Source organism: Enterobacter cloacae complex sp. I2 (genome assembly GCF_014896205.1).
GTDB lineage: Bacteria > Pseudomonadota > Gammaproteobacteria > Enterobacterales > Enterobacteriaceae > Enterobacter > Enterobacter quasihormaechei.
This window is the reverse complement of sequence record NZ_JADBRA010000014.1, coordinates 57672-113942: the sequence shown is the minus strand read 5'-3', so window position 1 is coordinate 113942 and position 56271 is coordinate 57672. Positions and strand designations below refer to the sequence as shown.

The 56271-nt window shown below is 55.9% G+C and carries 57 protein-coding genes (2 of these 57 running past the window's edge); 40 read left to right on the top strand and 17 right to left on the bottom strand.

The features are described from left to right. From nnr to rlmB, 14 genes are all read left to right on the top strand, one after another. Positions 1-735: the 3' end of a bifunctional ADP-dependent NAD(P)H-hydrate dehydratase/NAD(P)H-hydrate epimerase gene (nnr, locus tag IM300_RS13810; protein ID WP_193036985.1), read on the top strand. Its footprint begins 789 nt before the window's first position; 735 of the gene's 1524 nt are visible here — the last part of the coding sequence; the start codon falls outside the window, past its left edge; its stop codon occupies positions 733-735. Then, a complete protein-coding gene (gene tsaE, locus IM300_RS13805) occupies positions 728-1189 on the top strand; it encodes a tRNA (adenosine(37)-N6)-threonylcarbamoyltransferase complex ATPase subunit type 1 TsaE (protein ID WP_063450935.1) in 462 nt (153 codons plus the stop codon). The genes nnr and tsaE overlap by 8 nt, the downstream gene beginning before the upstream one ends. A gap of 16 nt (positions 1190-1205) precedes the next feature. Beyond that, positions 1206-2546, top strand: coding sequence for an N-acetylmuramoyl-L-alanine amidase AmiB (gene amiB, locus IM300_RS13800; RefSeq protein WP_193036983.1), 1341 nt, complete (start codon positions 1206-1208; stop codon positions 2544-2546). Positions 2547-2555: 9 nt separating this feature from the next. Further along, positions 2556-4400 carry a DNA mismatch repair endonuclease MutL gene (gene mutL / locus IM300_RS13795; RefSeq protein WP_107534507.1) on the top strand — a complete coding sequence of 615 codons (1845 nt, stop codon included), beginning with the start codon at positions 2556-2558 and terminating at the stop codon, positions 4398-4400. Then, on the top strand, positions 4393-5343 hold the full coding sequence (gene miaA / locus IM300_RS13790) for a tRNA (adenosine(37)-N6)-dimethylallyltransferase MiaA (protein WP_063450932.1): 951 nt from the start codon (positions 4393-4395) through the stop codon (positions 5341-5343). The genes mutL and miaA overlap by 8 nt, the downstream gene beginning before the upstream one ends. 85 nt (positions 5344-5428) lie before the next feature. Then, positions 5429-5740 carry an RNA chaperone Hfq gene (gene hfq, locus IM300_RS13785; protein WP_006810391.1) on the top strand — a complete coding sequence of 104 codons (312 nt, stop codon included), beginning with the start codon at positions 5429-5431 and terminating at the stop codon, positions 5738-5740. A gap of 74 nt (positions 5741-5814) precedes the next feature. Continuing rightward, positions 5815-7095: a ribosome rescue GTPase HflX gene (gene hflX, locus IM300_RS13780; protein ID WP_003855991.1), complete on the top strand. Its 1281-nt coding sequence runs from the start codon at positions 5815-5817 to the stop codon at positions 7093-7095. 56 nt (positions 7096-7151) lie between these two features. Then, entirely contained in the window at positions 7152-8411 is a 1260-nt protein-coding gene (hflK, locus tag IM300_RS13775; protein WP_193036981.1) for an FtsH protease activity modulator HflK, read from the top strand. A gap of 2 nt (positions 8412-8413) precedes the next feature. Further along, positions 8414-9418 (top strand): protease modulator HflC, encoded by a 1005-nt coding sequence (gene hflC / locus IM300_RS13770; RefSeq protein ID WP_063450930.1) that lies wholly within the window; start codon positions 8414-8416, stop codon positions 9416-9418. A 71-nt stretch (positions 9419-9489) separates the two neighbouring features. Then, positions 9490-9687 carry a DUF2065 domain-containing protein gene (locus tag IM300_RS13765; RefSeq protein ID WP_063450929.1) on the top strand — a complete coding sequence of 66 codons (198 nt, stop codon included), beginning with the start codon at positions 9490-9492 and terminating at the stop codon, positions 9685-9687. Positions 9688-9791: 104 nt separating this feature from the next. Continuing rightward, positions 9792-11090: an adenylosuccinate synthase gene (locus IM300_RS13760; RefSeq protein ID WP_193037013.1), complete on the top strand. Its 1299-nt coding sequence runs from the start codon at positions 9792-9794 to the stop codon at positions 11088-11090. Positions 11091-11281: 191 nt separating this feature from the next. Further along, positions 11282-11707: a nitric oxide-sensing transcriptional repressor NsrR gene (nsrR, locus tag IM300_RS13755; protein ID WP_063450982.1), complete on the top strand. Its 426-nt coding sequence runs from the start codon at positions 11282-11284 to the stop codon at positions 11705-11707. 38 nt (positions 11708-11745) lie between these two features. Further along, positions 11746-14187, top strand: a complete 2442-nt coding sequence (gene rnr, locus IM300_RS13750; RefSeq protein WP_193036979.1) for a ribonuclease R — start codon at positions 11746-11748, stop codon at positions 14185-14187. 63 nt (positions 14188-14250) lie between these two features. Then, positions 14251-14982 (top strand): 23S rRNA (guanosine(2251)-2'-O)-methyltransferase RlmB, encoded by a 732-nt coding sequence (rlmB, locus tag IM300_RS13745; protein ID WP_003856001.1) that lies wholly within the window; start codon positions 14251-14253, stop codon positions 14980-14982. 91 nt (positions 14983-15073) lie between these two features. Here the strand turns inward: rlmB and IM300_RS13740 are convergent, their stop codons facing one another. Continuing rightward, entirely contained in the window at positions 15074-16348 is a 1275-nt protein-coding gene (locus IM300_RS13740; protein ID WP_193036977.1) for an MFS transporter, read from the bottom strand. 195 nt (positions 16349-16543) lie between these two features. On the opposite strand from IM300_RS13740, the gene IM300_RS13735 reads away from it, so the two are divergent. Continuing rightward, the gene (locus IM300_RS13735; RefSeq protein WP_193036975.1) at positions 16544-18166 is read left to right on the top strand and encodes an isovaleryl-CoA dehydrogenase; all 1623 of its coding nucleotides are present in this window, start codon (positions 16544-16546) and stop codon (positions 18164-18166) included. On the opposite strand, the gene IM300_RS13730 is transcribed toward IM300_RS13735, so the two are convergent. The 3 genes from IM300_RS13730 to bsmA form a co-directional block, all read right to left on the bottom strand. Then, positions 18163-20094: a methyl-accepting chemotaxis protein gene (locus IM300_RS13730; protein WP_193036973.1), complete on the bottom strand. Its 1932-nt coding sequence runs from the start codon at positions 20092-20094 to the stop codon at positions 18163-18165. The two genes, IM300_RS13735 and IM300_RS13730, sit on opposite strands and share 4 nt — an antisense overlap. 170 nt (positions 20095-20264) lie before the next feature. Continuing rightward, complete coding sequence (yjfN, locus tag IM300_RS13725) at positions 20265-20540, bottom strand: DUF1471 family protease activator YjfN (protein WP_063450923.1); 276 nt, start codon at positions 20538-20540, stop codon at positions 20265-20267. A gap of 148 nt (positions 20541-20688) precedes the next feature. After that, complete coding sequence (gene bsmA / locus IM300_RS13720; RefSeq protein ID WP_063867144.1) at positions 20689-21018, bottom strand: biofilm peroxide resistance protein BsmA; 330 nt, start codon at positions 21016-21018, stop codon at positions 20689-20691. 137 nt (positions 21019-21155) lie between these two features. Between bsmA and yjfP the strand changes: the two genes are divergently transcribed. Continuing rightward, positions 21156-21878 (top strand): esterase, encoded by a 723-nt coding sequence (yjfP, locus tag IM300_RS13715; protein WP_193036971.1) that lies wholly within the window; start codon positions 21156-21158, stop codon positions 21876-21878. Here yjfP and ulaR read toward each other — a convergent pair. Together ulaR and ulaG are read right to left on the bottom strand one after the other, a co-directional pair. Beyond that, positions 21875-22630, bottom strand: coding sequence for an HTH-type transcriptional regulator UlaR (ulaR, locus tag IM300_RS13710; protein ID WP_063867148.1), 756 nt, complete (start codon positions 22628-22630; stop codon positions 21875-21877). The two genes, yjfP and ulaR, sit on opposite strands and share 4 nt — an antisense overlap. A gap of 110 nt (positions 22631-22740) precedes the next feature. Continuing rightward, the gene (gene ulaG, locus IM300_RS13705) at positions 22741-23805 is read right to left on the bottom strand and encodes an L-ascorbate 6-phosphate lactonase (protein ID WP_063867151.1); all 1065 of its coding nucleotides are present in this window, start codon (positions 23803-23805) and stop codon (positions 22741-22743) included. A 359-nt stretch (positions 23806-24164) separates the two neighbouring features. On the opposite strand from ulaG, the gene ulaA reads away from it, so the two are divergent. Genes ulaA through IM300_RS13675 form a run of 6 tightly spaced genes read left to right on the top strand, consistent with a single transcriptional unit; the run spans position 24165 to position 28573 of the window. Continuing rightward, positions 24165-25565 carry a PTS ascorbate transporter subunit IIC gene (ulaA, locus tag IM300_RS13700; RefSeq protein WP_193036969.1) on the top strand — a complete coding sequence of 467 codons (1401 nt, stop codon included), beginning with the start codon at positions 24165-24167 and terminating at the stop codon, positions 25563-25565. Between the two features lie 12 nt (positions 25566-25577). After that, a complete protein-coding gene (ulaB, locus tag IM300_RS13695) occupies positions 25578-25883 on the top strand; it encodes a PTS ascorbate transporter subunit IIB (protein ID WP_025758276.1) in 306 nt (101 codons plus the stop codon). A 9-nt stretch (positions 25884-25892) separates the two neighbouring features. Further along, positions 25893-26360 (top strand): PTS ascorbate transporter subunit IIA, encoded by a 468-nt coding sequence (gene ulaC / locus IM300_RS13690; RefSeq protein ID WP_193036967.1) that lies wholly within the window; start codon positions 25893-25895, stop codon positions 26358-26360. A gap of 13 nt (positions 26361-26373) precedes the next feature. Continuing rightward, positions 26374-27024: a 3-keto-L-gulonate-6-phosphate decarboxylase UlaD gene (ulaD, locus tag IM300_RS13685; RefSeq protein ID WP_193036965.1), complete on the top strand. Its 651-nt coding sequence runs from the start codon at positions 26374-26376 to the stop codon at positions 27022-27024. Between the two features lie 9 nt (positions 27025-27033). Further along, complete coding sequence (locus tag IM300_RS13680) at positions 27034-27894, top strand: L-ribulose-5-phosphate 3-epimerase (protein ID WP_193036963.1); 861 nt, start codon at positions 27034-27036, stop codon at positions 27892-27894. Further along, positions 27887-28573, top strand: a complete 687-nt coding sequence (locus IM300_RS13675) for an L-ribulose-5-phosphate 4-epimerase (protein ID WP_193036961.1) — start codon at positions 27887-27889, stop codon at positions 28571-28573. The genes IM300_RS13680 and IM300_RS13675 overlap by 8 nt, the downstream gene beginning before the upstream one ends. A 135-nt stretch (positions 28574-28708) precedes the next feature. Here IM300_RS13675 and yjfY read toward each other — a convergent pair whose 3' ends face one another. Further along, a complete protein-coding gene (yjfY, locus tag IM300_RS13670; RefSeq protein WP_193036959.1) occupies positions 28709-28984 on the bottom strand; it encodes a DUF1471 family protein YjfY in 276 nt (91 codons plus the stop codon). Positions 28985-29325: 341 nt separating this feature from the next. Between yjfY and rpsF the strand changes: the two genes are divergently transcribed. The 5 genes from rpsF to IM300_RS13645 all read left to right on the top strand — a co-directional run bounded on the left by rpsF (position 29326) and on the right by IM300_RS13645 (position 31847). Then, complete coding sequence (rpsF, locus tag IM300_RS13665; RefSeq protein WP_003856034.1) at positions 29326-29721, top strand: 30S ribosomal protein S6; 396 nt, start codon at positions 29326-29328, stop codon at positions 29719-29721. A 6-nt stretch (positions 29722-29727) separates the two neighbouring features. Beyond that, positions 29728-30042, top strand: coding sequence for a primosomal replication protein N (gene priB, locus IM300_RS13660; RefSeq protein WP_022646836.1), 315 nt, complete (start codon positions 29728-29730; stop codon positions 30040-30042). Between the two features lie 4 nt (positions 30043-30046). After that, the gene (gene rpsR / locus IM300_RS13655; protein ID WP_000135199.1) at positions 30047-30274 is read left to right on the top strand and encodes a 30S ribosomal protein S18; all 228 of its coding nucleotides are present in this window, start codon (positions 30047-30049) and stop codon (positions 30272-30274) included. Between the two features lie 41 nt (positions 30275-30315). Then, positions 30316-30765, top strand: coding sequence for a 50S ribosomal protein L9 (gene rplI, locus IM300_RS13650; RefSeq protein ID WP_006810372.1), 450 nt, complete (start codon positions 30316-30318; stop codon positions 30763-30765). A 152-nt stretch (positions 30766-30917) separates the two neighbouring features. Beyond that, positions 30918-31847 (top strand): DMT family transporter, encoded by a 930-nt coding sequence (locus tag IM300_RS13645; protein WP_112792406.1) that lies wholly within the window; start codon positions 30918-30920, stop codon positions 31845-31847. Between the two features lie 47 nt (positions 31848-31894). On the opposite strand, the gene IM300_RS13640 is transcribed toward IM300_RS13645, so the two are convergent. Beyond that, positions 31895-32533, bottom strand: coding sequence for an OapA family protein (locus IM300_RS13640; RefSeq protein ID WP_112792405.1), 639 nt, complete (start codon positions 32531-32533; stop codon positions 31895-31897). A 231-nt stretch (positions 32534-32764) separates the two neighbouring features. Between IM300_RS13640 and fklB the strand changes: the two genes are divergently transcribed. Beyond that, positions 32765-33385 (top strand): FKBP-type peptidyl-prolyl cis-trans isomerase, encoded by a 621-nt coding sequence (gene fklB / locus IM300_RS13635; protein WP_193036957.1) that lies wholly within the window; start codon positions 32765-32767, stop codon positions 33383-33385. Between the two features lie 314 nt (positions 33386-33699). Further along, complete coding sequence (gene cycA, locus IM300_RS13630; protein WP_193036955.1) at positions 33700-35109, top strand: D-serine/D-alanine/glycine transporter; 1410 nt, start codon at positions 33700-33702, stop codon at positions 35107-35109. Positions 35110-35195: 86 nt separating this feature from the next. Here the strand turns inward: cycA and ytfE are convergent, their stop codons facing one another. Next, on the bottom strand, positions 35196-35858 hold the full coding sequence (gene ytfE, locus IM300_RS13625) for an iron-sulfur cluster repair protein YtfE (RefSeq protein WP_193036953.1): 663 nt from the start codon (positions 35856-35858) through the stop codon (positions 35196-35198). A gap of 244 nt (positions 35859-36102) precedes the next feature. On the opposite strand from ytfE, the gene IM300_RS13620 reads away from it, so the two are divergent. After that, positions 36103-37752 (top strand): methyl-accepting chemotaxis protein, encoded by a 1650-nt coding sequence (locus IM300_RS13620; protein ID WP_063450907.1) that lies wholly within the window; start codon positions 36103-36105, stop codon positions 37750-37752. A gap of 80 nt (positions 37753-37832) precedes the next feature. Here IM300_RS13620 and IM300_RS13615 read toward each other — a convergent pair whose 3' ends face one another. The 3 genes from IM300_RS13615 to IM300_RS13605 form a co-directional block, all read right to left on the bottom strand. Continuing rightward, on the bottom strand, positions 37833-38798 hold the full coding sequence (locus IM300_RS13615; protein ID WP_193036951.1) for a DMT family transporter: 966 nt from the start codon (positions 38796-38798) through the stop codon (positions 37833-37835). Positions 38799-38873: 75 nt separating this feature from the next. Continuing rightward, positions 38874-39698 carry an AraC family transcriptional regulator gene (locus tag IM300_RS13610; protein ID WP_193036949.1) on the bottom strand — a complete coding sequence of 275 codons (825 nt, stop codon included), beginning with the start codon at positions 39696-39698 and terminating at the stop codon, positions 38874-38876. A gap of 81 nt (positions 39699-39779) precedes the next feature. Beyond that, positions 39780-40628, bottom strand: a complete 849-nt coding sequence (locus tag IM300_RS13605; protein WP_193036947.1) for an SDR family oxidoreductase — start codon at positions 40626-40628, stop codon at positions 39780-39782. A gap of 84 nt (positions 40629-40712) precedes the next feature. Between IM300_RS13605 and IM300_RS13600 the strand changes: the two genes are divergently transcribed. Continuing rightward, complete coding sequence (locus tag IM300_RS13600; RefSeq protein WP_063867172.1) at positions 40713-41099, top strand: helix-turn-helix domain-containing protein; 387 nt, start codon at positions 40713-40715, stop codon at positions 41097-41099. Between the two features lie 68 nt (positions 41100-41167). On the opposite strand, the gene IM300_RS13595 is transcribed toward IM300_RS13600, so the two are convergent. Then, complete coding sequence (locus IM300_RS13595; protein ID WP_193036945.1) at positions 41168-43111, bottom strand: bifunctional 2',3'-cyclic-nucleotide 2'-phosphodiesterase/3'-nucleotidase; 1944 nt, start codon at positions 43109-43111, stop codon at positions 41168-41170. Positions 43112-43301: 190 nt separating this feature from the next. Between IM300_RS13595 and cysQ the strand changes: the two genes are divergently transcribed. Beyond that, positions 43302-44042 (top strand): 3'(2'),5'-bisphosphate nucleotidase CysQ, encoded by a 741-nt coding sequence (gene cysQ / locus IM300_RS13590; protein ID WP_015572488.1) that lies wholly within the window; start codon positions 43302-43304, stop codon positions 44040-44042. Here the strand turns inward: cysQ and IM300_RS13585 are convergent. Continuing rightward, positions 44036-44593 (bottom strand): YtfJ family protein, encoded by a 558-nt coding sequence (locus IM300_RS13585; protein WP_193036943.1) that lies wholly within the window; start codon positions 44591-44593, stop codon positions 44036-44038. The two genes, cysQ and IM300_RS13585, sit on opposite strands and share 7 nt — an antisense overlap. Positions 44594-44917: 324 nt before the next feature. Here IM300_RS13585 and IM300_RS13580 point away from each other — a divergent pair, with 324 nt between their 5' ends. The 4 genes from IM300_RS13580 (at position 44918) to IM300_RS13565 (ending at position 46683) form a co-directional block, all read left to right on the top strand. After that, positions 44918-45124 carry a DUF1107 domain-containing protein gene (locus IM300_RS13580; RefSeq protein ID WP_003856054.1) on the top strand — a complete coding sequence of 69 codons (207 nt, stop codon included), beginning with the start codon at positions 44918-44920 and terminating at the stop codon, positions 45122-45124. A 269-nt stretch (positions 45125-45393) separates the two neighbouring features. Next, positions 45394-45885, top strand: a complete 492-nt coding sequence (locus IM300_RS13575; protein ID WP_193037011.1) for an Hcp family type VI secretion system effector — start codon at positions 45394-45396, stop codon at positions 45883-45885. Continuing rightward, a complete protein-coding gene (locus IM300_RS13570) occupies positions 45882-46298 on the top strand; it encodes a polymorphic toxin type 44 domain-containing protein (protein ID WP_193036941.1) in 417 nt (138 codons plus the stop codon). Before IM300_RS13575 ends, IM300_RS13570 begins: the two co-directional genes overlap by 4 nt. Further along, positions 46276-46683, top strand: a complete 408-nt coding sequence (locus IM300_RS13565) for a hypothetical protein (protein ID WP_193037015.1) — start codon at positions 46276-46278, stop codon at positions 46681-46683. The genes IM300_RS13570 and IM300_RS13565 overlap by 23 nt, the downstream gene beginning before the upstream one ends. 59 nt (positions 46684-46742) lie before the next feature. Here the strand turns inward: IM300_RS13565 and IM300_RS13560 are convergent, their stop codons facing one another. Both IM300_RS13560 and msrA read right to left on the bottom strand, forming a co-directional pair. Continuing rightward, complete coding sequence (locus tag IM300_RS13560; RefSeq protein WP_006810357.1) at positions 46743-48080, bottom strand: hemolysin family protein; 1338 nt, start codon at positions 48078-48080, stop codon at positions 46743-46745. Positions 48081-48305: 225 nt separating this feature from the next. After that, positions 48306-48947 (bottom strand): peptide-methionine (S)-S-oxide reductase MsrA, encoded by a 642-nt coding sequence (gene msrA, locus IM300_RS13555; RefSeq protein WP_063867179.1) that lies wholly within the window; start codon positions 48945-48947, stop codon positions 48306-48308. A gap of 224 nt (positions 48948-49171) precedes the next feature. On the opposite strand from msrA, the gene tamA reads away from it, so the two are divergent. From tamA to IM300_RS13540, 3 genes are read left to right on the top strand one after another with little or no spacing between them, the layout of a single operon-like run. Continuing rightward, a complete protein-coding gene (tamA, locus tag IM300_RS13550; protein ID WP_064910242.1) occupies positions 49172-50905 on the top strand; it encodes an autotransporter assembly complex protein TamA in 1734 nt (577 codons plus the stop codon). Then, positions 50902-54678, top strand: coding sequence for an autotransporter assembly complex protein TamB (tamB, locus tag IM300_RS13545; protein WP_193036939.1), 3777 nt, complete (start codon positions 50902-50904; stop codon positions 54676-54678). Before tamA ends, tamB begins: the two co-directional genes overlap by 4 nt. A 2-nt stretch (positions 54679-54680) precedes the next feature. Beyond that, entirely contained in the window at positions 54681-55025 is a 345-nt protein-coding gene (locus IM300_RS13540; RefSeq protein WP_063867186.1) for a gamma-glutamylcyclotransferase, read from the top strand. A gap of 185 nt (positions 55026-55210) precedes the next feature. Here the strand turns inward: IM300_RS13540 and ppa are convergent, their stop codons facing one another. Then, positions 55211-55741 carry an inorganic diphosphatase gene (ppa, locus tag IM300_RS13535; protein ID WP_006810347.1) on the bottom strand — a complete coding sequence of 177 codons (531 nt, stop codon included), beginning with the start codon at positions 55739-55741 and terminating at the stop codon, positions 55211-55213. Between the two features lie 309 nt (positions 55742-56050). Between ppa and ytfQ the strand changes: the two genes are divergently transcribed. After that, positions 56051-56271 carry the beginning of a galactofuranose ABC transporter substrate-binding protein YtfQ gene (gene ytfQ, locus IM300_RS13530; RefSeq protein ID WP_193036937.1) on the top strand. Its footprint extends 736 nt past the window's final position, so 221 of the gene's 957 nt are visible here — the first part of the coding sequence; it begins with the start codon at positions 56051-56053; its stop codon lies off the right edge, out of view.

Genomic DNA, 56271 nt, shown 5'->3' with positions numbered 1-56271 from the left:
CATGGCACGGCGGGTGCGATTCGTATGACAGGAGAGGCCGCGTTGCGCAGCGGCGCCGGATTAGTGCGCGTGCTGACCCGCAGCGAAAACATTCCCCCCATTATTACTGCGCGGCCGGAGCTGATGGTCCACGAGCTTACCCCGCAGGCGATTGAAGAGGGCCTGGAGTGGGCGGACGTGGTGGTGATTGGTCCGGGGCTTGGGCAACAGAGCTGGGGTAAACAGGCCCTGCAAAAGGCCGAGAATTTTCGTAAACCGATGTTATGGGATGCCGACGCGCTTAACCTTCTGGCAATAAATCCGGATAAGCGTCACAATCGCATTCTGACGCCGCACCCCGGCGAAGCCGCACGGCTGCTTAACTGTAGCGTGGCAGAAATTGAAAGCGATCGCTTACTTTCTGCCCAACGTCTGGTAAAACGTTACGGAGGTGTTGCCGTTTTGAAAGGGGCGGGGACCGTTATCGCCAGCGATGATGCCATGGGCATTATTGATGCCGGTAATGCAGGCATGGCGAGCGGCGGCATGGGCGATGTGCTCTCCGGCATCATTGGCGCATTGCTCGGACAGAAACTTCCCCTTTATGATGCAGCCTGTGCCGGCTGCGTGGCCCATGGTGCGGCGGCTGACGGCCTGGCTGCTCGTTATGGAACGCGCGGTATGCTGGCCACCGATCTTTTTTGCACGCTGCGGCGTGTTGTTAACCCGGATGTGATTGACGTAGAAAATGACTAATCGAGCGATTCCTTTACCTGATGAACAAGCTACTTTAGATCTCGGCACGCGCGTGGCGCAGGCCTGTCAGGGGGCGACCGTCATTTATCTGTATGGAGATTTAGGCGCGGGTAAAACAACCTTCAGCCGTGGCTTTTTGCAGGCGTTAGGCCATAACGGGAACGTAAAAAGCCCGACCTATACGCTGGTAGAACCGTACACGCTTGAAAATATCATGGTGTACCACTTTGATTTATATCGTCTTGCGGACCCGGAGGAGCTGGAATTTATGGGGATCCGCGATTATTTTGCCAACGACGCCATTTGCCTGGTGGAGTGGCCGCAACAAGGTGCGGGTGTGCTGCCTGACCCGGATGTCGAAATTCACTTAGATTACCAGGCACAAGGGCGTGAGGCGCGCATCAGTGCGGTTTCCTCATCAGGCTGTTCCTTACTGGCGCGTTTAGCCGGTTGAGCGTAGGGATAACGGGATGATTAATCGCGTTAAAGGTTGGGTGTTAGCTGCCACGGTCCTGCTGTGCGCGCAGGCCGGGGCGGCCAGCCTCTCGGATATTCAGGTGTCGAACGGCGATAGCCAGGCCCGCATTACGTTCAGCTTTATGGGCGATCCTGAATATGCTTTCTCACAAATCGACAGCCGCAGCGTGGCGCTCGATATTAAACAGTCCGGGGTGATCCAGGGGCTGCCGCTCCAGTTTAGCGGCAACAACCTGGTGAAAAGCATCCGTTCGGGGACGCCGAAAGATGCGCAGTCTCTGCGGCTTGTGGTCGATCTCACCGAAAAAGGCAAAACGAAGGCGGTTAAGCAGCAAAACGGCGCGAATTATACGGTGGTCTTTACCATTAATGCTGACGTTCCGCCGCCGCCTCCGCCTGCACCCGTTGTGGCAAAACGCGTGGAAGCGCCGGTTTATACCCCAAGGCCGTCTGAGCCGGCCCGTAATCCTTTCAAATCACAGAATGATCGTCTTACCGCGGTGACCAGCAGCAACACGGTGACGCGTCCGGCGGTTAGCGCGCGGCGTACGCCGGCGAGTGGCGATAAGGTGATTATCGCCATCGATGCCGGACACGGCGGGCAAGATCCTGGCGCGATTGGCCCGGGCGGTACGCGGGAGAAAAATGTCACCATCGCCATTGCCCGTAAGCTGCGTGCGCTTCTGAATGACGATCCGATGTTTAAAGGGGTGATGACCCGCGATGGAGATTACTTTATTTCGGTGATGGGACGCTCGGATGTGGCGCGTAAGCAAAACGCCAACTTCCTGGTCTCGATTCATGCGGATGCTGCGCCGAACCGTAACGCCACCGGCGCGTCGGTCTGGGTGCTGTCCAACCGCCGCGCCAACAGTGAAATGGCGAACTGGCTTGAAGAGCACGAGAAGCAGTCAGAACTGTTAGGCGGGGCGGGCGATGTGCTGGCAAACAGCCAGGCCGATCCGTATCTCAGCCAGGCGGTACTGGATTTACAGTTCGGTCATTCTCAGCGCGTCGGGTATGATGTCGCCACTAACGTACTGAACCAGCTGCAAAGCGTCGGATCGCTGCATAAGCGTCGTCCGGAACATGCAAGCCTCGGCGTGCTGCGCTCCCCGGATATTCCGTCGATCCTGGTCGAGACGGGCTTTATCAGTAATCACGGTGAAGAGCGTTTACTGGGCAGCGACAGCTATCAGCAGCAAATTGCCGAAGCGATTTACAACGGTCTGCGTAAATACTTTGACGCGCATCCGCTTCAGTCTGCGCCGCAGGGCGGGGCAGCCCAGACGGCGAGCGCCGCGCTGCCGGGTGAGATGACCGCGACTAATTAAGGAGAGTTCATGCCGATTCAGGTTCTACCGCCGCAGCTCGCGAACCAAATCGCCGCCGGTGAGGTGGTGGAACGCCCTGCATCGGTGGTGAAAGAGCTGGTGGAAAACAGCCTTGATGCCGGGGCGACCCGCATTGATATCGATATTGAACGCGGGGGCGCTAAGCTCATCCGCATTCGTGATAACGGCTGTGGCATCAAAAAGGACGAGCTGGCGCTGGCGCTGGCACGTCATGCTACCAGCAAAATTGCTTCCCTTGACGATCTGGAAGCGATTATCAGCCTGGGTTTTCGCGGCGAAGCGCTGGCCAGTATCAGCTCCGTTTCCCGCTTAACGTTGACCTCCCGCACGGCTGACCAGCAGGAAGCCTGGCAGGCCTACGCCGAAGGGCGCGATATGGACGTCACGGTTAAACCTGCGGCGCACCCGGTCGGCACCACGCTGGAAGTGCTGGATCTCTTCTATAACACGCCCGCTCGCCGCAAGTTTATGCGAACCGAGAAGACCGAATTCGGACATATCGACGAGATCATCCGCCGCATTGCGCTGGCGCGCTTTGATGTCACCATCAACCTTAGCCATAACGGCAAGGTGATGCGCCAGTATCGCGCGGTGGCGGAAGGCGGGCAAAAGGAGCGTCGGCTGGGCGCTATCTGCGGCGCACCGTTCCTGGAAAAAGCGCTGGCCATTGAGTGGCAGCATGGCGATCTGGCTCTTCGCGGTTGGGTTGCCGATCCGAACGCCAGCAGCGCCGCCTTTGCTGAGATCCAGTATTGCTACGTCAACGGCCGCATGATGCGCGACCGCCTGATTAACCACGCCATTCGCCAGGCCTGCGAAGACAAGCTTGGCGCCGATCAGCAGCCCGCCTTTGTGCTTTATCTGGAGATCGACCCGCATCAGGTCGACGTGAACGTACACCCCGCCAAGCATGAGGTGCGCTTCCACCAGTCGCGCCTGGTGCACGATTTTATCTATCAGGGCGTTGCTGCGGTATTGCAGCAGCGGGGCGAGCCGGCGTTGCCGCTGGCAGAAGAAGCGCCCGCGCCGCGTCCGTTGCCGGAAAACCGCGTGGCGGCGGGACGTAACCATTTTGCCGAACCGGCGGTAGCGCGCGAGCCGGCTGCGCCGCGTTTAGCCTCGACGGGCAACGCGCCGCGACCGACCGGCGCTAACTATCCCAACGCCCAGCCGGGCTATCAAAAACAGCAGGGGGCGCTGTACCGTAAGCTGCTGGATACCCCGTCCGTTGAGCATAAAGAGCACATTACAGTTTCAACGCCTTCGCTGGATGGACATAGCCAGAGTTTTGGTCGGGTTCTGACCATTGTTGCTCCCGACATGGCGCTGCTTGAACGCGAGGGCAAACTGCTGCTGCTGGCGCTTTCCGTGGCGGAGCGCTGGCTCAAACAGGCGCAGCTAACCCCGGGGGTCAATGCCGCCTGCGCGCAGCCGCTGCTGATCCCCGTGCGCCTGAAAGTATCCCCTGAAGAAACAGGGGTTTTGCGGCGCGTACAGTCTCAGCTGGCTGAAATGGGGATAGAAATCGTACTGGACGCGCAGCATGTGACAATTCGCGCAGTGCCTTTACCCTTACGCCAACAAAATTTACAAAACTTGATTCCTGAACTGATAGGCTACCTGGCGCAGCAAACGACGTTTGATGCCGCCGACACCGCGCAGTGGATCGCCCGCCATTTGGCCAGCGAACATTCACCGTGGAGTATGGCGCAGGCGATTACCGTGCTGGCGGAGGTAGAACGCCTCTGCCCGCAGCTGGTAAAAGCGCCGCCGGGTGGTTTGTTACAACCTGTTGATTTACAAACGGCGATGACCGCCCTGAAACATGACTGACGTAAGTAAGGCGAGCCTGCCAAAGGCGATTTTTTTGATGGGGCCAACGGCCTCCGGCAAAACGGCGTTAGCCATTGAGTTACGTAAAGTTTTGCCAGTAGAGTTGATTAGCGTTGATTCAGCCCTCATTTACCGAGGGATGGACATCGGCACGGCGAAGCCCAACGCAGACGAACTGCGTGCGGCGCCGCACCGTTTACTGGATATTCTCGACCCGGCACAGGCGTATTCCGCAGCAGATTTTCGCCGCGACGCCCTGGCCGAGATGGCCGAGATTACCGCTGCGGGACGCATACCGCTGCTGGTGGGCGGCACGATGCTCTACTTCAAGGCGCTGCTGGAGGGGTTATCACCTCTGCCATCGGCCGATCCGGAAGTAAGAGCGAAGATTGAGCAGCAGGCGGCTGAGCAGGGGTGGGACGTTTTGCACAAGCAACTGGAAGAGATTGACCCGGTTGCCGCAGCGCGGATCCACCCAAACGATCCGCAAAGGCTTTCCCGGGCACTGGAAGTTTTTTTCATTTCGGGTAAAACTTTAACGGAACTGACGCAAACGTCAGGAGACGCTCTGCCGTATCAGGTGCATCAGTTCGCCATCGCCCCGGCGAGCCGTGAACTGCTCCATCAACGAATTGAGCAGCGTTTTCATCAGATGTTGGCTTCAGATTTTGAAGCAGAAGTGCGGGCGCTTTTTGCCCGTGGAGATTTGCATACGGACATGCCTTCCATTCGTTGTGTGGGATACCGCCAGATGTGGTCTTATCTTGAAGGCGAGATTTCATACGATGAAATGGTTTATCGAGGTGTTTGCGCCACGAGACAGTTAGCGAAGCGCCAGATCACCTGGTTGCGCGGTTGGGAGGGCGTTCACTGGTTAGACAGTGAAAAACCACAACAGGCGTTAAACGAAGTGATTGAGGTTATTGGTGATATCGCTGACTGAATGTGTACAATTAAGCCGTATCGTGCGCAATTTTTCAGAATCGCAAGGTTCTAAGTACAAAACAAGCATATAAGGAAAAGATAGAATGGCTAAGGGGCAATCTTTACAAGATCCGTTCCTGAACGCATTGCGTCGGGAACGTGTTCCAGTTTCTATTTATTTGGTGAATGGTATTAAGCTGCAAGGTCAGATTGAGTCTTTCGATCAGTTCGTGATCCTGTTGAAAAACACGGTCAGCCAGATGGTCTACAAGCACGCGATTTCTACTGTTGTTCCGTCCCGTCCGGTATCTCATCACAGCAATAACGCTGGCGGCGGCACTGGCAGTAACTACCATCATGGCAGCAACGCGCAGGGTTCATCTGCTCCTGCGCAGGACAGCGAAGAAACCGAATAAGGTTTTGGGCTGTTTTCCACACGGGGAGCCAGGGATCCTGCGTTCCCCGCTGATCTTTTTAGAGAGGTTTACGCTTGTTTGACCGTTATGACGCCGGTGAGCAGGCGGTGCTGGTACACATCTATTTTTCGCAAGACAAAGATATGGAAGACCTCCAGGAGTTTGAATCTCTGGTCTCTTCCGCCGGTGTCGAAGCAATGCAGGTGATTACCGGTAGCCGTAAAGCGCCGCACCCGAAGTATTTTGTTGGTGAAGGTAAAGCAGTAGAAATTGCGGATGCCGTAAAAGCAACCGGCGCATCTGTTGTGCTGTTTGATCATGCGCTGTCTCCGGCTCAGGAACGTAACCTGGAAGCTCTCTGCGAATGCCGTGTTATCGATCGCACGGGGTTGATCTTAGATATTTTTGCTCAGCGTGCGCGTACCCACGAGGGTAAGTTGCAGGTTGAACTGGCGCAGTTGCGCCATCTGGCGACGCGTCTGGTGCGTGGCTGGACACACCTTGAAAGACAAAAAGGCGGGATTGGTTTGCGCGGCCCGGGTGAAACCCAGCTCGAAACCGACCGCCGTTTACTGCGTGGGCGTATTACCCAGATCCTTTCACGTCTGGAACGTGTAGAGAAACAGCGCGAGCAGGGGCGTCGGGCGCGAACCAAAGCCGACATTCCAACGGTGTCGCTGGTGGGCTATACCAACGCCGGTAAATCCACCCTGTTTAACCAGATAACCGAGGCCCAGGTGTATGCCGCAGACCAGCTGTTTGCGACCCTGGACCCAACGCTGCGCCGTATTGACGTTGCAGACGTCGGTGAAACGGTGCTGGCGGATACCGTCGGGTTTATCCGCCATCTGCCGCACGATCTGGTTGCGGCGTTTAAAGCGACGTTGCAGGAGACGCGTCAGGCGACCCTGCTGCTGCACGTGATTGATGCGGCTGACGTACGCGTGCAGGAGAACATCGACGCGGTGAACGTGGTGCTCGAAGAGATCGACGCCCACGAAATTCCCACCCTGTTGGTGATGAACAAGATCGATATGCTGGACGATTTCGAGCCGCGTATCGACCGAGATGAAGAGAACAAACCGATTCGGGTCTGGCTGTCTGCTCAGGCCGGGATTGGTGTGCCACTGCTTTTCCAGGCTTTGACAGAACGTCTTTCCGGTGAGGTAGCTCAGCACACGCTGCGACTGCCGCCACAGGAAGGCAGGCTGCGCAGCCGGTTTTATCAGCTTCAGGCGATAGAAAAAGAGTGGATGGAGGATGACGGCAGCGTGGGGATGCAGGTGCGTATGCCGATCGTTGACTGGCGTCGCCTCTGTAAACAAGAACCTGCGCTGGCGGACTATATCGTCTGATCAGAAAGGGGAAGCCTGAAAAATTCGCCCTTGCATAACAAATATGGAGCATATACATGGCGTGGAATCAGCCCGGTAATAACGGACAAGACCGCGACCCGTGGGGAAGCAGCAATAATCAAGGCGGCAACTCTGGGGGAAATGGCAACAAAGGTGGTCGCGAGCAGGGGCCGCCGGATCTGGATGATATCTTCCGCAAACTGAGCAAAAAGCTTGGTGGCCTTGGCGGAGGAAAAGGTTCTGGCTCGGGTGGTAATTCCACTCAGAGTCCGCGCCCGCCGATGGGTGGCCGCGTGGTGGGCATTGTCGCCGCTGCGGTGGTAATCATCTGGGCAGCCAGCGGGTTCTACACCATTAAAGAAGCAGAACGCGGCGTGGTAACCCGTTTCGGTAAGTTCAGCCATCTGGTTGAGCCGGGCCTGAACTGGAAGCCGACCTTCATTGATGACGTGACCGCGGTTAACGTGGAGTCCGTCCGTGAACTGGCTGCCTCCGGCGTGATGCTGACGTCTGACGAGAACGTGGTGCGCGTTGAAATGAACGTGCAGTACCGCGTGACCGATCCAGAACGTTATCTGTTTAGCGTGACCAGCGCGGATGACAGCCTGCGTCAGGCGACCGACAGCGCCCTGCGTGGCGTTATCGGTAAATACACCATGGACCGTATTCTGACCGAAGGTCGTACCGTTATTCGTAGCGATACCCAGCGCGAGCTGGAAGAGACCATCCGTCCGTACAACATGGGTATTACTCTGCTGGACGTCAACTTCCAGGCTGCACGTCCGCCGGAAGAGGTGAAGGCCGCGTTTGACGATGCGATTGCCGCACGTGAAAACGAACAGCAGTACATCCGTGAAGCGGAAGCGTACACCAACGAAGTTCAGCCGCGTGCTAACGGTCAGGCGCAGCGTATTCTGGAAGAAGCGCGCGCGTATAAGACCCAGACCATCCTGGAAGCACAGGGTGAAGTGGCTCGCTTCGCGCGCATTCTGCCGGAATATAAAGCGGCTCCGGAAATTACCCGTGAGCGTCTCTATATCGAGACCATGGAAAAAGTGCTGAGCCACACCCGCAAAGTGCTGGTTAACGACAGCAAGGGCGGAAACCTGATGGTTCTGCCGCTGGATCAGATGCTGAAAGGCGGTTCTGCACCGGCAGCGAAAGACAGCAGCGGTGCGAACAACCTGCTGCGTCTGCCGCCAGCCTCGTCTGGCAGCACCAGCGCGAACACAACGCCTTCTTCGAACGATGGTGACATTATGGACCAACGCCGCGCTAACGCGCAGCGTAACGACTACCAGCGTCAGGGGGAATAAGGATGCGTAAGTCAGTTATTGCGATCATCATCATCGCACTGGTCGTGCTCTACACCTCAATCTTTGTGGTGAAAGAGGGCGAGCGTGGGATCAAGTTCCAGTTCAGCAGCGTCGTGCGTGACGGTGACAAGCGTCCGGTGATTTATGAGCCGGGTCTGCACTTCAAGATCCCGTTCATTCAGTCAGTGAAAACGCTCGATGCGCGTATCCAGACCATGGATAACCAGGCCGACCGTTTCGTGACCAAAGAGAAAAAAGACCTGATCGTTGATTCCTACATCAAATGGCGCATCAGCGATTTCAGCCGCTACTTCCTGGCAACGGGCGGTGGTGACGTTTCTCAGGCAGAAGTGCTGCTGAAACGTAAGTTCTCTGACCGTCTGCGTTCTGAGATTGGTCGTCTGGATGTGAAAGACATCGTGACAGACTCTCGCGGTCGTCTGACGCTGGAAGTGCGTGATGCGCTGAACTCCGGTTCTGCGGGCACTGAAGATGAAGTCGAAACCCCGGCGGCGGATGATGCGATTGCCAAAGCGGCTGAACGCGTTCAGGCTGAAACCAACGGTAAAGTGCCGGTGATCAACCCGAACAGTATGGCGGCACTGGGTATCGAAGTGGTTGACGTGCGTATCAAGCAGATCAACCTGCCAGCGGAAGTGTCTGAGGCGATCTACAACCGTATGCGCGCCGAGCGTGAAGCGGTAGCCCGTCGTCACCGTTCACAGGGTCAGGAAGAGGCTGAAAAACTGCGCGCGGCAGCGGACTATGAAGTCACCAAGACGCTGGCGGAATCTGAGCGTCAGGGTCGTATCCTGCGCGGTGAAGGTGATGCCGAAGCGGCGAAGCTGTTTGCCGATGCATTCAGCCAGGATCCAGACTTCTACGCCTTCATCCGTAGCCTGCGTGCTTACGAGAATAGCTTCAAGAGCAACCAGGATGTGATGGTGCTCAGCCCGGACAGCGATTTCTTCCGTTATATGAAGACGCCGGCCAACGCAACGCGATAAACTCAGGCTCGTTTGAGTATTCAAACCACCGCTCTTCACGGAGCGGTGGTTTTCTTTTATGAGGATGAAAAATGAATTCTACGATCTGGCTCGCGCTGGCTCTGGTTTTGGTGCTGGAAGGCCTCGGCCCTATGCTCTATCCGCGCGCCTGGCGTCGGATGATCGCGACAATGAGCCAACTGCCGGACACTATTTTGCGTCGTTTCGGCGGCGGTCTTGTGGTTGCCGGTATCGTTATCTACTACATGTTGAGGAAAACGATTGGCTGATCAAAAACTAACCGCAATTGGCATATTTTAGGGTCAAAAAGTGCTGTATATCTGAAAAAGCGATGGTAGAATCCATTTTTAAGCAAACGGTGATTTTGAAAAAAATGGGTAACAACGTCGTCGTACTGGGCACCCAATGGGGTGACGAAGGTAAAGGGAAGATTGTCGATCTTCTGACTGAACGGGCTAAATATGTTGTACGCTACCAGGGCGGTCACAACGCAGGCCATACTCTCGTAATCAACGGTGAAAAAACCGTCCTCCATCTTATTCCATCAGGCATTCTTCGCGAAAACGTCACCAGCATCATCGGTAACGGCGTTGTGCTGTCTCCCGCTGCGCTGATGAAAGAGATGAAAGGTCTGGAAGACCGTGGTATCCCTGTTCGTGAGCGTCTGCTGCTCTCCGAAGCCTGCCCGCTGATCCTGGACTATCACGTGGCGCTGGACGTGGCGCGTGAAAAAGCGCGCGGCGCGAAAGCCATCGGCACCACCGGTCGTGGTATCGGCCCGGCTTACGAAGACAAAGTTGCACGTCGCGGTCTGCGCGTGGGCGACCTCTTCGACAAAGCGACCTTCGCTGAAAAACTGAAAGAAGTGATGGAATATCACAACTTCCAGCTGGTGAACTTCTACAAAGCTGACGCTGTTGACTACCAGAAAGTGCTGGATGACGTCATGGCGATCGCAGACATTCTGACCGGTATGGTTGTTGATGTGTCCGATCTGCTGGACCAGGCGCGCAAGCGTGGCGATTTCGTCATGTTTGAAGGTGCGCAGGGTACACTGCTGGACATCGACCACGGTACCTATCCGTACGTAACGTCCTCTAACACCACCGCGGGTGGCGTGGCAACCGGCTCCGGCCTGGGCCCACGTTATGTGGATTACGTTCTGGGCATCATCAAAGCGTACTCCACTCGCGTGGGTGCGGGTCCATTCCCGACCGAGCTGTTTGATGAATCCGGCGAGTTCCTGTGCAAGCAGGGTAACGAGTTTGGCGCGACCACCGGTCGTCGTCGTCGTACCGGCTGGCTGGACGCGGTTGCCGTGCGTCGCGCCGTGCAGATCAACTCCCTGTCAGGCTTCTGCCTGACCAAGCTGGACGTGCTGGACGGCCTGAAAGAAGTGAAAATCTGCGTAGGCTACCGTATGCCGGATGGCCGCGAAGTGACCACCACGCCGCTGGCCGCTGACGACTGGGAAGGCATTGAGCCAATCTACGAAACCATGCCGGGCTGGTCTGAGACCACCTTCGGTGTGAAAGAGCGTAGCGGCCTGCCAAAAGCTGCGCTGGACTACATCAAGCGTATTGAAGAACTGACCGAAGTGCCGATCGATATTATTTCTACCGGCCCGGATCGTACTGAAACGATGATCCTGCGCGACCCGTTCGACGCATAATCTCGTGACTGCTGGCCTGCGGGGAGACCCGTAGGCCGGATAAGCGCAGCGCCATTCGGCGACCGCTCCTGGATCTCCGCTTTTTCGCCCCGTCTGTCAAATAAATTAGCCGCTAACTATCTGGCTGGTTTATCATCATTAATGAATATCTCTGCGGTTTAACCGCGTTTTCCCTTTTTCCTGAGGTTGATGTGCAGTTAACAAGTTTCACCGATTACGGCTTACGCGCGCTGATTTATATGGCGTCGTTACCCGATGGGAAGATGACCAGTATCTCTGAAGTCACAGAGGTATACGGTGTGTCCCGTAATCATATGGTCAAAATAATCAATCAACTTAGTCGTGCCGGATACGTTGCTGCCGTCCGCGGGAAGAATGGAGGGATCCGTCTCGGTAAACCGGCACAGAGTATCCGTATTGGCGATGTGGTACGTGAACTGGAGCCACTATCTCTGGTGAACTGTAGCAGCGCGTTCTGCCACATTACGCCCGCTTGCCGCCTGAAACAGGCGCTTTCAAAGGCCGTGCAAAGTTTTCTCATGGAACTGGATAACTACACGCTGGCCGATTTGGTTGAAGAGAATCAACCGCTTTATAAATTATTGCTGGTGGAATGAAGAAAATTTCCACCGGAGCTGACAACGGAGGAACCGACATGTCACAAGATCCTTTCCAGGAACGCGAAGCCGAAAAATACGCGAATCCTATCCCCAGCCGCGAGTTCATCATTGAACACTTAACAAAACGCGAAAAACCCGCCAATCGTGAAGAACTTGCCGTTGAATTAAACATTGAAGGTGAAGAGCAAATTGAAGCCCTTCGCCGCCGCCTGCGCGCCATGGAGCGCGACGGCCAGCTGGTCTTTACCCGCCGCCAGTGCTACGCGCTGCCGGAACGCCTCGACCTGCTGAAAGGCACCGTTATTGGTCACCGCGACGGCTTTGGCTTCCTGCGCGTGGAAGGCCGTAAAGACGATCTGTACCTCTCATCTGAACAGATGAAGATGTGTATCCACGGCGACCAGATCCTGGCGCAGCCGCTGGGTGCAGACCGTAAAGGCCGCCGCGAAGCGCGCGTGGTGCGCGTACTGGTGCCAAAAACCAGCCAGATTGTGGGCCGCTATTTTACCGATGCGGGCGTCGGCTTTGTGGTGCCGGACGACAGCCGTCTGAGCTTTGATATTCTGATCCCACCTGAAGAGGTGATGGGCGCGCGCATGGGCTTTGTGGTGGTGGTAGAACTCACCCAGCGCCCAACCCGTCGCACCAAAGCGGTGGGTAAAATCGTCGAAGTGCTGGGCGATAACATGGGCACCGGCATGGCCGTCGATATGGCGCTGCGTACCCATGAAATTCCGTACGTCTGGCCGAAAGCGGTTGAAGATCAGATTGAAAACCTGCGTGAAGAAGTGCCCGAAGAGTCCAAAGCTGGCCGCGTCGATCTGCGCTCCCTGCCGCTGGTCACCATTGATGGTGAAGACGCCCGCGACTTCGATGACGCCGTGTACTGTGAGAAAAAACGCGGTGGTGGCTGGCGTCTGTGGGTGGCTATCGCTGACGTAAGCTATTACGTGCGTACGCACACGCCGCTGGATAACGAAGCGCGCAGCCGCGGTACGTCGGTGTACTTCCCGTCGCAGGTGGTACCGATGCTGCCAGAAGTGCTCTCTAACGGCCTCTGTTCCCTCAACCCGCAGGTGGACCGCCTGTGTATGGTCTGCGAAATGACCATCTCCAGCAAAGGTCGACTGACGGGCTACAAGTTCTACGAAGCGGTGATGAGCTCCCATGCGCGCCTGACCTACACCAAGGTCTGGCATATGTTGCAGGGCGATCAGGATCTGCGCGAACAGTACGCGCCGCTGGTCAAACACATTGAAGAACTGCACAACCTCTACAAAACGCTGGATCAGGCGCGCGAAGAGCGCGGTGGGATCTCGTTTGAGAGTGAAGAGGCCAAGTTCATCTTTAACGCCGAGCGTCGCATCGAGCGTATCGAGCAGACCCAGCGTAACGATGCCCACAAGCTGATTGAAGAGTGTATGATCCTGGCGAACATCTCGGCGGCCCGTTTCGTTGAGAAAGCCAAAGAGCCTGCGCTGTTCCGTATCCACGACAAGCCAACCACGGAAGCCGTGACCTCATTCCGCTCCGTGCTGGCTGAGCTCGGCCTGGAGCTGCCTGGCGGCAATAAGCCTGAGCCACGCGATTACGCCGAGCTGCTGGAATCCATCAGCGATCGTCCTGACGCGGAAATGCTGCAAACCATGCTGCTGCGCTCCATGAAGCAGGCGATTTACGATCCGGAAAATCGGGGCCACTTTGGCCTGGCGTTGCAGTCTTACGCGCACTTTACCTCGCCAATCCGCCGTTATCCGGATCTGTCGCTGCACCGTGCGATCAAGTATCTGCTGGCGCATGAGCAGGGGCATAAAGGCAACACGACTGAAACCGGTGGGTATCACTACTCCATGGAAGAGATGCTGCAACTGGGTCAGCACTGTTCCATGACCGAGCGCCGTGCGGATGAAGCGACGCGCGACGTGGCGGACTGGCTGAAGTGTGACTTTATGCTGGATCAGGTTGGTAACGTCTTTAAAGGCGTGATTGCCAGCGTCACCGGCTTTGGTTTCTTCGTGCGTCTGGATGAGCTGTTTATCGACGGCCTGGTGCACGTTTCCAGCCTCGATAATGATTACTACCGTTTCGATCAGGTCGGTCAACGTCTGATCGGCGAATCCGGCGGCCAGACCTACCGTCTGGGCGATCGGGTGGAAGTGAAGGTTGAAGCCGTAAATATGGACGACCGTAAGATCGACTTCAGCCTCATCTCCAGCGAGCGTGCTCCGCGGAACGTCGGCAAAACCGAGCGTGAGAAAGCGAAAAAAGGCGGCAACGGTAAAGCGGGCGGCAAGCGACGTCAGGCAGGTAAAAGAGTAAACTTTGAGCCAGACAGCGCCTTCCGTGGCGAAAAGAAGCAGAAGCCCAAGGCGGCAAAAAAAGACGCCCGAAAAGCGAAAAAGCCGTCGACTAAAACCCAGAAAATAGCGGCCGCCACCAAAGCGAAGCGCGCGGCGAAGAAACAGCAGGCGGAGTAATTTCCCCTCACCCTGACCCTCTCCCCAACGGGAGAGGGGAAATATTTATTACGAGAACCATCAATGAGTGAAATGATTTACGGCATCCACGCGGTGCAGGCCCTGCTGGAGCGCGCACCGGAGCGTTTTCAGGAAGTCTTTATTCTGAAAGGGCGCGAGGACAAACGTCTGATGCCGCTGATCCACGCGCTGGAAGCGCAGGGCGTCGTGATCCAGCTGGCGAACCGCCAGTATCTGGACGAGAAAAGCGAAGGTGCGGTGCACCAGGGCATCATCGCGCGCGTGAAGCCGGGCCGTCAGTATCAGGAGAACGATCTGCCGGATCTGATCGCTGAGCTGGATAACCCGTTCTTCCTGATCCTTGATGGCGTAACCGACCCGCACAACCTGGGTGCGTGCCTGCGTAGCGCCGATGCAGCAGGCGTGCATGCGGTGATTGTGCCAAGAGATCGTTCCGCGCAGCTTAACGCTACCGCTAAAAAAGTGGCCTGCGGCGCGGCGGAAAACGTTCCGCTGATCCGCGTGACTAACCTGGCGCGCACCATGCGTCTGTTGCAGGAAGAGAATATCTGGATCGTCGGCACGGCCGGTGAAGCGGATCACACCCTGTATCAGAGCAAAATGACCGGCCGAATGGCGCTGGTGATGGGTGCTGAAGGTGAAGGCATGCGTCGCCTGACCCGCGAGCACTGCGACGAGCTGATCAGCATTCCGATGGCGGGCAGCGTGTCATCCCTGAACGTTTCCGTTGCAACGGGCATCTGCCTGTTTGAAGCGGTGCGCCAGCGCGGATAGCCTGTTATGCCGGGTGGCGGCTTCGCCTTACCCGGCCTACAAAGGCACGGTACCGTAGGCCCGGTAAGCGCAGCGCCACCGGGCATTTACCTCACTCCTCTAACGACCGTAAATGGTCATCCTTCCTGAGCGTCATCAGCGCGAAAATACTCACCACCGCCGTTGCCATCACGTAGTAGGCCGGAATGTCCAGGTTGCCCGTCTGCTTAATCAGCCCGGTAATGATTAACCCCGCACAGCCCGAAAAAATCGCGTTCGATAACGAATAGGCCAGCCCCAGCCCGGTATAACGCACGCGCGTGGGGAACATCTCAGACAGCATTGCCGGCCCCGGTCCTGCCAGCATCCCCACCAGACCGCCCGCAATCAGCACCACCATCGCTTTAACTGCCAGCGTACTGGATTCTGCCTGTAAAATTTTCAGCAGCGGCAGGGCGAGGATCAGCAGGAGCACGGTGGCGATAATCATCACCGTTCGCCGCCCGATCCTGTCGCTCAGCATGCCCGACGGAATGATAGTAAGCGCAAACCCAATGTTAGAAATCACCGCAATCAGCAGCGCCTGGTTGAAACCGGTGTGCAGCGCAGATTGCAGATAGGTCGGCATAATCACCAGATAGGTATACCCCGCCGCAGACCAGACCATCACCCGGCCAATGCCCATCAGGATGGTTTTGAACGTGGCGGCGGTGCTGGCCTGAGTCATAACCGGTTTTTCCCTTTGCAGCACAAAGCTCGGCGTCTCTTCCATGCTCACCCGCAGCCATAGCGCGACCGCACCCATCGGCAACGCCAGGAAGAACGGAATGCGCCAGCCCCAGTCGTGCAGGGCGTCAGGAGAGAGAAGAGCGGAGAGCAACGCTACAATGCCTGCGCCCGCTAACAGCCCGAGCGCCACGGTGAAGGACTGCCATGCCCCGTAAAGGCCACGCTTGCCGCGCGGGGCGAACTCTGTCATTAACGAAACCGCACCGCCGTACTCTCCGCCCGCGAACAGTCCTTGCAGAATACGCAGGAGCGTAACGATCAGCGGCGCGGCAATGCCGATACTGGCGTAGACCGGCACAATGCCAATAGCGGCGGTGGCGAGCGTCATCAGTATCAGCACAATAATCAGCGTCGGCTTGCGGCCAATCCTGTCGCCAATGCGGCCAAAGACCACCGCACCCAGCGGGCGGAAGAAAAAGGCGATGGCGAACGAGGCCCAGGTGAGGATCAGGCTGGTCAGCTCCGCTTCCCCTTCAAGCTGGAAGAAGTTTCTGGCAATGACGGTTGCCAGAAAACCGTAAACCGCAAATTCATACCACTCAATGAAGTTGCCGATGGAGCCTGCAATTAATGCACGCTTGTGCGCATCCTGTTGCATAACGATCCTCACAAAAACGGGGTAAGAATAAATTATTCAGCATTAGCGAAGTAATGAAATAGTTTATTCTTATGTTCTGTGAGCTATTTCACGGATGATATCAACACGATCGCCGTCGTGTGACCCCTCTCCCATGCAGCGTGTTTGCCCTCTGTCCATACTTACCTTTATTGCCAATGAAAGGAGGGAGACAGCATGCACTGGCAGACGCATACCGTTTTTAATCAACCTGCACCGCTATCGAACAGCAACCTTTTCCTCTCTGATTGCGCCCTGCGCGATGCGGCAGCGCGTGAAGGGGCGGAGTGGGATCTGGATCTTCTTGCCAGCATCGGACAGCAGTTGGGCACGGCGGAGTCGCTGGAGCTGGGCAGGCTGGCGAACGTTAACCCGCCGGAACTGCTGCGTTATGACGCCACGGGAGCGCGGCTGGATGACGTCCGCTTTCATCCGGCATGGCATCTTCTGATGCAGGGGCTTTGCGCCAACCGGGTACACAACCTGGCGTGGGAAGAGGCGGCGCGAAAAGGATCGTTCGTCGCCCGGGCCGCGCGTTTCGTGCTGCATGCCCAGGTGGAGGCGGGAACGCTATGCCCGGTAACCATGACCTTTGCCGCCACGCCGCTGCTGCAACAGTTGCTGCCCAACCCCTTTCAGGACTGGTTAACCCCGCTGATGAGCGATCGTTACGATCCCCATCTCGCCCCGGGCGCGCAAAAGCGCGGCCTGCTGATCGGCATGGGGATGACGGAAAAGCAGGGCGGTTCGGACGTGCTCAGCAACACCACCAAAGCAGAAAAATGCAGCGATGGCAGTTACCGGCTGGTGGGGCACAAATGGTTTTTCTCCGTACCGCAGAGCGATGCGCATCTGGTGCTGGCGCAGGCGAAAGGCGGGTTGTCCTGCTTTTTTGTCCCGCGTTTTCTGCCCGACGGGCAGCGCAACGCGGTGCGTCTGGAGCGTCTGAAGGACAAACTCGGCAACCGCTCGAATGCCAGCAGTGAGGCTGAGTTTCTCGATGCTTCCGGCTGGCTGCTGGGCGAAGAGGGAGAAGGCGTCCGGCAAATTCTGAAGATGGGCGGGCTGACGCGCGTCGACTGCGCGCTTGGCAGTCACGGACTGATGCGTCGTGCGCTCTCGGTGGCGCTTTATCATGCCCATCAGCGGCAGACCTTCGGCAAGAATCTGATCGACCAGCCGTTAATGCGCGAGGTGCTAAGCCGGATGGCGCTGGTACTGGAAGGGCAGACGGCGCTGCTGTTCCGACTCGCCCGGGCGTGGGACAACCGTACCGATCCGCAGGAAGCCGCGTGGGCGCGGCTTTTCACGCCGGCGGCAAAATACAGCGTCTGCAAAGCGGGCATACCGTTTGTGGCAGAGGCAATGGAGGTGCTGGGTGGCGCAGGCTATTGCGAAGAGAGTGAGCTTCCGCGGCTGTACCGTGAAATGCCCGTTAACAGCATCTGGGAAGGCTCTGGCAATATTATGTGCCTGGATGTCCTGCGCGTGCTGGCGAAGCAGCCAGGCATTCTCGACCTGCTCGCCGATGATTTTGCGCAGGTAAAAGGCCAGGACAGGCACTTCGATCGCAGCTGGCGGCAGCTACAGCAGAAGCTGCGTAAGCCACAGGAAGCGCAGGGCAGGGAGATCGCGCAGCAGCTCTTTTTACTGGGCGCCGGAAGCCAGATGCTGCGACACGTATCGCCGCCCGTATCGCAGGCGTGGTGCCGCATGATGCTGGATGCCCGGGGCGGCACGCTGATGAGCGAGCAGGTGCAAAACGACCTGCTGCTGCGCGCCACGGGCCGGGTCGGTTAAGCCTTCAGTTGGAACAGGCTCACCAGCCGGGTGAGGTGCGACCCCTTCTCGCGCAGCGTCTGTGCCGTCTGCTCGCTGCGTGAGATACGATCGGCATTAATATGCGATGCCTCTCCGATGTGCGTCATCGCCAGATTCACCTGGCGAATCCCCGCAGACTGCTCGCGGGACGCGTGATTGATCTCGGTGACAAGCTGGCTGATGTTATCGATATGAACGATGATGGAGTCCATCGCCAGGCGCGTTTTTTCAGACAGCGCGTGGCCTTCGCTTACCTTGTTCAGCGTGTCGCCAATCAGCTGTTCAATCTCTTTAACCGCGTTGGCGCTGCGTGCCGCCAGGGCGCGCACTTCCTGCGCCACCACGGCGAAACCTTTGCCGTGTTCGCCCGCCCGCGCCGCTTCTACCGCCGCATTGAGCGCCAGAATATTGGTCTGGAAAGCGATGGACTCAATCACGCGGGTGATGTCTTCAATGCGTTTTGATGCGTCGCGAATATCATCCATGGTGGATACTGCGTGGGTCACCGTCTCTCCACCCTGATGCACCGCGCGCGAGGTTTCACCCACCAGCTGCTGCGTTTGTTCCATGTTAGCGGCGTTTTGCTGCACGGTCGCGGCTAACTGCTCCATGCTGGCGGAGGTCTCCTCAACGCTGCTGGCCTGCTTGTTGATCTGCTCAGAGATCTCGCCGGTGTCTGAAGCCAGCGCGTTAGTCCCCAGATGGATCTCGCCTGCGGCCTCGCGGACCTGCAACACGATTTTTTGCAGACCGCCGCCGATGCCGTTAATGGCGTCAACCAGCTGGCCGACTTCATCCTGTCGCGTGACCGGCAGGCTGGCACGTAGATCGCCTGCGGCATACTGCCGGGCAAGCTCAATTACCGCGCGCAGCGGACGGGTCAGCATCCGGCGAATGAGGATAACGAACAGGCCCGCGAAGAGTGCGGATAACACCACGCCCGCCATCAGGAAGCGATCGCGCAGGGTGGTGACGCTTGAAAGCAGTACGGCCTTGTCCACTTCACCCACGATGGTCCAGTTCCAGCCCGCCAGCGGCGTGTAGGCGACTTTGAGCGTACGGCCATCCGCGCTCACGCGTTCCAGCGTGCCGGGTTTGTCACTCAGAAGCTGCTGCTGCGTCGCGGCGTCCCAGGCGGGCAGTTTGCCCTCTTCGCTGGCGTGGAACAGGTACTGTCCGCGCGTTTTACCGCTGCTGCGGTCCAGCACGTAGAAATGACCGCTCTCGCCCAGACGACGGTTAAGGATTTTCTCGCGCATGACGTTCCACGAATGGGTGATGTCCACGCCGACAAAGATAATCCCGATAACCTGGCCTTCCGCATTCTTAATAGGCTGGTATTGCGTGATGTAGCGCTTGCCGAACAGCAGAGCGAGACCACGATAGACTTCCCCTTTCGTGACGGCGGCAAATGCCGGGCTGGTGGTATCCAGAACGGTTCCGATCGCGCGGTCACCGTTCTCTTTGCGCAGCGACGTTGCCACGCGAATAAAATCGTTACCGCTGCGGACAAACAGCGTCGAGATAGCCCCCGTTCGGCTCAGGAAGTCATCAGAAAGCGTATTGTTTTCATGCAACTCCGTTTCACCGCCCTTCAGCAGAGGAACGGTAAGGCCGTTAATGGTCCGGCTCTGGCTGCTGTCGCTGTTCAGTGGCTGTGGCAAAAAGGTAGTGAACAGACGGGTATAGCTCTCGACCTCTTCGCTCAGGCTGGTGTTGAACATCTCTACCATATCCACCATGCCGGCAGACTGGTTATGCAGGTCTTCAACCGCAAGATCTTCAAGCTGCTGGCTGGCGTTGTGGCTCAACAGGAAAGTGAACAGCAAAAAAAGCGTGGCGACACTTGCACCTGTAAGCAGCGATAGCTTCGTGCCCAGACCTGCCCGACGGAAAAAAGTGATCATAAATTGCTCATCATTGAAAAGGTATGGCTGTTCAACGGCAGAGCGGAGAGAACGTTTATCTTTTAACTGTAACTTAATGTTACGGGATTGTTTTTATTGCGTTTCTGGAGAGATAAAAAATTTGCAAAAGTGAAAAGCCACTAAAGTTAAGTGGCTTTTATCGGAAGGGATTATGCATAAAGAATGGCCTGTACGCGCCAGAGATTAACATGGTGATCTTCCTGCATCTGGACGATGCGATACCAGGAGGCACCCTGTTCATCGGCCTTCAGGGCGACGACACGTTCCACGTCTTGCGGACTCCCCGTTATATTGTTAACGGAGATCTGACCAATCTCGTTCAGGCCCGTGACGCAATCCGCGCTGGCAAATTCGGCTGACTGCGCCGTGGTGCTCAGCAGGCCTGCTGAAAGTAATAGCGTCGTTAAAGCAAGGGTTCGTTTCATCGTCAGCTCCTTTTCACGTGTCTCCGGTATCCGCCGGGCAATCCTTCGCGAATAAACGCATTTCCATTGTTGCTGGCATGCAGTTTATTGTGGACAGGAAAATGTCTATGGACGAAAAGCAGTGTAAAGGTCGTTCAAATGATGATGCCTACTTACGGTACAAAATTCCCTGCGCGTACCACTGTCCCGTAATAATGGTTTCATCAATCATAATGATGACGTAATAATCTGCTTTTGCGGCAACGGCCTGCGCTTCAATTGCGTCTTCTGCATCATCCGGTGAACCGCGAACCATCGCGGATACGGTTCCCAGGCGTTGTAATCCTTCCGTCTGATTACGACGAATTTCCTGGGGACGATCGGTAACCGGCGGTGCCGGTTCTGGCGTACCCTGCAATACGGAACATCCGCCGAGCAGTGTGACCAGCAATAAAGCGGTAAGCCTGCGCATAGCCCTGTCTCTTTTCCTGATAGCCATAGTGTAGTTGTCTGCGAATTTAGTTTTGGGGGAATGTTCCCGAAGTGTTATCTGGAACGTAGATTTCGAATGAAAATATCGTGAAACCGTAATCCAGCTCTCAACATTATGAATCATTCATCAGCACAGGATCGACAATGATTGAAATTGAAACGCGCCGCCTGAATGACCATGAAATCCTCCATGCTTTTCCGGCAGGTAAAGGTGAACAACCGCTGCCGGCGGTGGTTTTCTATCATGGCTTTCTCTCCTCGAAGCTGGTCTACAGCTATTTTGCCGTCGCGCTGGCGCAGGCCGGCTTTCGCGTCGTCATGCCTGATGCGCCGAACCATGGTGCACGCTTTAACGGCGATGAGCAGGCGCGGCTGGGGCTGTTCTGGCAAACGCTGCACGGCAATCTGACCGAGTTCGCCGGGCTGCGTGACGCGCTCTTACAGGCGGGGCTGGTGGAGGGGAAACGGCTGGCGGTCGCAGGCGCATCAATGGGGGGAATGACGGCGCTGGGGATCATGACCAGGCATCCTGAGGTGACGTCCGTGGCTTGCCTGATGGGGTCGGGCTACTTTACGTCACTGGCAAAGACGCTGTTTCCGTCGCAGGCACCTCAGGAGATTGAGGCTCTGTTGTCTGAATGGGACGTCAGCCACGCGCTTTCGCGGCTGGCCGATCGTCCGCTGCTGCTCTGGCATGGAGATGCCGACGACGTTGTACCGCCCGGTGAAACGTTCCGTCTGCAACAGGCGCTACAGCGCGAAGGGCTGGACAGCAATCTGACCTGCCAGTGGGGAGCCGGTGTCCGGCACCGCATTACCCCGGCAGCACTGGAGGCGACGGTGGCGTTTTTCCGCCAGCATCTTTAAACGCGGAGCACCTTAACACCCTGATCCTCAAGCTTGCTGAGGATCTCAGGGTTGGCGTTTTTGCCGGTGATCACCATGCTGATTTGCTCGGCGCGGCTGAAAAGCATGCCGGCGCGTTCACCGACCTTGCTGCTGTCGACCAGCACCACCAGCTTGCCTACCACGTTAAGCATGTTTTGTTCCGCCATTGCGGTGAGCATATCGGTTTTATACAGGCCATCCGCCGTCAGACCCTTGCCGCTGGTAAACATCCAGTGCCCGGCATAAAGGCTATTTTCACTGTCTTGCGGGCTGAGGGTAATGGACTGGCTCTTGTTGTACTGGCCGCCCATGATCACCACGCTTTCATGTTCTTGATCAATGAGATAGTTGGCCAGCGGCAGGTAGTTGGTAATGATTTGCACCGGTTTGCCGCACATCTCGCGGCCCAGCAGAAACGCCGTCGAGCCGCAGTTGATCACCACGCTCTCGCCGGGATTCACCAGCTGTGACGCCGCTCGGGCAATCCGCACCTTTTCATCGTGATTCTGCGCCTGGTGGATGTTCATTGGCGTCCAGCGTGGACGCTGCTGGCTGATAGCCTCTGCGCCGTTGCGGACTTTTTTCAGCTTGCCGCTCTCATCCAGCTTGTTGATGTCCCGCCGCGCGGTAGCGGGGGAGATCCCTAAACGTTCGATCACTTTCTCGACGGTGATAAACCCTGTTTGCGCCAGGAGTTCCAGTAAAATTTGATGCCGTTGCGCTTCCGTCATGAGCTATTCCGATAAGAATTGATTTGAAAAGATAATATTTGAAATAGCGTGAAATTACTAAAATAAAAATGACATCGCCAGACGCAGGGTCTGGCGACTGGGCTTCACAATCAGAGGAAGGATTTAAACGGCAGGTCTGGCTCAATAGTAAAGCAATCATCGAAGCCACGCGGGTAGTGGTACTCAAGATTGTCTTTATCCAGCGGCCAGGTGAATTTGCCGCCAACCTGCCAGATGAACGGCTTGAAGCCATACTTGAGGCGGTCTTTTTTCATCTCCCACAGGACGCGGATCTCTTGCGGATCGGCCTGGAAGTTTGACCAGATATCGTGATGGAACGGGATCACCACTTTGGTGTTCAGCGCTTCCGCCATGCGCAGCATATCCGCGCTGGTCATTTTGTCCGTAATACCGCGCGGGTTTTCCCCGTAGGAGCCAAGCGCCACGTCAATCTGATGCTCGTTGCCGTGCTTCGCGTAGTAGTTAGAGTAGTGGGAATCTCCGCTGTGATACAGGGAGCCGCCCGGCGTCTTGAACAGGTAGTTCACCGCGCGCTCGTCCATCCCGTCTGGCAGTACGCCTGCGGCTTTCTGGTCGGCAGGCAGGGTAATCAGCGCGGTGCGGTCAAAAGCATCCAGGGCGTGAATTTCAATGTCTTTGATTTTCACCACGTCGCCCGGCTTCATCACGATGCAGCGCTCTTGTGGTACGCCCCAGCCGATCCACAAATCCACGCAGGTCTGCGGCCCGATGAACGGTACGTCGTCCGCGCAGTTTTGCATCACCGCGGCCGCCACGTTTACGTCAATGTGATCGTTGTGATCGTGGGTAGAGAGCACGGCGTCGATCTGGCGAATGGCAAAAGGATCAAGCACAAAAGGCGTGGTGCGCAGGTTCGGCTGAAGTTTTTCCACCCCGGCCATACGCTGCATCTGGTGGCCTTTTTTCATCAGCGGATTGCCGTGGCTCTGCTTGCCGGTGCCGCACCAGAAATCGACGCAAATGTTGGCGCCGCCTTCTGACTTCAGCCAGATGCCGGTGCAGCCCAGCCACCACATCGCAAAGGTGCCAGGAGCAACCTGTTCCTGCTCGATCTCTTCGTTCAGCCAGCTACCCCACTCTGGAAAGGTGCTCAGGATCCATGATTCACGGGTGATGGTTTCCACTTTACTCATCGTTTGACTCCTGCTTTTGATCAAAAATAATCATTATGTGATTTGTTGTGATTAATGCTGGCACTGTTTGCATCGATTTGCAATGGCTGGTGTGCGGAAAATTCCCCTCTTCACATCACAGAAAAACCCTCTGTTCGTTGGTAAGATAACCGCTATATATCATTAACCTGATGAATTTTAAGAATTAATCTGCTGTGCTTTATCGGTAGTGAAAATCATTACAAAAGCTATGGAAATAAATTGCGTGATCCGTCACAAATAATCAAATGCAATCTTGTGATGATTATTTGTGATTAATAGAGTGATGGCACCAACCACACAAGGATTACCCCTTGTGTTCTCACTTTCTGGAGAGAGTTATGGAGATCCTCTACAACGTCTTTACCGTGTTCTTTAATCAGGTAATGACCAACGCCCCGCTGTTGCTGGGTATCGTGACGTGCCTGGGTTACATCCTGCTGCGCAAAAGCGTCAGCGTGATTATCAAAGGCACCATCAAAACCATCATTGGTTTTATGCTGTTGCAGGCGGGGTCTGGCATTCTGACCAGCACGTTTAAGCCGGTCGTTGCCAAAATGTCTGAGGTGTACGGCATTAACGGCGCCATCTCTGATACTTACGCGTCCATGATGGCCACTATCGATCGCATGGGTGATGCGTACAGTTGGGTTGGGTATGCGGTACTGCTCGCGCTGGCGCTGAACATCATTTACGTGCTCCTGCGTCGCATCACCGGCATTCGTACCATCATGCTTACCGGACACATCATGTTCCAGCAGGCGGGGCTGATTGCCGTTTCTCTCTATATCTTCGGCTACCCAATGTGGACCACGGTCATCTGCACGGCAGTGCTGGTCTCGCTTTACTGGGGCATCACCTCCAACATGATGTACAAGCCCACGCAGGACGTCACGGACGGCTGCGGCTTTTCCATCGGTCACCAGCAGCAGTTTGCCTCCTGGATTGCCTACAAAGTTGCGCCTTATCTGGGCAAAAAAGAGGAAAGTGTCGAAGACCTCAAGCTGCCTGGCTGGTTGAATATCTTCCACGACAACATCGTCTCAACGGCGATTGTGATGACCCTTTTCTTCGGTGCCATTCTGCTCTCCTTCGGCATTGACGTGGTGCAGGCCATGGCGGGTAAAACCCACTGGACGGTCTATATCCTACAAACCGGCTTCTCTTTCGCCGTGGCCATTTTCATCATCACCCAGGGCGTGCGCATGTTCGTCGCCGAACTCTCTGAGGCGTTCAACGGTATCTCCCAGCGCCTTATCCCTGGCGCGGTACTGGCGATTGACTGTGCGGCTATCTATAGCTTTGCGCCAAACGCCGTGGTCTGGGGCTTTATGTGGGGCACCATCGGCCAGCTGATTGCGGTCGGCATCCTGGTGGGCTGTGGCTCCTCCATCCTGATTATTCCCGGCTTTATCCCGATGTTCTTCTCCAACGCCACCATCGGCGTGTTTGCGAACCACTTCGGCGGATGGCGCGCCGCGCTCAAGATCTGCCTGGTGATGGGCATGGTTGAAATCTTCGGCTGCGTGTGGGCGGTCAAGCTCACTGGCATGAGCGCCTGGATGGGCATGGCGGACTGGTCAATTCTGGCACCGCCGATGATGCAGGGCTTTGCCTCCGTCGGGCTGGTTTTTATGGCCGTCATCATCCTGATTGCATTGACTTATATGTTCTTCGCTGGCCTTTCGCTGCGGGCTGAAGAAGATGCGGAAAAACAAACAGCAGAAGTTTCTGCTCACTAAGGAGTTTCGATTATGACCGTACGTATCCTGGCTGTGTGTGGCAATGGGCAAGGAAGCTCCATGATCATGAAAATGAAAGTGGACCAGTTTTTAACCCAGTCAAACATTGACCACACGGTGAACAGCTGCGCAGTGGGTGAATACAAAAGTGAACTGAACGGCGCGGACATCATCATCGCCTCAACGCACATTGCCGGTGAGATTAGCGTCTCGGGTAACAAATACGTGGTAGGCGTGCGCAACATGCTGTCGCCCGCGGATTTTGGACCAAAACTGCTGGACGTGATCAAAGAACACTTCCCACAGGACGTGAAGTAAGGACGCCACATGAAACTACGTGATTCGCTGGCAGAGAATAACTCCATCCTTTTACAGGCCGACGCCAGCACCTGGCAGGACGCGGTGAAGCTGAGCGTGGATCTGCTGGTTAAGGCGAACGTTGTCGAGCCGCGTTATTACCAGGCCATTCTGGACGGCGTGTCGCAGCACGGCCCCTATTTTGTGATTGCCCCGGGGCTGGCCATGCCGCATGGACGTCCAGAAGAGGGCGTCAGGAAAACCGGTTTTGCGCTGGTGACGCTGAAAACGCCGCTGGTGTTCAACCACGAAGATAACGACCCGGTCGATATCCTCATCACCATGGCGGCTGTCGATGCCAACACCCACCAGGAGGTGGGGATCATGCAAATCGTCAATCTGTTTGAGGACGAAGCCAATTTCGACCGTTTACGCGCCTGCCGTACCGCGCAGGAAGTACTGGATTTAATTGATCACGCCACTGCGGCGGCAGTTTAAGAGGGAATTGAATATGTCTTTACCAATGTTACAGGTCGCGCTGGATAACCAGACGCTGTCTCACGCCTACGAAACCACCCGCCTGATTGCGAAAGAAGTCGACATCATCGAAGTGGGCACCATTCTGTGCGTAGGCGAAGGCGTGCGCGCCGTTCGTGACCTGAAAGCGCTCTACCCGCATAAAATCGTGCTCGCAGATGCCAAAATCGCCGATGCGGGCAAAATTCTCTCTCGCATGTGCTTCGAAGCCAACGCTGACTGGGTCACCGTGATTTGCTGTGCGGATATCAACACCGCGAAAGGTGCCCTGGATGTGGCAAAAGAGTTTAACGGCGACGTGCAAATAGAGCTGACCGGTTTCTGGACCTGGGAGCAGGCGCAGGCGTGGCGCGACGCGGGTATCCAGCAGGTGGTATATCACCGCAGCCGCGATGCGCAGGCCGCAGGCGTGGCGTGGGGCGAGGCCGATATCAGCGCGATCAAACGCCTGGCCGATATGGGCTTCAAAGTCACCGTTACCGGTGGCCTGGCGCTGGAAGATCTGCCGCTGTTCAAGGGTATTCCAATCCACGTCTTTATTGCCGGCCGCAGCATTCGCGACGCGGCATCTCCGGTGGAAGCGGCGCGTCAGTTCAAACGCTCCATCGCTCAGCTTTGGGGCTAAGGAGCGGGTATGTTGTCAAAACAGGTCCCGCTTGGCATCTATGAAAAGGCACTCCCTGCGGGGGAGTGCTGGCTGGAGCGGTTACAGCTGGCGAAGCAGCTGGGTTTTGATTTTGTCGAAATGTCGGTGGATGAGACGGACGAGCGCCTTTCTCGCCTGGACTGGACCCGCGAGCAGCGTCTGGCGCTGGTGAGCGCCATTGCCGAAACCGGCGTGCGGGTGCCATCCATGTGCCTGAGCGCGCACCGTCGTTTTCCGCTTGGCAGTGAAGACGATGCCGTGCGCGCTGAAGGGCTGGAGATCATGCGCAAAGCCATTCGTTTTGCGCAGGATGTCGGCATCCGCGTGATCCAGCTGGCGGGTTACGACGTTTACTATCAGGACGCCAACGATGAAACGCGCCGTCGTTTCCGGGACGGCCTGAAAGAGAGCGTTGAGATGGCCAGCCGCGCGCAGGTGACGCTGGCGATGGAGATCATGGATTATCCCTTGATGAACTCCATCAGCAAGGCGCTGGGCTACGCACACTACCTGAACAACCCGTGGTTCCAGCTGTATCCGGATATCGGCAACCTGTCGGCATGGGATAACGACGTACAGATGGAGCTTCAGGCAGGCATCGGGCATATCGTGGCGGTGCACGTCAAAGATACCCGTCCCGGCGTGTTTAAAAACGTGCCGTTCGGCTCCGGGGTGGTGGATTTCGAACGGTGCTTCCAGACGCTCAAACAGACCGGCTATTGCGGGCCTTATCTGATTGAGATGTGGAGCGAAACTGCGGACGACCCGGCGGCAGAAGTGGCGAAAGCCAGGGACTGGGTGCGCGAACGCATGGCGCGGGCAGGCCTGCTGGAGGCGGAACATGCTTAAGCTAAAACAGCAGGTCTTTGAGGCCAATATGGATCTGCCGCGCTATGGCCTGGTGACGTTCACCTGGGGCAACGTGAGCGCCATCGATCGCGAGCAGGGGCTGGTGGTGATTAAGCCGAGCGGCGTAGCCTATGATGCCATGCGCGCTGAAGATATGGTGGTGGTTGACCTCGAAGGACACGTCGTTGAGGGCAAATGGCGCCCTTCTTCAGATACGGCAACCCATCTGGCGCTGTACCAGCGTTATCCGTCTCTGGGGGGCGTTGTTCACACCCACTCCACGCACGCGACCGCCTGGGCGCAGGCTGGGCTGGCAATTCCGGCGCTGGGCACAACCCATGCGGACTACTTCTTCGGTGATATTCCCTGCACGCGCGCGTTAACGCAGGCTGAAGTCGAAGGTGAGTACGAACTCAACACCGGCAGGGTCATTATCGACACGCTGGGTGAGACGGAACCACTGCACACGCCGGGGATTGTGGTGTACCAGCATGGACCGTTCTCGTGGGGTAAAGATGCGCATGACGCCGTGCATAACGCGGTGGTCATGGAAGAGGTGGCTCGAATGGCGTGGATTGCGCGCGGCATTAACCCGCAGCTTCAGGGCATTGATGATCACCTGATGAACAAGCATTTCATGCGTAAGCACGGACCCAATGCTTATTACGGGCAGAAGTGAATATGTGCTCTGGAATACCGAAACAGCTGTAACCGGTGGTATTCCGGGGCCATTCATAAAAAAAGCCCCCGCGCAGGGGGCAAGTCATTTATTGCTTTGATTTTCGTTGGCTTTCCTGGTGCTGGCGATAAAACGTTACTGGTAGATACCTGCACTGGCGTGCATATTGCCGTTGCTGCCGGGCTCACGTGTCAGCATGACGTGATAGTATTTTGCGCCCCGCGCGTCGGTTTCTTCATTCAGCGCCCGATCTGCTTCACTTTCAGTGGCGAAGTTATGATTGATGTAAATTACGCCTAAGCTCTGCACATCATCCATGTTTCTGGCCTGTCGGCTGTCTATCCTGATGGCTGCCATTGCATTTGCACTGAGCAAAAGCGCAGCCAAAATGGCGATTGCGATTCTTTTCATGATATGCGCTCCACGACTGCGTGCGGTGATACGGGGTAATGCGCTCCTTCTCTGTTTAAGGGATTCTGATTAAAGTGTAATCGCTCCTCTGGTTGCGATGGGTGACCATTTCTGATGGTGTTGTTCAAAAAAACAGCGCTTCTGATGCGAGTGATTTTAAATCACCCACTTAGATCAGCTTTACGCTTTGTGCGAATTATTTGTGCAATCACCTTGTGTTTAGCGGGGAGCGCAAGTATTATGACGCGTCAATTTTTCAGCCGACCTTTAACACGTTCCTTGCCTCCCCGGGCCTCGGCTGACCCAGACAGGAGGCTGAATAATCCGTAAGGAGCAATTCGATGCGTCATTACGAAATCGTTTTTATGGTCCATCCTGACCAGAGCGAACAGGTTCCGGGTATGATCGAGCGTTACTCTGCTGCCATCACTGGTGCAGAAGGCACGATCCACCGTCTGGAAGACTGGGGCCGCCGTCAGCTGGCTTACCCAATCAACAAACTGCACAAAGCTCACTACGTTCTGATGAACGTTGAAGCGCCGCAGGAAGTGATTGATGAGCTGGAAACTACCTTCCGCTTCAACGATGCCGTTATCCGCAGCATGGTTATGCGTACCAAACACGCAGTGACCGAAGCATCTCCGATGGTTAAAGCGAAAGACGAGCGCCGTGAGCGTCGCGATGATTTCGCAAACGAAACCGCAGATGATTCTGATGCTGGGGATTCTGAAGAGTAATTTCTGATGACCAACCGTCTGGTGTTGTCCGGCACCGTGTGCAGGACCCCCCTTCGAAAGGTCAGCCCATCAGGAATTCCGCATTGCCAGTTCGTGCTTGAGCATCGTTCTGTGCAAGAGGAAGCCGGGTTTCACCGGCAGGCGTGGTGCCAAATGCCCGTTATTATTAGCGGACACGAAAACCAGGCCATTACTCACAGTTTAACGGTCGGTAGCGCAGTAATCGTTCAGGGGTTCATCTCTTGCCACAAGGCAAAGAACGGCCTGAGCAAAATGGTTCTGCATGCCGAGCAGATTGATTTGATAGATACTGGAGACTAGCCAAATGGCACGTTATTTCCGTCGTCGCAAGTTCTGCCGTTTCACCGCGGAAGGCGTTCAAGAGATCGACTATAAAGATATCGCAACGCTGAAAAACTACATCACCGAAAGCGGTAAGATTGTCCCAAGCCGTATCACCGGTACTCGTGCAAAATATCAGCGTCAGCTGGCTCGCGCTATCAAACGCGCTCGCTACCTGTCTCTGCTGCCGTACACTGATCGTCATCAGTAATCGGGCACGGTCCATTAATACGACTTTAAGAGGATAAGGTAATGCAAGTTATTCTGCTTGATAAAGTAGCAAACCTGGGCAGCCTGGGTGATCAGGTAAACGTTAAAGCGGGTTACGCTCGTAACTTCCTGGTACCACAGGGTAAAGCTGTTCCAGCTACTAAGAAAAACGTAGAGTTTTTCGAAGCACGTCGTGCTGAACTGGAAGCCAAACTGGCTGACGTTCTGGCGGCTGCTAACGCTCGCGCTGAAGCAATCAACGCACTGGGCACCGTTACCATCGCGTCTAAAGCTGGCGACGAAGGTAAACTGTTCGGTTCCATCGGTACCCGCGATATCGCTGATGCAGTCACTGCGGCAGGCGTTAAAGTGGCTAAGAGCGAAGTTCGTATGCCGAACGGCGTTCTGCGTACCACTGGTGAGCACGAAGTTGACTTCCAGGTTCACAGCGAAGTGTTCGCTAAACTGGTTGTTAACGTAGTAGCTGAGTAATTTTTTACTCTGCTCACGTCGAAGCGCCGGCCTTGTGCCGGCGTTTTGCTTTTTAGCGTGACCCTACGTCATGTTTTGCTATTGTAAGGTCGCTATTCCTGACGCATTCTCTGATAATAAATTGAAACGCAATTTTATTTATGAGATTTGTCATGGATACCGCTCTGCCCACGCCCGTCTTTGCCCGTCGAAATGTGGCCTATGCCTGCGCCACGCTCTGCTGTCTGCTTTGGGGAAGCTCTTACCCGGCCATTAAAAGCGGCTACGAACTCTTTCAGATCGCGACCGATGATATCCCATCCAAAGTCGTCTTTGCCGGATACCGTTTTCTGTTTGCCGGTGTGCTGCTGCTGCTCTTTGCCCTGGCCCAGCGAAAACCGATTGGCAGGCTCACGCCCACGCAGTTTGGCCAGCTCACGATCCTCGGGCTTACCCAGACCACCATCCAGTACACCTTCTTTTATATCGGTCTGGCCTACACCACCGGGGTGAACGGCTCGATCATGAATGCCACCGGCACCTTCTTCAGCGTGCTGCTGGCGCACTTTATCTACCACAATGACAAACTCAGCTACAACAAAACGCTGGGCTGCGTTCTGGGCTTCGCCGGGGTGATGCTGGTGAACTTCCACGGCGGGTTACGTGATTTCCAGTTTGTCTGGCAGGGTGACGGATTTGTTGTGCTGGCGGCCTTTATTCTCTCTGCCGCCACGCTTTACGGGAAACGCATTTCCCAGACCGTTGACCCGACTGTGATGACGGGCTGGCAGCTGGCGATAGGCGGGGCGGCACTGGTTGCGGGAGGCTATATCACGGGCGGAACGCTGGAAGTGCACAGCATGAAGGCCGTCGCCGTGCTGGGATACCTGACGCTGCTCTCATCCGTGGCGTTCGCCCTGTGGAGCGCGCTGCTGAAGGTGAACCGCGTGAGCATGATTGCTCCGTTCAACTTTGTCATTCCTGTTGCAGGGACGGTGCTTTCCGCCATCTTCCTCGGCGAAAACATTCTGGACATCAAATACGCGATTGCCCTGGTGCTGGTCTGTTCGGGGATCTGGTGGGTGAACAAGCGGAGCGCCTGAGAAATGACGTGCCGGGAGGCGGCTTCGCCTGACCCGGCCTACGGGAACTAGCGTGCCCGGATAAAACTGCCGTCCGGCTGACGGGTAAACAGCACCTGCTGACCATTCCCCGTGTCAATGGTCAGCCCCGTCACTACGCCGCTGGCATTCTGGCGGATCTGCACCATCTGACCATTTTGCAGGTTGCTGAGCGGTTTGCCTGCCCCTTCAACCTGCGCCATGGCATACACATCCGTTGCCGGCAGGTTGTGGTCGCGGAACAGCTGGGCAAGGGTTTTCCCTGACTCTACGCGATACGAACGCCACTGCTGCTCAATGCCGGTCGGCTGTTGTACCTGCGGCTCTGAAGGAGCGGCGGCCTGCTCCTGATCTTCCTGAACGGGTTCAGGTTCAACCGGCGCAACCTGGCCCGGATCGTTAGAGGGCGTGACCAGCTGCGTCTGCATCGGCTGTGAATCCGGCTGCGGCTGGCTTTGCGACTGGATATCCAGCTCCGCATTCCGGCTGACCGGCGCGGTATCCACGTTGTCACTGCCGGAAGGAAGCAGGAAGCCGATGACGATCAGCAGCGCGCCAATGATAATGCCTCTGCGGTGCAAAGGCGGCAGCGGGTCCATGATGCGAAAGTTATCCGGCGCATGCCAGATTTTCGCCAGGGTAGGTTTCAGTTCAAATCGCCCGGGCATGGCTCTCCTCCTGCTCCGCGTCTTTTTATCCTGTCCTGAGAAGTGTAGTTTGCTAACTGCCTGATGGGCGTAACAAAGCCAGCTTTCGTGACATATATTTGGGAAAATCCTGACGGCTACTATTGTTTCCGTTTCGCCGCTGTTTGTCACCTTTACTTAAGACAAAGTTTTACCCATAAGGGCATGGCTGATATGCTGCCCGCTACTTTAAATGTGATGGAAGGAAAACCCATGACCACCCCGACTTTTGACACTATCGAAGCGCAGGCAAGCTACGGCATCGGCTTGCAGGTAGGACAGCAGCTGAGCGAATCCGGCCTGGAAGGTCTGTTACCGGAAGCGCTGGTGGCGGGTATCGCTGATGCGCTGGAAGGCAAGCAACCCGCCGTGCCGGTTGACGTTGTGCACCGTGCGCTGCGTGAAATTCACGAACGTGCTGACGCCGTGCGTCGCGCGCGTTTCGAAGAGATGGCGGCAGAAGGCGTTAAATATCTGGAAGAGAACCGCGAGCGTGAAGGCGTGAACAGCACCGAATCCGGCTTGCAGTTCCGCGTAATCAATCAGGGTGATGGTGCCATCCCGGCGCGTACCGACCACGTTCGCGTACACTACACCGGTAAGCTGATCGACGGTACCGTGTTCGACAGCTCCGTTGCGCGTGGCGAACCGGCTGAGTTCCCGGTTAACGGCGTTATCCCAGGCTGGATCCAAGCCCTGACCCTGATGCCGGTAGGCTCAAAGTGGGAACTGACCATCCCGCACAACCTGGCTTACGGCGAGCGCGGCGCTGGCGCGTCCATTCCGCCATTCAGCACCCTGGTGTTTGAAGTCGAGCTGCTGGAAATCCTGTAATCGGTTTTTCTTATTTTCCTCTCTCCAGTCGGGGAGAGGAAAATAGCGATAAAACCTGGAGTTACGACGGAATCAACATTTTGTATTGCAAACGAAACTGTTACGTGTATTTTTGTGAGCTGTTTCGCGCTGTATGAGTGATATGACACTCACTTTCAACATATTATTAACATAATATCCAAATCATAGTATTCATCCCGCCGATTCTTACCTACTATCGATTAGTCCTTACAAAGGGACCGTCATTTATTTGGCGTATTTAAAGGCCAGAAGAGCCGTAACAACACAGACAGGCATAAACAGGAAAATATCACATGGTAGATCAGGTCAAAGTCGCCGCCGCGGAAGAGGCGACGTCTGAACAGTCGCTACGGCGAAATCTCACAAACCGTCACATTCAGCTCATTGCCATTGGGGGCGCCATCGGCACCGGGCTGTTTATGGGATCGGGCAAAACCATCAGTCTTGCCGGCCCGTCGATCATCTTCGTTTATATGATCATCGGTTTTATGCTCTTCTTCGTGATGCGTGCAATGGGTGAACTGCTGCTCTCGAACCTCGAATATAAATCCTTCAGCGATTTCGCGTCCGACCTGCTCGGTCCTTGGGCAGGCTATTTCACCGGCTGGACCTACTGGTTCTGCTGGGTGGTCACAGGTATGGCGGACGTTGTCGCCATCACGGCCTACGCGCAGTTCTGGTTCCCCGGCCTGTCGGACTGGGTGGCCTCGCTGGCGGTGATTATCCTGCTGCTGAGCCTTAACCTCGCCACCGTAAAAATGTTCGGTGAGATGGAGTTCTGGTTCGCGATGATCAAAATCGTTGCCATCGTCGCGCTGATTGTCGTCGGGCTGGTGATGGTGCTGACGCACTTCCAGTCGCCAACCGGCGTTCAGGCGTCGTTTGCCCATCTGTGGAATGACGGCGGCTGGTTCCCGAAAGGCATCAGCGGCTTCTTTGCCGGCTTCCAGATTGCGGTGTTCGCGTTCGTGGGGATTGAGCTGGTCGGCACCACGGCGGCGGAAACCAAAGATCCGGAGAAATCCCTGCCGCGCGCGATTAACTCCATCCCGTTGCGTATCATCATGTTCTACGTATTCGCGCTGATTATCATTATGTCCGTGACGCCGTGGAGCTCGGTGGTGCCAACCAAGAGCCCGTTCGTTGAGCTGTTTGTGCTGGTCGGTCTGCCGGCGGCGGCAAGCCTGATTAACTTCGTGGTGCTTACCTCTGCGGCGTCGTCTGCGAACAGCGGCGTGTTCTCCACCAGCCGTATGCTGTTCGGACTGGCGCAGGAGGGCGTTGCCCCGAGCGCGTTTGCCAAACTCTCAAAACGCGCGGTGCCGGCGAAAGGGCTGACCTTCTCCTGCATCTGCCTGCTGGGCGGCGTGGTGATGCTTTACGTCAACCCGAGCGTAATCGGCGCGTTCACCATGATCACCACGGTGTCGGCGATCCTGTTCATGTTCGTCTGGACCATCATCCTCTGCTCGTACCTGGTGTACCGCAAGCAGCGTCCACACCTGCACGAGAAGTCGATCTACAAGATGCCGCTGGGCAAGCTGATGTGCTGGGTGTGCATGGCGTTCTTCGTCTTTGTGCTGGTGCTGCTGACGCTGGAAGACGATACCCGTCAGGCGCTGATCGTCACGCCACTGTGGTTTATCGCGCTGGGGCTGGGCTGGCTGTTTATCGGTAAGAAACGTATGGCAAGTATGCGTTAAGCATGTTGCCGGGTGGCGCTGACGCTTACCCGGCCTACGTTCGAGGACGTTGTAGGCCCGGTAAGCGCTAGCGCTACCGGGCTTTTTTATTTATCAGCCAATGCCCGCGGGAACAGCACGTTATTCTCAAGACTGATGTGCTCCATCAGGTCGTCAATCATCTCATTAATGCCGTTGTACATGGCTTTCCAGGTGGTGCACGCCTCAGGCGGCGGCGTGACGTTGTTGGTGGTGTGTTTGATCACCTCCAGCAGTTCGCCCGCGTCATCATGTTCGCTTTCCATCACGCTGATGGGCCCCATCGCCTGGTTTCCCATTCCCTGTTTAATCATCGGGAAGAGGATCTGCTCTTCTTTCATCATGTGGCTGGAGAGTTCTTCGTGCAGCATGGTCAGGTATTTCGCCAGGCCGCGCGGTACGGAAGGTTTATCGGCGTGAACGCGCTCTACTTTGGTGGCCTGTAAAATCAGCTCCGGCAGCTGTTCACGGTGACGGTCGTGGTAACGCACGATGATGTGGTCGATGATTTCAGCCAGCGGCGCGGTGCGCCAGTCTTTGTCGACAGGCTGCTCTGCCAGCTTAGCCAGCTCCGCTTCGATAGCTTCTACATCCAGCTCTTTACGCGACGCTGCGCGCGCCAGCGTTTGCTTACCGCCGCAGCAGTAATCCATATCGTATTTACGGAACAGCGCAGAAGCGCGAGGGATGGAGAGCGCCAGCTCGCCCAGGGGTTGGTCGCGGAAGGCCATAGGAGTTACCTCATCATCAGAAATATAAGATGCATTTTAAATGCATCTTTATGGCGATACTATAACCCTTTAGAGGCAAGGGTAAAAGTGAGAGGGCGATCACAAAAAAAGCGTGCTTTTAACCTGCTGATTGAATGCAGAAAAAAGCTTTCGAAAGTTTTTAAAGGTGGAGAAACAGTAAACAACCTGCCGCACGTGCCGATAGATACAGGTCAGACAATACCTGCATATCAAAAGGCAACGCATGTTCAAACGTATAAAAGTCATTACTCTTCTCATCTCGGTGCTGCTCGTGCTCGGCATCATGCAGCTGATCTCAGCCGGAATTTTCATTAATGCGCTCAATAACGATAAAGAGAACTTCACCGTTTCTCAGCTTTCCAGCCAGAACGTCGCGGAGTTGACCGACGCCTGGATCAGCCTTAACCAGGCGCGCGTTACCCTCAACCGCGGCATGCTGCGTCTGCAAAGCAGCATGGCATCTCAGATTAACGGCGGGCAGCTGAACGAGCTGGTCAATACCGCGAAAAACCTGCTGGCCGATGCCCAGACCCATTACGATAAATACTACGCGCTGCCGGAAACGCCGGGCATGGACGAGCACCTGGCCGACAGGCTTGAAGAGCAGTATCGCATCTACTCCGCCACGCTGACGCAGATGAACGTTCTGCTGGGTCAGGGCAACCTGGAAGAGATGTTCAAACAAAATGCCGAACACAAGCAGACCGCGATGCAAAAGGTCTATCGCGAATGGCGTGAGGCGCAGGCCGCGCTCACCGACAAAGGCATCAAGGACAATGAAAGCGACTACAAGCGAATTCTGTGGATCCTTTCTGCGGTCATGCTGCTGGTGGTAGCCGTCATTATCTCCAGCTGGATTGCCATGCGCCGCGTGCTGCTGCTGCCGCTGGAAGAGGTGATCAACCACATCCGCGCCATTGCGGCAGGCGATTTAACCCAGCCGATTCACGCTGAGGGTAAAAACGAAATGGCGATCCTGGCGCGTAACGTTCAGGAGATGCAAACCGCGCTGGCGAATACGGTGGGCGTGGTGCGCGAAGGCGCAGATACAATCTACACCGGCGCGGGTGAAATCTCGGCGGGCAGTAACGATCTCTCGTCCCGTACCGAGCAGCAGGCCGCCTCCCTGGAAGAGACGGCAGCCAGCATGGAGCAGCTAACCGCTACCGTGAAGCAAAACGCCGATAACGCGCGTCAGGCGTCGCGTCTGGCGCTGGATGCCTCTTCCACCGCGAAGAAGGGCGGAAACGTGGTCGAGGGCGTGGTGCGTACGATGGATGAAATCGCCACCAGCTCCAGCAAGATTGCGCAGATCACCAACGTGATCGACGGTATCGCCTTCCAGACCAACATTCTGGCGCTGAACGCGGCGGTCGAAGCGGCGCGTGCGGGCGAGCAGGGGCGGGGCTTCGCGGTTGTCGCGGGCGAGGTGCGTACCCTTGCACAGCGCAGCGCGCAGGCGGCGAAAGAGATCAAAGCGCTGATCGATGATTCCGGCGAGCGCGTTAACGCGGGCTCTCAGCTGGTGAATGAAGCGGGGGCGACGATGGCGGAGATCGTCAATGCGGTTACGCGCGTGACGGACATCATGGGCGAGATTGCCTCAGCCTCCGACGAGCAGAGCCGCGGTATCGATCAGGTGGGCCAGGCGGTAGCGGAGATGGATCGCGTTACCCAGCAGAACGCCTCGCTGGTGGAAGAGTCTGCGGCAGCGGCAGCGGCGCTGGAAGATCAGGCCGCGCGCCTGAACGAAGCGGTGGCGGTGTTTAAGATCACCCGCAACCAGGCGGTTAAAGCCGCGCCCGTGAAGGCTTACGCGCCTAAGGCGCAGCCCGTAGCAACGGCGTCTGAAGCGAACTGGGAAACGTTCTGACATTGTGCCGGGTGGCGCTGACGCTTACCCGGCCTACGGTTTTGTAGGCCCTGCAAGCGAAGCGCCGCTGGGCGAAAAGCTCACCCCTCCGACGCCGGAACAACCTTCGGTTTTTCCGGCTTCGCTCTCACCGCAATCACCACCCCAACGACCAGCAGCGCGATCCCACAGGCCGTTAATAGCGGCGGCATGCTCTGGCGCATCAGGAAGGTATAGAGCAGCCCGGCCAGCGTCTCAAAGACAATCAGCGGCCCTAATATCACCGTCGGCAGCTTCTGGCTGGCAATGTTCCAGCACAGCGCGCCCACCCACGAACACAGCACGGCAATCGCAACCATTAACCCGACGAATACCCACGGGCGCGGTCCGAAGGGCAGGGCGAAATCCGGATGCTGGCTACCCAGCCAGACACACGCACCCGCATAGCCCAGCAGCGAGACGGGAAGCGTGACCAGCGCCTGCGCCGTGGCCCACATCATTGGATGCTTATCCGGGTTTTCCCGCAGCCAGCGTGCGTTGCGCAGGGCATACCAGGCCCAGCACACAACTGAAATAACCGCCAGAAAGATCCCTGAACCGTAACGCCACATGCTGAAATTTTCCAGACCATGGCGAAGTTCGGCAATATTCACGCAAGCCAGCCCCACGGCGATGCATACCAGCGCGGGCACCATTTTTGACCACGCCAGTTTGCCGTCACGCTGGCTGTACAGCAGGTTCGCGAAAACAGGAATGACGACCGGCAGCGTGCCGATAATCATGGTGGAAACCGGCGCGCCGGTGCGCTGAATGGCGCTGGCCAGGCAGACGTAGTAGATCAGGTTGCCCATCATCGTCAGCGCCAGCGCGGTGAGCCAGTCCTGGCGACTCAGCTGGCGCAGACGCGCACGCCCCAGCCACGCCAGCGGCACGGCAATCAGCCCCAGCGCCAGATAGCGTCCGGTCGACTGCAATATCGCCGGGTACTCCGGCACTATCAGCGGGCCGACGAAAATCAGTCCCCACATCAACCCTGCAAGCAGGGCATACAACACGCCGCTAATCATCTTTCCGTCCACAGTAATACATGTTGTAGCCAGTGTAGGAGGCACAGATGCGTGCGTATTGTATGAGGTTGCGCATTAGCGCGGCGAAACCTGCTTCTGGTAACGCACGGGCGTAATGCCGTAGCGGCGGGTAAAGGCGCGGGTCAGGTGAGACTGATCGGTCAGCCCCGTAGCGGCGGCGACTTCGGCGGCAGGCATGCCGTGAGTGAGAAACGCCTTTGCGCGCCACAGGCGAATCGCCATCAGCATCTGGTGTGGCGTAACGTGGAAATGGGCTTTGAACTGGCGCTGGAAATGGTACGGACTGAGCGAAACGACGCTCGCCAGCTCGTCCAGGGTGAGCGCGCGCATATAGTTGTCGTGCAGATAGTCGCGAACGCGCTCGAAGCGGTGCGCGCCCTCCCGGGCTACCGGCGCATGACGGGCCAGCGGCTGGAACGTCTCAATCAGATCCAGCAGCAATCCTTTCTGCGCCAGCGGATCGTCCGTGTGCCACAGGCCATAAATCAACTGGCCTATCTGTTGCGAGCGCACCGGATCGTGACGCGTGACGTCGCTAAACCACCAGTGGCGCAGGCCGGTGACTTCTTCCAGCAGGTCGGGTTCGATATAGACCATCCGGTAGCGCCAGCCGCCTTCGGTGGCGGATTCGCCGGTGTGGATCTCGTCCGGGTTCATGGTCACGACGGATTTTTCCGCGGCAAGATGCTGGGTACCGCGATAGCGGAAGCGTTCGGCGCCGGTTTCAATGGTGCCGATGCCAAACGCTTCGTGAGTGTGCGGCTCGAAGGCGTAGTCAGAGATATGGGCGTGATAAAGCTCCAGACCCGGCAGCTGCGCCAGATGGCGAAAGCGCGCACTGTCTCTCTCATCAGTAAACTGTTCCGGTACGCCTTGCACGGTGAGCCTCCTCGTGGGTCATCGCCTCATTATCAGAGATGACCCGAAGGGATGCCACCAAAAATAACCAATTCTTAACAATTACAGAATCGCTTTGATGCTCTCCGCCAGCGGCGTGGTCGGGCGGCCGATCAGTTTGCTCAGGGTACGGCTGTCGTCAAACAGGCCGCCCTTGGACGCGCCGGTATCGGAATCCGCCAGCATATCCGCCAGCCCGGCAGGCAGGCCTGCGCCCTTCAGCGCGGCGGCGAAATCCGCTTCGCTCAGGTTCTGATACGCCACCGGCTTGCCGCTCAGTCTGCTCAGCTCCGCCGTCAGTTCGCTCAGCGTCCAGGCACTGTCGCCCGCCAGTTCATACACCTTGCCGGCATGACCCTCTTCGGAAACCACTTTCGCTGCCGCCGCCGCGTAATCCGCACGGGTTGCCGAGGCAATTTTGCCTTCACCTGCGGCACCAATAAATACGCCGTGCTCCAGGGCAGGCGGCACGCTCGCAAGATAGTTTTCGGTATACCAGCCGTTGCGCAGCAGGGTATAAGGTACGCCGGATTCAGCCAGCGCTTTCTCGGTTTCTACGTGTTCAACGTGCAGACCCAGCGGGGAGGTATCTGCATGCAGCAGGCTGGTGTAGGCGATAAGTTTCACTCCGGCGGCTTTGGCGGCGTTAATCACGTTCTGATGCTGTGCGGCGCGCTGACCCACTTCGCTGGAGGAGATAAGCAGCAGCTTATCCACGCCGTTCAGGGCGGTAGTGAACGCGGCCTGGTCGGTATAGTCCGCCTGACGTACCACCATTCCCCGCTGGCTTAAGGCGTCGGCTTTTGCCGGGTTACGCACAATAGCCACGATCTGGCTGGCCGGAACGGTTTTCAGCAGTTCTTGAATAACGAGTTGGCCAAGCTGGCCGGTTGCGCCGGTAATCGCGATCATGATGAATCTCCTTCGTGTTTGTCTGGTGTTATGGCACACTATCACCATCACTAACTTTTAGTAAGTACGTACAAAAAGGTAAGTATGAAAACAACGGTACCGACGCTCAGTGAGCAAATGCGCGATGGCAACCTCTTTGCGGAACAGTGTCCGTCAAGGGAGGTGCTCAAACACGTTACCAGCCGCTGGGGCGTGCTGATCCTGGTGGCATTGCGTCAGGGCACGCATCGCTTCAGCGACCTGCGCCGCAAGATGGGCGGCGTCAGCGAGAAAATGCTGGCCCAGTCGCTCCAGGCGCTGGAGCAGGACGGGTTTGTTAACCGCGTTTCTTATCCGGTTGTGCCGCCGCACGTGGAGTATAGTCTGACCCCGATGGGTATCGAGGTCAGCGAGAAAGTCGCCGCGCTGGCGGACTGGATTGAGGTGAATACGCCGCAGGTGATGGCGAATCGGGATGAGCGTGCGGCGTAAAAGCCGGGAGGCGCGCAAACCCAGAGCCCGTAGGCCGGGTAAGGCGAAGCCGCCACCAGGCAATTACACTACTTGCTCAAATCCACCTGATAAATCGCGAACCCGATATCATCCGTCGCGACCTTTTTCATCGGATACTGCGCGTTATCCCTGATAAACGCGGCGGCTTTATCGGACGGCGATGTCTCAAAGCGAATATCCAGCGTCGTGTCGCTGTGGATTGGCGCCAGACGCCAGTTGTTGTCCACCGCCGGATGAATTTCACCCGCCTTTTTCGTCTCTGCGCTAATCCACGCCGCCAGCACCGAGCGGTTCTCGTCCGGCGAGGCAAAGGCGATGTGGCTGTCACCCGTACCGGCAAACTTATCGCCGTAGGCACGGTAGTTGTTGGTCACCACCAGGAAGGTGGCATTCGGGTCAATTGCCTTGCCGTTGAAGGTCAGGTTTTTAATGCGCTCCGCCTGCGGATTAATGGCCTGGCATTCGCCGTCATATTTCGCGGGCTGGGTAACATCAATCTGATACTTCACGCCGTCGATCACGTCGAAGTTGTAGGTGCGAAAACCGTCCCAGTTAATCAGCGACTGCGGCTTGCTGCTGTGCGGATCGATCTGATTGAACTGCCCGGCAGAGCACTCCAGCCACTCCTTCACCTCTTTTCCCGTGGCTTTCACCACCACGAGGGTGTTGGGATAGAGGTAGAGATCCGCGGCATTACGGAAGGTCAGCTGGCCTTTTTCCACCTCAACGTAGCTGGCCGGATCGTTCTTACGTCCGCCCACTTTGAATGGCGCCGCGGCAGACAGTACCGGCAGATTGGCCAGATCCGGATCGCCCTGAATATAGTCCTCGACGTAGGCTTTCTGGGCCATGTTGACTACCTGCACGGTCGGATCGTCCTGTACCAGCGCCAGGAAGCTATACATGTTGTCGGCGGATTTACCGATCGGCTTGCTGACAAATTCACGCGTGGCGTCGTGATCGTGCTTCAGGACGTCGACCAGCGCTTTGTCTTCATTCGCGAGTGATTTTTTGGCCACCGCGTCGTAGATCGGGCGCGCTTCCGCCTTCGACTGGGTGACTTTCCAGCTTCCGCTGTCGTTGTTCAACACCAGATCCACCACCCCGAGGTGATCGCCCCACATCCCCGGCATCACCGCTGGCACGCCGTTGAGCGTGCCTTTTTCAATATCTGCGCCTTTGATGCTGGCGAAGTCTTTACCCGGGAAGACGGCGTGGGCGTGGCCGAACAGGATCGCATCGACGCCCGGTACCTGGCTGAGGTAATACACCGAGTTCTCAGCCATCGCCCGATACGGATCTGCCGACAGGCCTGAGTGGGCCACCACCACCACCACGTCCGCGCCTTTCGCACGCATTTCCGGCACGTATTTGCGCGCCGTTTCGGTAATGTCGTTGACGGTCACTTTCCCGTCGAGGTTGGCTTTATCCCACGTCATGATTTGCGGCGGTACAAAGCCGATATAACCGATTTTCAGCGTCTGTTTTTTACCGTCCTTATCGACCACCTCGGTCTCTTTAATCACGTAAGGGGTAAAAAGCGGCTTCTCCGTCTTAACGTCGATGATATTGGCGTTAACGTACGGGAAATTTGCGCCTGCCAGCGCGTCGTGCAGGTATTTCAGACCGTAGTTAAATTCGTGATTGCCGAGGTTGCCGACGGCATAGTCCAGCGTATTCATTGCCTTATAAACAGGATGGATCTCGCCTTTCTTCAGCCCCTTCGCCGCCATATAGTCGCCGAGCGGGCTGCCCTGAATGAGATCGCCGTTGTCCACCAGCACGCTGTTTTTTACTTCACCGCGGGCGGCGTTGATTAAACTTGCCGTACGTACCAGTCCGAATTTTTCGACAGGCGTATCTTTGTAGTAATCGAAGTCCATCATGTTGCCGTGCAGATCGGTCGTTTCCAGAATACGGAGATCCACCGTCGCTGCCTGAACGCTGGCCGCAATCAGCGTTGCCAGGAGCGTTGCGCTAAACTTAATCATCTGAGGAGTCCTTTTTTCGATCCAAGCCACAAAAGAATATGTATGTAGTATTTGTTGCTTACAGAAGTGTGAATGCTGCCAGAAAAAAGAGCGCTGAAACCAGAATTGCTTCACAGATAGCGGAATTGTTCACATTACGATATAACTAAAACAATAAGTTATGCCCACTGCGTTAACGAAGAGGTGGAGAATGTTAGATAAAATTTGTCAGCTCGCACGGGATGCGGGTGATGCCATTATGCAAGTGTACGACGGTGCAAAACCGATGGACGTTGTCAGCAAAGCGGACGACTCTCCGGTGACGGCGGCGGATATCGCGGCGCATGCGGTGATCCTGAAAGGCTTGCAGGCCCTGACGCCGGATATTCCGGTCCTTTCTGAAGAAGCGCCCCAGAGCTGGGACGAACGTCAGCACTGGCAACGTTACTGGCTGGTCGATCCGCTGGACGGCACGAAAGAGTTTATCAAGCGTAACGGTGAGTTCACCGTCAACATCGCCCTGATTGAAAAAGGAAAGGCGGTGCTCGGCGTGGTCTACGCCCCGGTGATGAAGGTGATGTACAGCGCGGCGGAAGGCAAAGCCTGGAAGGAAGAGTGCGGCGTACGTAAGCAGATCCAGGTGCGCGATGCCCGTCCTCCGCTTGTGGTGATCAGCCGCTCGCACAGCGACAGCGAGCTGGAAGAGTACCTGCAACAGCTGGGCGAACACCAGACGACGTCGATCGGATCGTCGCTGAAGTTCTGCCTGGTGGCAGAAGGGCAGGCGCAGCTGTATCCCCGTTTTGGGCCGACGAACGTCTGGGATACCGCAGCAGGCCACGCCGTTGCCGCAGCGGCGGGCGCGCATGTGCATGACTGGCAGGGTAAGCCGCTGGACTATACCCCGCGCGAGTCATTCCTGAACCCGGGCTTCCGGGTGTCACTCTACTGATCCAGCAGCTTGTGCAGCAGGGCAACCACCTGCTGCACCTCATCCTGCGTCAGCGCCCCGTCTTTAACCCACTGCACGCGGCCCGCTTTATCCAGCACGATAATCGCTGAGCTCTCCTCTTCCAGCCGCCACGCCTTACGCGTCACGCCGTTGCTGTCGACAATAAACTGCGACCAAGGATAGAGCTTCTTATTGCTCTCAAGGCTTGAGCGCACAAACATCCCGGAGCCGGGAATCGCATCGTCGGTATTCACGATGGTGGTGGTCTGGTAGCGATCGTGCGGGAGTTTTGCGGTCTTGATCGCCTCCACAAGGGTCGCGTTTTTCTCTTTTGCGGATGTACGTCCGGCAATATGTTGTACAACTCTCACTTTGCCCGCGAGCTGCGCGCTATTCCAGGCTTTATAGCTAAACTTATCATTGTCGAGAATCAATTCTCCCCGGTCAGCAATACCGACCGGCGGAACACGTTCTCCTTTTTCAATGTTGTGTGCGGAAGCCATCAGCGGCAGCAACAGGCAAGCTGCTGTCAGGAGGTTACGTAGGGTCATGGTGTTTCCTTATTGTGAGCAGGTGATCCGACCACTTGGTCATGCGCTTTTAATCATAAGTGCGATCAATGGGCTTTTCCCGCAATCCCGATGCCAGTTTGCGGGCGAACGCACATATCCACGCAAAAACGACGGCATATACTGCTCTGCATCACGCTTTGCAAAGATTATTCTGAATAATTGTAATCAAACGGTAAATAAACTTATGCACACTGGGTAAGTACGAGGTTCTGGTCTATAGTCATTGGGCATCAAAATTTGCGCTCAGGACAGTCGGGCCGATTGTGGCACCGCAAGGGCGTATGATTCGCAGGAGATACAAGAATGAAAATTTTCCAACGCTACAACCCGCTTCAGGTGGCGAAGTACGTGAAGATCCTGTTCCGTGGACGGTTGTATATCAAGGATGTTGGCGCTTTTGAGTTCGATAAGGGCAAAATACTTATCCCAAAAGTGAAGGACAAACAGCACTTGTCTGTGATGTCCGAAGTCAACCGTCAGGTTATGCGTCTGCAAACTGAGATGGCTTAACCAACGTGCTATGCAGTAGTAGTTAAAAAAGACGGCTCCCGATGGGAGCCGTTGATGTTTGTAGCCGTAGTTTCACATATATTCATTTACTAGATATTTCACGCAATCCTTCTGTGATACGGATAAATTTCACTCTCTTCATTAAGTTAATCTAAATTTACTTTTCAGTGTGTAACTGTTGATACAGGACAATAAAGTATTAACTGTTTATTGGTCTTTTCTCGTTACGCAGGAACAATGGTCATCTCACTTTGAAAAGGAGTTTAATGATGGCTATTCCTGCTTATTTATGGCTGAAGGATGATGGTGGTGCGTTAATTAAGGGGGAAGTAGATGTTCAAGGCAGAGAGTCGAGTATAGAGGTTAATGGTTTTTCACATAACGTATCAATTCCTACTGATCCATTGACAGGGAAAATTACAGGAACAAGGAAACATTCAAGCATCATTTTTTTGAAAGAGTTTGATTCCTCGTCTCCCTATCTATTTAAGGCCGTTTGTACAGGCCAGAAATTGATAAGCGCAGAGTTTAAATGGTATCGTATCAATGATGCTGGGCAAGAAGTTGAATATAACAATATGCTTTTGGAGAACGTTACTATTGTTGGGGTTTCACCAATAATGCATGATACAAAAGATGTATTAAAGGAGAAGCATAATCATCTTGAATGTGTAGAAGTACGTTATGAAAAAATTACATGGAAACATTGTGACGGGAACCTGCTTTTTTCAGATAGCTGGAATGAAAGGGGTAAACAATGAGATATCCGGTAAGTGCAGTTAATCCTCATCCTCCCTATGATATATCTTCCTTCTCCCCCCTGGGAGTATCTGTTGTCAGCAACATGATGATAGCTCGTTTTCACCGTGGTCCATCAGCGTTAACATATCTTTGGTTTTACAAGCAGGTTCGAGGGCATGGTCCCTGGGATTATAAAAATCAATTAGGCAGACAATACGAAAATTTCGGCAACTTTCATTATGGAGCGGTGGGTATTGCTGCTGGTATAAAGCCTGAGATATTGCTACGAGGTGCAGGTATCGCTCAAATTCTGGCGGGAACGAGTTCTTCTGATTTTGAGAACTATCAAGGGCCAGATCCTCATGGCGATGATCCTACAGATCAAACATGGATTAGAGCGGGGATAGACTATGCTCAGCGTGCAGGCTTCTAGGAAAAAATGTATTTATATATTACTCATAATCCTGATTTCTTCCTATGCCATATGGCGTACTTTAAATGAATTTCTCTATATTGAGCAAGAAATTATTTACAAAGAAAGTATCGGAAAGGTTTCCGTATTGTATATTACAAAAAGCAATGCGGGAGCTACGACTTCAAATGTATACAAATACTATTTAGCGTCGTCAAAAATTTCTGGCGAAACTTTTTTAGGCGAGGTCAAGAACGGGTATGCTCCATTTCTGATAACTACAGATCCTGATGCAAAGGTAGAGACTGAAGAAAACGCTATATATATCAAAGTCAGCGGTAAAATTTATTATTTTAGTAATCTATCTTACTCAACTCTTATCTATTTGAATTCATCACCTTTTTAAAAGTTGGAGTGAATCTCAGAGGGTAAAAGAAAGGGCAGCGCAACGCTGCCCTTCATAAATTACGCCGACACCTTCTCTTCCGCATCTGGCAGCTTCGGCACCAGCACGGTCGGTTTACTATCAATGCGCGTTACCAGCAGCTGGTCGATGCGGTAGTTATCAATATCCACCACTTCAAACTTGAAGCCGGAGAACTTCACCGAGTCGGTACGTTTCGGAATCTTACGCAGCATAAACATCATAAAGCCGCCGATGGTCTCGTAGTTTCCGGACTGCGGGAACTCGTCGATATCCAGCACGCGCATCACGTCCTCAATCGGCGTACCGCCGTCAATCAGCCATGAGTTCTCGTCACGCTGCACAATTTGCTCTTCCAGCCCCTGGCCGACCAGGTCGCCCATCAGCGTCGTCATGACGTCGTTGAGGGTGATAATGCCCACCACCAGCGCATATTCGTTCATGATCACCGCGAAATCTTCACCCGCAGTTTTGAAGCTTTCCAGCGCTTCGGAGAGCGTCAGGGTGTCCGGCACAATCAGGGTATTGCGGATCTGTACGCCGCTGTTCAGCGCCAGGCTCTGGTTTGCCAGCACGCGGTTCAGCAGGTCTTTGGAGTCCACATAGCCGATGATATGGTCGATATCTTCGTTACAGACCAGGAATTTGGAGTGCGGATGCTGCGCCACTTTGGTCTTCAGGCTCTGCTCATCTTCATGCAGATCGAACCAGATGATGTTCTCACGGCCGGTCATGGAAGAGGGAACGGTACGGGATTCCAGTTCGAAAACGTTCTCAATCAGCTCGTGTTCCTGCTTGCGCAGCACGCCTGCCAGCGCCCCGGCTTCAACCACGGCGTAAATATCATCGGATGTGATGTCGTCTTTACGCACCATCGGCAGCTTGAAGATGCGGAAAATGACGTTCGCCAGGCCGTTAAAGAACCACACCAGCGGGCGGAAGACGTACAGACAGAAGCGCATCGGGTTGATGATACGCAAAGCCACAGCTTCTGGCGCAATCATACCGATGCGTTTCGGGGTCAGGTCCGCGAATAGAATGAACAAACCGGTGACCAGCGAGAAGGAGAGGATGAAGCTCAACTGCTCGGCCAGCTCTACGGACATGTACTTTACAAAGAGGCTATAAAACGCCGGAGAAAACGCTGCATCGCCCACGATACCGCCAAGAATGGCGACCGCGTTCAGGCCAATCTGCACCACGGTAAAGAACATGCCGGGATTTTCCTGCATTTTCAAAATGCGTGATGCGTTGATGTTGCCCTCGTCGGCAAGCAGCTTCAGTTTGATTTTACGGGAGGCAGCCAGCGAGATCTCCGATATCGAGAAAAATGCACTGACGGCAATAAGACAAAGTATTACTAAAATACTGTTTAACATAGTTTATCCGGCTTCTCGCCAGATCCTCAGAAGGGGAGTTGATACCATTCGTGTGAAGACACATTGAAGTCAGCTCGTAGCGTTGAGCCGATTATTTCAGCGGTAGTATAGCGTAAAGGCGTGTAAATCTGCCAGAGGTCACGTTTTCGACAAATAAGGTGGGCCTGCGGCGGGGAGTGTGGTTGAGTTATGCGCCACGCGGCTCGCGTGGCGCTAGTGCAGTAATCAGGCGTGCTGTGGAGGCAGGCAAACGCCGATGCCGCCAATCCCGCAGTAGCCGTACGGATTTTTATGCAGATACTGCTGGTGATCGTCTTCGGCATAGTAGAACGGTTTCGCGGTAGCGATTTCGGTCGTCACCTGGCGTTTATCGCCAGCGGCCTGCATCGCTTCCTGGAAACGCGTCAGGCTGGCGTGGGCCGCAGCCTCCTGCTCTGGGGTGAGCGGATAAATAGCCGAACGGTATTGGGTGCCGTGATCGTTACCCTGACGCATGCCCTGCGCCGGATCATGGTTTTCCCAGAACACCTGGAGCAGCTGTTCATAGCTGATAACGCTCGGGTCATACACCACACGGACCGCCTCGGCATGCCCGGTTTCGCCGGAACAGACTTCGCGGTAGGTTGGGTTAGGCGTATACCCTCCGGTATAGCCCGCAGCGGTACTGTAAACGCCCGGCAGCTGCCAGAACAGGCGCTCTACGCCCCAGAAGCAGCCCATGGCAAACAGGGCGATCTCCATTCCATCAGGAACATTTGTCATTGAATGGTTGTTTACGGCGTGTAATGTCGCCACTGGCATAGGGGTGTTGCGTCCCGGTAACGCATCGGCTTGTGATACCAGATGCTTTTTATCGAATAAACTCACGGTGGGGCCTCCCGGGTAGCGTTGTTTCGGTTAAGGTTGTCACGAAGCGTTTAATTGAACACAATAAATGCGATGAATGAGTCTAGATTTAATCATAAGAAATATTTGGGTGTTGCACCCTTTTTCAACCCGTAATTTGGGTTTTTGGCCAGCAGGCCGTATTTTGCCGCGGAGCGGCACTGCATTTGCTTCCAGGGTGGAAACAGGGATATTCAGGAGAAAACGTGACAAAGATCCGCCAGTTATGTTTAGTCAGTTTAATGCTGACAAGCGGGATTGCCAGCGCGGCGAATGTCCGTTTGCAGGTTGAGGGGTTATCCGGGGCGCTGGAAAAAAACGTGCGTGCGCAGCTTTCCACCATCCAGAGCGATGAAGTGACGCCGGATCGGCGTTTTCGCGCGCGCGTGGATGACGCCATTCGCGAAGGCTTAAAGGCGTTGGGTTACTATGAACCCACCATCGATTTCGACTTACGCCCGCCGCCGGCGAAGGGGCGTCAGGTATTGATTGCCCGCGTTTCGCCGGGCGAACCCGTTCTGATTGGCGGCACGAACGTGGTGCTGCGCGGCGGTGCGCGCACGGATCGGGACTACCTGGATCTACTCAGCAACCGCCCGAAAGTGGGCACCGTGCTCAATCACGGGGATTACGATCGCTTTAAAAAGTCGTTGACCAACGTTTCCCTGCGTAAAGGCTATTTCGACAGCAAATTCAACAAAAGCCAGCTGGGCGTTGCGCTTGAGCGACGTCAGGCATTCTGGGATATCGACTACGACAGCGGCGAACGGTATCGGTTTGGCGATGTAACCTTCGAAGGATCGCAGATCCGTGATGAGTATCTGCAAAACCTGGTGCCGTTCAAAAAGGGCGACTACTACCAGTCCAGCGACCTCGGCGAGCTGAACCGTCGTTTGTCCGCTACCGGCTGGTTTAACTCCGTGGTGGTGGCGCCTGAATTTGAAAAATCCCGTAAAACGAAGGTATTACCGCTGCATGGCGTAGTCTCTCCGCGCACCGAGAATACCATTGAGACCGGTGTCGGCTACTCCACGGACGTCGGCCCGCGCGTGAAGGCCTCGTGGAGAAAACCGTGGATGAACTCCTACGGCCACAGCCTGACCACCAGCGTCAGCCTCTCTGCGCCTGAACAGCAGCTGGACTTCAGCTACAAAATGCCGCTCCTGAAAAACCCGCTTGAGCAATATTACCTGGTGCAGGGCGGCTTTAAGCGTACCGATTTGAACGATACCGAGCAGGACTCGACAACGCTTGCGGTCTCACGCTTCTGGGATCTCTCCAGCGGCTGGCAGCGCGCCATTAACCTGCGCTGGAGCCTCGATCACTTTACCCAGGCCAACGTCACCAACACCACCATGCTGCTTTATCCGGGCGTGATGATCAGCCGCACCCGCTCGCGCGGCGGCCTGATGCCGACCTGGGGCGATTCCCAGCGCTACTCCATCGATTATTCCAACACCGCCTGGGGATCCGACGTGGACTTCTCCGTCTTTCAGGCGCAAAACGTCTGGATCCGCACGCTGTATGACAAACACCGCTTTGTGATGCGCGGCAATCTCGGCTGGATTGAGACGGGTGATTTCGAGCGCGTTCCGCCGGACCTGCGCTTCTTCGCCGGGGGCGACCGCAGTATTCGCGGGTATAAGTACAAATCGATCTCACCTGAAAACGAAAAAGGCCAGCTGACCGGGGCCTCTAAGCTGGCGACCGGCTCGCTGGAGTACCAGTACAACGTCAGCGGCAAATGGTGGGGCGCCATGTTTGTCGACAGCGGTGAAGCGGTAAACGACATCCGCCGTAGCGATTTCAAAACCGGCGCGGGCGTAGGCGTGCGCTGGCAGTCACCGGTCGGGCCGATCAAGCTCGATTTCGCCGTTCCGGTGGGTGACAAAGAAGAACACGGTTTACAGTTTTACATCGGTCTGGGGCCTGAATTATGAGTTTATGGAAGAAGATAAGCCTCGGAGTGCTGATTTTTATCGTATTGCTGCTTGGCACGGTGGCGTTTCTGGTGGGCACCACCACGGGCCTGCATCTGCTGTTTAACGCCGCGAACCGCTGGGTGCCGGGGCTGGAAATCGGCCAGGTGACGGGCGGCTGGCGCGATCTGCGCCTGAAAAATATCCGTTATGAACAGCCCGGCGTGGCGGTGAACGCGGGCGAGTTTCATCTGGCGGTGAAGCTGGGCTGCCTGCGGGACAGCAGGCTGTGCGTAAACGATCTGTCGTTAAAAGACGTAAACGTGGCGATAGATTCCAAAAAAATGCCGAAGTCTGAGCCCGTCGAGGAAGAGGATAGCGGCCCGCTTAACCTCTCCACGCCGTACCCGATTGCGCTCTACCGGGTTGCGCTGGATAACGTCAACATCAAAATCGACGATACGACGGTATCGGTGATGGATTTCACCTCCGGTCTGCGCTGGCAGGAGAAAAACCTCACCCTGACCCCAACCTCCCTGCAAGGGCTGCTGATTGCGCTGCCGAAGGTGGCCGACGTGGCGCAGGAAGAGATTGTCGAGCCGAAGATCCAGAACCCGCCGCCGGAAGAAAAACCGCTGGGTGAAACGCTGAAAGATCTCTTCTCGAAACCGGTGCTGCCGGAGATGACCGACGTGCATCTGCCGCTGAACCTTAATATCGAAGAGTTTAAGGGCGAGCAGCTGCGTCTGACGGGTGATACCGATCTGACGGTCTACAACATGCTGCTTAAAGTCAGCAGCATCGACGGCAACATGAAGCTCGACGCGCTGGATATCGACTCCAGTCAGGGCTCGGTGAACGCCTCAGGCAACGCGCAGCTGCGCGACAACTGGCCGGTAGATATTACGCTGAACAGCGCCCTGAACATCGATCCGCTGAAGGGCGAAAAGGTGAAGGTGAAGGTCGGCGGTGCGCTGCGCGAGAAGCTTGAGTTCGGCGTGAACCTGTCCGGCCCGGTGGATATGGTGCTGCGTGGGCAAACCCAGCTGGCAGAGGCCGGTTTACCGCTCAACCTTGAGATTGTCAGCAAGCAGCTTTACTGGCCATTCACCGGCGAAAGGCAGTTCCAGGCCGACGATCTGAAGCTGAAGCTGAGTGGCAAAATGACCGACTACACGCTGTCGTTCCGCACGGCAGTGAAGGGGCAGGGGGTACCGCCCGCCGATATCACCCTGGATGCGAAGGGTAACGAGTTGCAGGTAAACCTCGACAAGCTGACCGTGGCAGCCCTGGAAGGAAAAACCGAGCTGACCGCGCTGCTCGACTGGCAGCAGGCGATCAGCTGGCGCGGCGAGCTGAAGCTGACCGGGATCAACACCGCCAAAGAGGTACCGGACTGGCCGTCTAAACTCGACGGCCTGATCAAAACCCGCGGCAGCCTTTACGGCGGCACCTGGCAGATGGACGTGCCGGAAATCAAGCTGACCGGCAACGTGAAGCAGAACAAAGTCAACGTAGAGGGCTCGGTTAAGGGCAACAGCTATCTCCAGTGGGTGATCCCGGGCCTGCACGTGGCGCTGGGCCGCAACACGGCGGATATCAAAGGCGAGCTGGGGGTGAAAGACCTCGATCTGGATGCCACCATCGACGCGCCAAACCTTGATAACGCCCTGCCGGGCCTTGGCGGTACGGCGAAAGGGTTAGTGAAGGTTCGCGGTACGGTGGAAGCGCCGCAGCTGCTGGCGGACATTACCGCTAACAACCTGCGCTGGCAGGAACTCTCCATTGCCCGCGTGCGCGTCGACGGGGACGTGAAATCTACCGATCAGATCGGCGGTAGCCTCGACCTACGCGTGGAGCGTATTTCTCAGCCGGACGTGAACATCAGCCTGGTGACGCTGGCGGCGAAAGGTAACGAGAAGCAGCACGATCTCCAGCTGCGCGTGCAGGGCGAGCCGGTCTCCGGGCAGCTGCACCTGACCGGCAGCTTTGACCGCAACGCGACGCGCTGGAAAGGGCAGCTGGACAACACCCGCTTCAGCACGCCGGTTGGCCCGCTGGTGCTGTCCCGATCCATCGCACTGGACTACCGCAACGCAGAGCAGAAAATCAGCATTGGGCCGCACTGCTGGACCAACCCGAACGCCGAGCTGTGCGTGCCGCAGACCATTGATGCGGGCGCGGAAGGACGCGCGCAGATCAACCTCAACCGTTTTGACCTGGCCATGCTGAAACCGTTTATGCCGGAAACCACCCAGGCGAGCGGGGTCTTTAGCGGTAAAGCGGACGTCGCGTGGGACACTACCAAAGAGGGCCTGCCGCAGGGCAGCGTGAGTCTCTCCGGGCGTAACGTGAAGGTCACGCAGGAGGTCAATGACGCGCCGCTGCCGGTGGCGTTCGACACCCTGAATCTGAATGCCGACCTGCGTAACAACCGCGCGGAGCTGGGGTGGCTTATTCGTCTGACCAACAACGGTCAGCTTGACGGACAGGTGCAAATTACCGATCCGCAAGGGCGGCGCAACCTCGGCGGCAACGTCAATATTCGCAACTTCAACCTGGCGATGGTGAATCCGATTTTCTCGCGGGGTGAAAAAGCGGCGGGTATGCTCAGCGCCAACCTGCGCCTGGCGGGAGATGCGCAAAGCCCGCAGCTGTTTGGCCAGATGCGGCTAAGCGGCGTGGACATCGACGGTAACTTTATGCCGTTCGATATGCAGCCAAGCCAGCTTGCGATGAACTTTAACGGCCAAAGCTCAACCCTCAGTGGTTCAGTGCTGACGCAGCAGGGACAAATCAACCTGAGCGGCGATGCAGACTGGAGCCAGCTTGATAACTGGCGCGCCCGTATTGCGGCCAAAGGCAGCAGGGTGCGTATCACGGTACCGCCGATGGTGCGGCTGGACGTATCGCCAGACGTGGTCTTTGAGGCCACGCCAAGCCTCTTCACGCTGGACGGCCGCGTCGACGTCCCGTGGGCGCGCATCGTGGTTCACGAGGTGCCGGAAAGCGCGGTTGGCGTCTCCAGTGATGAAGTTATGCTCAATGAAAATCTGAAACCTGTTGAACAGAAGAGCGCTGGCATACCGATCAATAGTAATCTTATCGTGCACGTGGGGAATAACGTGCGTTTGGACGCGTTTGGGCTGAAGGCGAGACTCACGGGTGACCTGAAAGTGGCGCAGGATCAGCAGGGGCTGGGCCTGAATGGACAAATCAATATTCCTGAAGGGCGCTTCCATGCCTACGGTCAGGATTTGATTGTGCGTAAAGGTGAGCTGCTGTTCTCCGGTCCACCGGATCAGCCGGTCCTGAATATCGAAGCGATCCGTAACCCGGAAGCCACCGAAGATGATGTGATTGCGGGCGTGCGCGTGACGGGCTCCGCCGACGAACCTAAGGCAGAGATCTTCTCTGACCCGGCCATGTCGCAACAGGAAGCGCTCTCTTACCTGCTGCGCGGACAGGGTCTGGATAGCCAGCAGGGCGATGGTGCGGCAATGACGTCAATGTTAGTCGGTCTGGGGGTTGCACAAAGTGGTCAGGTTGTGGGTAAAATCGGCGAGACGTTTGGCGTAAGCAATCTGGCGCTGGACACTCAGGGCGTGGGTGACTCTTCGCAGGTAGTGGTCAGCGGCTATGTACTGCCGGGTCTACAGGTAAAATATGGCGTGGGGATCTTTGACTCACTGGCTACACTCACGTTACGTTACCGCCTGATGCCTAAGCTATATCTGGAAGCAGTGTCCGGCGTAGACCAGGCACTTGATCTGCTCTATCAGTTTGAGTTTTAGCAATGCGAATATTTGTTTACGGCAGTTTACGAACCAAGCAAGGCAACAGCCACTGGATGACCAACGCCCAGTTGCTGGGAAATTACACAATCGAAAACTATCAGCTGTACAGTCTGGGCCACTATCCAGGCGCGGTTCCGGGGAACGGAACGGTACAGGGTGAGGTTTATCGTATTGATAATGCTACGCTGGCCGAACTTGATGCCTTGCGCACCAGGGGCGGTGAATACGCTCGCCAGTTGATCCAGACGCCTTACGGCAGTGCATGGATGTACGTGTACCAACGTTCGGTCGACGGGTTAACGCTGATTGAAAGCGGTAACTGGTTAGACAGAGACCAGTTATGAAAAACGACAACGCCACCGTAAGGTGGCGTTGTTTTTTGTGGCTGTAATATCAATGAGTTGAACTGTGCAGCGTAGGCCCGTGCAAGCGTAGCGCCGCCGGGCGATACTTCCCAATCGCACGGGTTGCCAGGATCGAAAGGCACAAAAAAGCCCCGACGCGCGGGGCTTAGTATCAGCAGTAAGAATTACTTCTTAGCTGCACGTTCGAAAGAGGCGATGATTTCTGCTTTCGCCGCTTCTGCGTTATCCCAGCCTTCAACTTTAACCCATTTGCCTTTTTCGAGATCTTTGTAGTGCTCGAAGAAGTGGGCGATCTGCGCTTTCAGCAGCTCTGGCAGGTCGTTCACATCTTTAATGTGATCGTATTCTTTGCTCAGCTTGGTGTGCGGTACGGCAACCAGTTTCGCATCTTCACCCGCTTCGTCGGTCATTTTCAGCACGCCAACAGGACGGCAGCGAATGACGGAGCCTGGCTGCAATGGGTATGGCGTTGGGACCAGTACGTCAACCGGGTCACCGTCCAGAGACAGGGTGTGGTTGATGTAGCCGTAGTTGCACGGATAGAACATGGCGGTAGACATGAAACGGTCAACGAACAGCGCGCCGGTGTCTTTGTCGATTTCGTATTTGATTGGATCTGCGTTGGCCGGGATTTCGATAACCACGTAGATGTCTTCTGGCAGTTCTTTACCCGCAGGGACGTTGAGTAAGCTCATGTCGGTGTCCTTCAAAATGGATGGTAAACAAGTGGCAAGTATTATAGCCAACTGGCGCTGAAAGTCTTCGCCTGTTTTCGTCTTATCTCCCCCGCGCCTTCACTTTTCAGACCGTTTCCATGACAGGATAATCCATAAACTCAGCCGCATTTTAAATGTGGAAATGAAAGCGATTACAAACTTGTGATTAACGTTTTATTCACTTTTCTGAAGTGTGACGTAACGCAATCCGTAACATATTCCATTGGCTATAGTTCATCCGCAGAACATCTTTTAACCAACAATAACCTACCCTACGAGGACGTTCATATGTGGAAGCGCTTACTTCTTGTTACAGCAGTTTCGGCAGCCATGTCGTCTATGGCGATGGCCGCACCGTTAACCGTTGGATTTTCGCAGGTCGGATCTGAATCCGGCTGGCGCGCCGCTGAAACGAACGTGGCGAAAAGTGAGGCTGAAAAGCGCGGTATTACGCTGAAAATCGCCGATGGTCAGCAAAAGCAAGAGAACCAGATTAAAGCGGTACGCTC

What these genes read in the sequence shown, in the direction of transcription:
- tsaE (WP_063450935.1), top strand. Translation starts at nt 728, where the DNA reads ATGACTAATCGAGCGATTCCTTTACCTGATGAACAAGCTACTTTAGAT.
- amiB (WP_193036983.1), top strand. Translation starts at nt 1,206, where the DNA reads ATGATTAATCGCGTTAAAGGTTGGGTGTTAGCTGCCACGGTCCTGCTG.
- mutL (WP_107534507.1), top strand. Translation starts at nt 2,556, where the DNA reads ATGCCGATTCAGGTTCTACCGCCGCAGCTCGCGAACCAAATCGCCGCC.
- miaA (WP_063450932.1), top strand. Translation starts at nt 4,393, where the DNA reads ATGACTGACGTAAGTAAGGCGAGCCTGCCAAAGGCGATTTTTTTGATG.
- hfq (WP_006810391.1), top strand. Translation starts at nt 5,429, where the DNA reads ATGGCTAAGGGGCAATCTTTACAAGATCCGTTCCTGAACGCATTGCGT.
- hflK (WP_193036981.1), top strand. Translation starts at nt 7,152, where the DNA reads ATGGCGTGGAATCAGCCCGGTAATAACGGACAAGACCGCGACCCGTGG.
- hflC (WP_063450930.1), top strand. Translation starts at nt 8,414, where the DNA reads ATGCGTAAGTCAGTTATTGCGATCATCATCATCGCACTGGTCGTGCTC.
- IM300_RS13765 (WP_063450929.1), top strand. Translation starts at nt 9,490, where the DNA reads ATGAATTCTACGATCTGGCTCGCGCTGGCTCTGGTTTTGGTGCTGGAA.
- IM300_RS13760 (WP_193037013.1), top strand. Translation starts at nt 9,792, where the DNA reads ATGGGTAACAACGTCGTCGTACTGGGCACCCAATGGGGTGACGAAGGT.
- rnr (WP_193036979.1), top strand. Translation starts at nt 11,746, where the DNA reads ATGTCACAAGATCCTTTCCAGGAACGCGAAGCCGAAAAATACGCGAAT.
- rlmB (WP_003856001.1), top strand. Translation starts at nt 14,251, where the DNA reads ATGAGTGAAATGATTTACGGCATCCACGCGGTGCAGGCCCTGCTGGAG.
- IM300_RS13740 (WP_193036977.1), bottom strand. Translation starts at nt 16,348, where the DNA reads ATGCAACAGGATGCGCACAAGCGTGCATTAATTGCAGGCTCCATCGGC.
- IM300_RS13735 (WP_193036975.1), top strand. Translation starts at nt 16,544, where the DNA reads ATGCACTGGCAGACGCATACCGTTTTTAATCAACCTGCACCGCTATCG.
- IM300_RS13730 (WP_193036973.1), bottom strand. Translation starts at nt 20,094, where the DNA reads ATGATCACTTTTTTCCGTCGGGCAGGTCTGGGCACGAAGCTATCGCTG.
- yjfN (WP_063450923.1), bottom strand. Translation starts at nt 20,540, where the DNA reads ATGAAACGAACCCTTGCTTTAACGACGCTATTACTTTCAGCAGGCCTG.
- bsmA (WP_063867144.1), bottom strand. Translation starts at nt 21,018, where the DNA reads ATGGCTATCAGGAAAAGAGACAGGGCTATGCGCAGGCTTACCGCTTTA.
- yjfP (WP_193036971.1), top strand. Translation starts at nt 21,156, where the DNA reads ATGATTGAAATTGAAACGCGCCGCCTGAATGACCATGAAATCCTCCAT.
- ulaR (WP_063867148.1), bottom strand. Translation starts at nt 22,630, where the DNA reads ATGACGGAAGCGCAACGGCATCAAATTTTACTGGAACTCCTGGCGCAA.
- ulaG (WP_063867151.1), bottom strand. Translation starts at nt 23,805, where the DNA reads ATGAGTAAAGTGGAAACCATCACCCGTGAATCATGGATCCTGAGCACC.
- ulaA (WP_193036969.1), top strand. Translation starts at nt 24,165, where the DNA reads ATGGAGATCCTCTACAACGTCTTTACCGTGTTCTTTAATCAGGTAATG.
- ulaB (WP_025758276.1), top strand. Translation starts at nt 25,578, where the DNA reads ATGACCGTACGTATCCTGGCTGTGTGTGGCAATGGGCAAGGAAGCTCC.
- ulaC (WP_193036967.1), top strand. Translation starts at nt 25,893, where the DNA reads ATGAAACTACGTGATTCGCTGGCAGAGAATAACTCCATCCTTTTACAG.
- ulaD (WP_193036965.1), top strand. Translation starts at nt 26,374, where the DNA reads ATGTCTTTACCAATGTTACAGGTCGCGCTGGATAACCAGACGCTGTCT.
- IM300_RS13680 (WP_193036963.1), top strand. Translation starts at nt 27,034, where the DNA reads ATGTTGTCAAAACAGGTCCCGCTTGGCATCTATGAAAAGGCACTCCCT.
- IM300_RS13675 (WP_193036961.1), top strand. Translation starts at nt 27,887, where the DNA reads ATGCTTAAGCTAAAACAGCAGGTCTTTGAGGCCAATATGGATCTGCCG.
- yjfY (WP_193036959.1), bottom strand. Translation starts at nt 28,984, where the DNA reads ATGAAAAGAATCGCAATCGCCATTTTGGCTGCGCTTTTGCTCAGTGCA.
- rpsF (WP_003856034.1), top strand. Translation starts at nt 29,326, where the DNA reads ATGCGTCATTACGAAATCGTTTTTATGGTCCATCCTGACCAGAGCGAA.
- priB (WP_022646836.1), top strand. Translation starts at nt 29,728, where the DNA reads ATGACCAACCGTCTGGTGTTGTCCGGCACCGTGTGCAGGACCCCCCTT.
- rpsR (WP_000135199.1), top strand. Translation starts at nt 30,047, where the DNA reads ATGGCACGTTATTTCCGTCGTCGCAAGTTCTGCCGTTTCACCGCGGAA.
- rplI (WP_006810372.1), top strand. Translation starts at nt 30,316, where the DNA reads ATGCAAGTTATTCTGCTTGATAAAGTAGCAAACCTGGGCAGCCTGGGT.
- IM300_RS13645 (WP_112792406.1), top strand. Translation starts at nt 30,918, where the DNA reads ATGGATACCGCTCTGCCCACGCCCGTCTTTGCCCGTCGAAATGTGGCC.
- IM300_RS13640 (WP_112792405.1), bottom strand. Translation starts at nt 32,533, where the DNA reads ATGCCCGGGCGATTTGAACTGAAACCTACCCTGGCGAAAATCTGGCAT.
- fklB (WP_193036957.1), top strand. Translation starts at nt 32,765, where the DNA reads ATGACCACCCCGACTTTTGACACTATCGAAGCGCAGGCAAGCTACGGC.
- cycA (WP_193036955.1), top strand. Translation starts at nt 33,700, where the DNA reads ATGGTAGATCAGGTCAAAGTCGCCGCCGCGGAAGAGGCGACGTCTGAA.
- ytfE (WP_193036953.1), bottom strand. Translation starts at nt 35,858, where the DNA reads ATGGCCTTCCGCGACCAACCCCTGGGCGAGCTGGCGCTCTCCATCCCT.
- IM300_RS13620 (WP_063450907.1), top strand. Translation starts at nt 36,103, where the DNA reads ATGTTCAAACGTATAAAAGTCATTACTCTTCTCATCTCGGTGCTGCTC.
- IM300_RS13615 (WP_193036951.1), bottom strand. Translation starts at nt 38,798, where the DNA reads ATGATTAGCGGCGTGTTGTATGCCCTGCTTGCAGGGTTGATGTGGGGA.
- IM300_RS13605 (WP_193036947.1), bottom strand. Translation starts at nt 40,628, where the DNA reads ATGATCGCGATTACCGGCGCAACCGGCCAGCTTGGCCAACTCGTTATT.
- IM300_RS13600 (WP_063867172.1), top strand. Translation starts at nt 40,713, where the DNA reads ATGAAAACAACGGTACCGACGCTCAGTGAGCAAATGCGCGATGGCAAC.
- IM300_RS13595 (WP_193036945.1), bottom strand. Translation starts at nt 43,111, where the DNA reads ATGATTAAGTTTAGCGCAACGCTCCTGGCAACGCTGATTGCGGCCAGC.
- cysQ (WP_015572488.1), top strand. Translation starts at nt 43,302, where the DNA reads ATGTTAGATAAAATTTGTCAGCTCGCACGGGATGCGGGTGATGCCATT.
- IM300_RS13585 (WP_193036943.1), bottom strand. Translation starts at nt 44,593, where the DNA reads ATGACCCTACGTAACCTCCTGACAGCAGCTTGCCTGTTGCTGCCGCTG.
- IM300_RS13580 (WP_003856054.1), top strand. Translation starts at nt 44,918, where the DNA reads ATGAAAATTTTCCAACGCTACAACCCGCTTCAGGTGGCGAAGTACGTG.
- IM300_RS13575 (WP_193037011.1), top strand. Translation starts at nt 45,394, where the DNA reads ATGGCTATTCCTGCTTATTTATGGCTGAAGGATGATGGTGGTGCGTTA.
- IM300_RS13570 (WP_193036941.1), top strand. Translation starts at nt 45,882, where the DNA reads ATGAGATATCCGGTAAGTGCAGTTAATCCTCATCCTCCCTATGATATA.
- IM300_RS13565 (WP_193037015.1), top strand. Translation starts at nt 46,276, where the DNA reads ATGCTCAGCGTGCAGGCTTCTAGGAAAAAATGTATTTATATATTACTC.
- IM300_RS13560 (WP_006810357.1), bottom strand. Translation starts at nt 48,080, where the DNA reads ATGTTAAACAGTATTTTAGTAATACTTTGTCTTATTGCCGTCAGTGCA.
- tamB (WP_193036939.1), top strand. Translation starts at nt 50,902, where the DNA reads ATGAGTTTATGGAAGAAGATAAGCCTCGGAGTGCTGATTTTTATCGTA.
- IM300_RS13540 (WP_063867186.1), top strand. Translation starts at nt 54,681, where the DNA reads ATGCGAATATTTGTTTACGGCAGTTTACGAACCAAGCAAGGCAACAGC.
- ppa (WP_006810347.1), bottom strand. Translation starts at nt 55,741, where the DNA reads ATGAGCTTACTCAACGTCCCTGCGGGTAAAGAACTGCCAGAAGACATC.